Here is a 55,147-nt window from a genome sequence, read left to right as displayed (position 1 = left end):
AGGCCTGTGAAAACTCGTCCGTGAGCCGCTCAATAAGCTTGGCCGTAGGCAGAACATCGTGGATGGAGCCCACGCCATGACCAGCGGACCAGATGGTTTTCCACGCCTTGGCTTCCTCGCCCATATCCAGCTTGTGCGAGGGCAGGGACTTGGGATCGATGCCGTTGTCGATCAGGGATTTGACCATGAAGTTAGCGGGAATACCCGAGACGGCGGGGGTGTGCACGATGTCGGTCGCGCCGCTGTCGATAATCATGGCCTGATAGGCGGCGTCGGCCTGTGCCTCGGTCGTGTTGATGAAGCGGGTGCCCATATAGGCAAAGTCGGCCCCCATCATCAGGGCGGCGGCCACGTCCTGTCCGGTCGAGAGCGCGCCCGCCAGAATAATGGTGCCGTCAAAGAAGCGGCGCACCTCGTTCACCAGTGCGAACGGGTTGATGATGCCCGCATGGCCGCCCGCGCCACCGGCCACCAGGATCAGGCCATCCACGCCGGCCTCGGCGGCTTTTTGCGCGTGGCGCACGGTGGCGATGTCGTGGAAGACCTTGCCGCCATAGCTCTGAACCGCCTTCACCACATCGGCCACGGCCCCCAGCGAGGTGATGACCAGCGGCACCTCGTGCTCGATAGTGACAGCCAGATCGGCCATCAGGCGGTCATTGGTATTGTGAACAATGTGGTTCACGCCAAAGGCCGCCGCATCGGGTTTCAGGCGCGATTTGATCTCGATCAGCCAGTCCCGATAGCCCTCGGTGGTGCGCTGGTTTAGCGACGGGAAGGTGCCAATGACCCCGTTATTGCACGCCTCGACCACCAGATCCGTTCCCGACACCAGAAACATCGGCGACGAGATAACGGGCAGCTTCAGCCCTTTTTGCAGGGAAGCAGGAATGGCCATGGGTGTCCTCCGGTGCGTTTTGTTTGACTACGGATAACACGGCGCGCGCTGACTGCAACGGGTTAGTGGATGTTGAAAGGTACCCGTACGGTGAACTCGGCGGGTGAGAGCTCTTCGGAAAAACGCGTCAAACATCCGCGTTGAACAATGTTGATGGCGCTTTCGCCAAAACCATATCCGGCAGGGGTTTCAGTCGTGACACGGCAGTCCCTCACGCGACCATCCGGCATGGCAAGGCATGTCACTGAAGCTGCGCCGCCTATACCTGCATCCAAGGCTGCAAGCGGAAAGTCATGCGCGTTAGGGGCAGGAGGGACTGTCCACGTCGGTTGAGGTTCTGAAGACGCTGCTTCTCCGCTCTGGGCGGGGCAAATCATTTCTACAGGGGCATCGAGTGACAGAACGGTTCGGGTGCCGTTCTCGTCGATGAGTGTGATCAAAGGAGGCAAGGCATTTGCCGCCGCACGTTTTGCTTTCACCGAGCGCGCTAGCACAACTGCTCCGACCACAAGAGCTCCTGAAATGAGGAAGATGAGTAGCAAGGTCAGGGTAAAGCGTGGATCGCCATAACGATTATGCCAGTACGAGGTATCCGGCTGCTCATCGAAATAGTGATAACTGGGTCTGTCCGGCTTGTATTTGTTTGGCCCAAGTTTGTTACGCATGGCGTTAGCCGAGAGTGAATTGGAAGACGACGCGGAAAGTGCGTTCTCCGGTAGCGGGTTCGACCTCAGGCAGTCGGGCATTTCGCATCACGCGCAAAGAGGCGGGGCCAAAGCCAGCACCCTCGGGGGGTTCTTTTACGATGATACAGCCGCTGACCTGACCTGCGGGTAAGGCTGTACACTGCACGATGGCATTGCCGCTTATCGCGAGTTCAAGCGCGCGCGGGGGATACTCAAGACGTCGCAGGTCAAACTCTGATAGCACATCCCTCGGAGCGAGCAGAGGAATGGCTTCGCTGTTCGTCTGTGCATAGCCACCGGACGCACCAAGCGAGGCAGAGGCAAAGAAAATTGCCAAAACTCGAAGGTTTTTCATTATCTTAGTAGCGCCTTCGGGCAGGTTGTGTGTCGTGGCAGGTAAGAGCTGAAAACGCGCAGCGGCGCGACAAATCCCTTGCCCGACGCGGCAATGATTTGAACGAAGGCGCTTCTCATCCTATGTGGTCCCCGAAATCCCCTGCTGTTAGACTGGCTGTGTTCGCCGGTCGGACGCAAGCCCAATAAAGACCTACGGTATCCCATGTCGCACTACACAGACGGCCTTTCCCAGCTCGGCACCCAGACGGGGGCGCCGACCAATCCTGAAGAGGCCGTGCTGGAGCGGGTGCCGAACCCGCATAATGACACCTTGTATGTGGCGCGCTTTACCGCGCCCGAATTCACCAGCCTGTGCCCTGTGACGAACCAGCCGGACTTTGCCCATCTGGTGATCGACTATGTGCCGGGTGACTGGCTGGTCGAGTCCAAGTCGCTGAAGCTTTATCTGACGTCCTTCCGTAACCACGGCGCTTTCCACGAGGATTGCACGGTGTCGATCGGTCGTCGTCTGAACGACCTGCTGCAACCCAAATGGCTGCGGATCGGTGGCTACTGGTATCCGCGCGGCGGTATCCCGATCGACGTGTTCTGGCAGTCGGGGCCGGCACCTGAAGGTGTGTGGATTCCCGAGCAGGGCGTTCCGACCTATCGCGGTCGCGGCTGATGCGCGGCGGCGCAGAGCTTAGCCGGAGCATGGCGAAATGATCGAGCGTTACGGCTGGACCGATTATTTCGCAGACGCCTTTCAAAAGAAATATGCACGTTCCGGCTTCATTGCCGGACGTGTCGTGCTGCAACAACGCGGCAGCTATACGGTCGTAACCGAAAACGGCCCCGTCACGGCGCGCCCGACAGGGCGTCTGCTGCACGAAGCCGATGATATCGGCCAGCCATGCGTGGGCGACTGGGTGGCCCTGCTGATGGACAAGAAGGCCGGTATCGGCACGGTTCAGGCTGTGCTGCCGCGCAAATCGGCACTGGTGCGCCGCGCCATCGAGGATGCCTCGCGCGCGACCCAGATTATCGCCGCCAATGTTGATGTGGCCTTTATCGTCACCTCGCTGAATGCCGATCTGAACCTGCGCCGTATCCAGCGCTATCTGGCGGCGGTGCGCCAGAGCGGGGCGCGGCCGGTGGTGGTGCTGACCAAGGCTGATCTGGTTGATAATGCCGCCGAAAAGATTGCCGAGATGCGCGATCAGGAGATCGACAGTCCGGTGGTGGCGATCTCGTCGCGGAGCGGTGAGGGGCTGGATGAATTCCTGTCCTATGTCCGCGCGGGCGAGACCTGTGTGATGATCGGATCATCTGGCGTAGGCAAGTCCACACTGGTCAACACCTTGCTGGCCGAGGACCGCATGGTCACGCGTGAAGTGCGCGAAAACGACGATCAGGGCCGCCACACGACCAGTCACCGTGAACTGATTGTGCTGCCGTCCGGCGGGATGCTGGTGGACACTCCGGGTATCCGCGAGATCGGTCTTCTGGATGCCGAAGAGGGTGTGGCCGAGGTTTTCGACGATGTCGAAGACCTGATGACCCAGTGCAAGTTCAGCAATTGCAGCCATGTCAGCGAACCGGGCTGTGCGGTGCAGGGGGCCATCAAGGACGGGTCCTTGCTGCTGGACCGCTGGACCCATTTTGTGCAGCTTCAGCTTGAAATGGCCGAGGCCAAGGACAAGGTGGACAAGACCGCCCGTGACGCCGAACGTCGGCGACTGGCGGCGACCCAGAAAAACTATCGCGCCACCAAACGGAACTATCGCGGCTCGAAAGACTAATTCCATTGGCGGTTATGCACCGCCAATATCCGAGCCAGCCTTCATTAAGCCTGCATAAGCCTGTAACCGGCTTCAAGAGACTTAAAAGTCAGGAAAAATACCATGACCGCCTATACCATCGTCATCACGACTGCGACCCAAGGTTCCGAGGATGCAGAGGTCAACACCCTGACCGACGAGTTCACCAATGAATCGGAAGTCATCGGCTATTCGCGCCGTCTGGCCGAAGAGCTGGTCGAGCTGGCCGAAGAGCTGCAACTGGAATTCGATTACAGCAGCGTCGGTCTTTATTCCGGTGATGTGATCGACGAAGATCTGACGCCGGAACACGCAACCTTCATCGGTCTGTGGGTACTGGACGCCGAAGGTGCCGAGTACGTCACCGCCGAAGAATTCGCTGCCGAAGAGGCTGAAGGCGAAGACGAAACCGCTGACGCCTAACAGGTTTCGCGGTATCGCTGGATAATCAGGGGCGGTCACTCTCTAGTGGCCGCCTTTGTTATGTCGGGCACCAAATGCGCGGACGGATATGAACGACAAGACGACACTGCCACTCGAAGCGCTTGGCCGCCGTTTGATGGCGCGTGCAGAAGGCTGGGCCGATAAGGGGCGCTGGCGGGGCTATGCCTACGAGTTCCTGTGGTTCGGCCTGAAACAGGCATGGGCCTGTCTGTTTGGCGGTGCGCTGCTGGCGCTGATTGTCGGCACCTATCTGTTCTGGCCGCAGACGAGCGCGATCAGCCGTTATGATTTTCTGGTGATCGGGGCGCTGGGTATTCAGGGGGTGATGCTGGCCTTCAAGCTGGAAAGCTGGGACGAGGCCAAGACCATCTTCCTGTTCCATATTGCGGGCACGGTGATGGAGTTGTTCAAGACCTATCACGGGTCGTGGATCTATCCCGAGGACAGCTTCCTGCGGATCGGGGCCGTGCCTCTGTTTTCCGGATTTATGTATGCGGCGGTGGGCAGCTATATCGCCCGTGTCCAGCGCGTGTTCCATATCGGGGTGAAGCATTATCCGCCGATGTGGCAGACCTATCTGCTGGCGGCGGCCATCTATGTGAACTTCTTCGCGCACCACTGGCTGCCGGATATTCGCGTGGTGCTGTTTATCGCGACGGCGCTGATTTTCGTACGCGGCTGGTTCTGGTTCAAGACCGACCGCAGACGCCGCTCCATGCCCTTGTTGTTGGGCTATTTCCTTGTGGCGTTATTTATCTGGATTGCCGAAAATCTGGCCACCTTCGGGCGGGCATGGACCTATCCCGATCAGGCTGCGGGGTGGCAGATGGTGTCCTTTAGCAAGTTCGGTAGCTGGTTCTTGTTGATGATCGTGTCGGTGGTGCTGGTGTCACTGGTCCACAAGCCGGTGCCGGAAGACACAATCCGCGCGAGCGAAGATTAATAAGCGAAAGGCCCGAACCATGGTTCGGGCTTTTGATCTTTTAAGGCAGGATTTCCACCCGCTCTGACACCTGCGGGCGCGGACGCTCCAGCGGTGCGGTGGGCAGGGTGCCGATATGGATGAAGCCGGCGACCTTCTCGCCGTCCTTGATGTCGAACAATGCCAGTGCCTCGGCATCGAAGCTGTACCAGTCGGTGATCCAGCTGGCGCTGTAACCCAGTGCATTGGCGGCGTGTTCGATGTTCATGCAGACGGCACCGGCGGACAGTTCCTGTTCCCACACCGGCACCTTGTGGCCGTGGACGGGCGAGGAGACGACAAGGATGGTCAGCGGCGGATTGGCCAGCTTGGACAGCACCGCCTTGCCCTTGACCGGATCGGGCAGGCGATGGGTCATAGCCGACAGCTTTTCAACGATCCCCGCGCGGGTTTGTGCACCGAGAACCACCAGACGCCACGGGGCCAGCTTGCCGTGATCGGGCGAGCGAAGCGCCAGCTCCAGCAGGGTTTTCAGGTCTTCACCCTCGGGGGCCGGGGCCGCCAGTTGCTGGGCCGGAGCCGAGCGGCGCGTGGCCAGACGATGAAGCAGCTCTTCGGAGCGGACGGGCAGGGGCAGGTCGGGCGAGTGAGCGTCAGTCATACTCCATAGCTAGGTTTTCGATGTGTCAAACGCCATAGTGGTGGCATGAAGATTATCGAACAAATCGATCCCGTCTGGGCCAAAGACCTGCCGGAAGCCCCGAAATGGCAAAGTCATGGGCAAGAGGTTCTGATCGAAAATCCGTGGATGCGGGTCACCCGCCATCCGGTCACGGCCCCCACAGGAATGAAGGCTGATTACTGGGTGGTGCGTCCCAAAAATATCGGCGCGGGTGTCTTGCCGCTGCATGACGATGGCACGGTGACCATGGTGGGCCAGCACCGTTTCGCCCTGATGCGCTATTCGTGGGAAATGCCCGAAGGCGGCGCGCCGGAGGGCGAAGACCCGTTTGAGGCCATCCAGCGCGAGTTGAAAGAAGAGGCGGGCCTGACCGCGCGGCACTGGGTGGCGGCGCTGGATATGGACCTGTCCAACTCTACGACCGACGAGAGGGCCATGTGCTGGCTGGCCTGGGGGCTGGACGACACCAAGGTTGATCCTGATCCGACCGAGGTTCTGGTGTCGGCGCGCGTGCCTTACCTGACCCTGCTGGAAGAAGTCGGGCGCGGTGCGGTGCGTGATAGTTTGACTGTGGCAACCGTCTATCGGGCCTACCATATGGCCCAGACGAGCCTTAACGGCGATGGTCCCCTGCCGCGCGAACTGGCGCAGGCCATGCTGTCGGCGTAGGATAGGGCTGAACAGGAAGTCATATGACCAAGCTGGAAGTCGTTTCATCGGCGGGAAATACCCGCGAGCAAGATTTGTGGACGTCCCTGCGGGTGGCGGCAGAGGATGCTGCGCGCGAGGAGCCGCAACTGGCGTCGCATCTGCATTCGGTCATCTTGTCACACGACAATCTGGCGGCGGCGCTGAGCTTCCAGATCGCCCGCAAATTGGGTGATTCCGAACTGGGGGCCATGACGGTGCGCGAAGTGGCGATGTCGGCATTCCGCGCCGATCCGGCGACGGTGGCGGCGGCCGAGGCGGACCTGCTGGCCGTGCTGGAGCGCGATCCGGCCATTCGTACGCCGTTGCAGCCGTTCCTGTATTTCAAAGGCTATCAGGCGCTTCAGGCGTGGCGTGTGGCTCACTGGCTGTGGGAACAGAAGCGCGACACGCTGGCCTTCCATTTCCAGAGCCGGATTTCCGAACTGTTCCAGTTGGACATCCACCCTGCGGCCCGTATCGGCAAGGGCGTGTTTGTGGACCATGGCACCGGCATTGTGATCGGTGAAACCGCCGTGGTCGGCGACGAGGTTTCCATGCTGCATGCCGTGACGCTGGGCGGTACGGGGGCCGAGCGCGGCGACCGTCACCCCAAGATCGGCCGTGGTGTGCTGCTGGGCGCAGGGGCCAAGGTGCTGGGCAATATCGCAATCGGTGACTATGCCAAGGTGGCGTCCGGTTCGGTGGTTCTGAAACCGGTTCCGGCAGGTTGCACTGTAGCGGGGGTTCCGGCGCGCATGGTCAATTGTCCGACCGATGCGACACCCGCCCGCACGATGGACCACACCTTGTCCGATGTCGTTTATGATTATGTGATCTGACGGCTATCGACGTTCTCTACCGTCCTGTGGACGCTTGATCTGCGGGCTTCACATCGGCGGGCCGCTTCTCTAGGGTCCGCGCAAATATGTATTAACGAGGCTATCCCCGTGACAGAATCCGATCTCAAAAAAGTCGAGAGCCACCTGAAGCGCACCTTCAACCATGGTGGCCTGAAGGTTAAGGCACGCAAGGTTGCCGACTCTGCCGAAGTCTATGTCGATGACGAGTTCATCGGCGTGGTGTTCGAAGACGAAGATGAAGCCGGTTCGTACATGTTCGAAATGGCGATTCTGGCCGAAGATCTGGCGGAATAGTCGTTTCGGTGTGATGCCGAAATGAACAAGGGCCGGTGGCAATGCCACCGGCCCTTTTCGTTTGCCCGTAAGGGGCGACTTATTTCAGGCCGAACAGGCGGGCAAAGAAGCCGCGCTTTTTCGGGGTTTCGGCGGCGTGGGCCTCGGGGCTGGCAACGGCGGGTGCCGGAGCAGGGGCCGCAACGGGCTGCGGTGCCGCAGGAATTTCGGGCAGCGGCGTGCGAACGGGCGGCGCGCTGGCAGCGGGCTTGGGCGCAGGAGCGGGAGTAGGAGCCGCCACCGGCTTCGAAGGCGCAGGTGCAGGCGCAGCAGCCTTGGGCGCGGCGGCCTTTGCAGGTGCAGTCTTTGTCGCTGTGGTCTTGGGCTTGGCTGCCGGAGTCTTGGCCGGAGTCTTGGCCGGAGATTTTGCAGTTGCCGCAGCCTTGGGTGCAGCCGCCTTGCTTGCCGCTGCTTTCGGTGCTGCAGCCTTGCTTGCAGGAGCCTTTGCCGGAGTGGCTTTGGCCGCAGCGGGCTTCTTGGCGGCAGCAGGTTTAGCCGCGCCCGCCTTGGCCACCGCAGGCTTCGCAGCCGCCGGTTTAGCCGCCGCTTTTGTCGCCGTCGCCTTGGGCGCAGCGGCCGCCTTGGTTGTTTTTACTTCACCCGTGGCCGATTTTGCGGCAGAAGCGGGCGACTTCGCAGCCGCCTTGGGCTTGGAAGTGGTTGCAGCCGCCTTAGGTGCGGCGGTCTTGGTATCCGTTGGTGCTTTGGCCATGTAATCCCCAACCCTTGAATGTGGCGGACTGGTGAAAAACAGTCCTTGTCGTATTTGTTATCATATCGGTGATTTTTGGAAATGTCGGAATCTGCTCTTCAGATAATTGCTCGCGGCCTGCGTGTTCCGGCCGAGACGGCGGCTTCTGCTATCGATGCGGACGTTTTGCTGGAAGGCGCGACCTATTCGATCCTCGAAGAGGATGAGGATCTGGGCATCTGGCGCATCGACGCTTTCCCGACCACGGACGACGAAGCCAAGGGTATCGAGGCCCATCTGCGTGCCGTCGAAGGTCTGGAAGTGATCGTCGAGAAACTGGCCGATGCGGACTGGCTGGCCATGAGCCTGTCGGGCCTCCCGCCGGTCGAGGCCGGTCGCTTCTTCGTTTATGGCGCACACGATCAGGGCAAGGTGCCGGAAGGCCGCGTGACCCTGAAGATCGATGCGGGCGCGGCGTTTGGCACCGGCCACCACGGCACGACCGTTGGCTGTCTGGATGCGTTCGACAAGCTGCTGGAGAAGGGCGAGACCTTCGAGAAGGTTCTGGACGTCGGCTGTGGCACGGGCGTTCTGGCCATCGCGGCGGCCAAGACCGGCACCCCGATTGCTGTCGGCACCGATATTGACGAAGCCTCGGCCCGTATCGCCAATGAAAACGCCGAGATCAACGATGCCAAGTGCGAGTTCTATTTCGCCAGCGGCCTGAACGATGCCCGCGTGGCCAAGAATGCCCCCTATGATCTGGTGTTCGCCAATATTCTGGCTGCACCGCTGGTCGAACTGGCTCCTGAAATCGCGCAGGCTCTGAAGTCGGGTGGCGTTGCTATCCTGTCGGGTCTGCTACGCACGCAGGAAGACCGCATCCTCGATGCCTATCGCCCGCTGGGTTTTGTGGTGGAACAGACCATCCACAATGATGCCTGGTCGGCCCTGCAACTGCGCAAGGCATAAAAACCGCTGAAACGCCGTCGGAGGCTCTGGCCCCCGACGGCGGTCGGGCGTAGTCAAAGGCTATGAGACAGACCTTCGACGAAACCACCGATCCCTCGTTTGGCGCGAAACACCTGCCTTTGGTGCGTGCCGAAATGGCGAAACAGGGCCTTGATGGCCTGCTGGTCCCGCACGAGGACGAACACCAGAACGAGTATCTGCCCGATGCCAGCGAGCGTCTGGCATTTGTGACGGGCTTTACCGGCTCGGCAGGGGCGGGCGTCGTGTTTGCCGACAGCGCCGCCATATTCGTCGATGGCCGCTATACGGTTCAAGCCAAGGCCCAGACCGATGAAGCCCTGTTCGCGCGTGTGCCGCTGAACGAACAGAATGCATGGCTGTCGGCCAATGTGAAATCCGGTCAGGTCATCGGCTATGACCCGCGCCTGCACAGCCCCGATGCGCTGGATGCGCTGCGTGCGGCTGTACAAAAGGCGGGTGCTTCGCTGAAGGCCGTGGTCCAGAGCCCGATTGATCTGGCGTGGGGCGATGCCCGTCCGGCCCAGCCGCAGGCCCCCGTCGTGCCGCACCCCGAAAAATATGCGGGCGAAAGCGCCGCGTCGAAACGCGCCCGTATCGGCCAGTCGATTGCCGACAAGGGTGGCGATGTGGCTGTCCTGACCGCGCCGTCGTCGCTGGCATGGCTGTTCAATATCCGTGGCGGTGATGTGATCCGCACGCCGCTGCCGCTGGGTCAGGCCATTGTGCGTGCCGATGGTTCGGCCACCATCTTCCTTGATCCGGCCAAGATCACTGACGAACTGCCCGCATGGCTGGGCAACGAAGTGACGCTGGCCGCGCCCGAAACCTTGGAGGGCGCACTGGCTGCTCTGTCGGGCCAGAAGGTCGTTATTGATCCGGCCATTTCCTCGGCATGGTATTTCGACGCGCTGGAAAGCGCCGGTGCCACCGTGGTTCGCGCCATGGACCCGTGCGCCATTCCGCGCGCCTGCAAGAACGCCGTCGAGATCGAGGGCAGCCGCCGCGCCCACATCCGTGACGGCGCGGCCCTGACCCGCTTCCTGTACTGGGTCGATACCTATGCGCAGGAAAACCTGCCGGACGAACGCGCCATCGTTGAAGCCTTGGAAGGCTTCCGCGAGGCGACAGGCGAACTGAAAGACCTGTCGTTCGACACCATTGCGGGTGTCGCCGCCAATGGTGCCCTGCCGCACTACAAGCCGGTCGGGGCCAAGATCCGTCCGATGGAGAAGGGCAGCCTTCTGCTGGTGGACGGCGGTGGCCAGTATCTGGACGGCACCACGGACGTCACCCGCACCATGGCCATCGGCGAGGGTACGGATGAACAGCGCCGCATGTTCACTCTGGTCCTGAAGGGCCACATCGCCATGGCGGTGATCCGTTTCCCTGCGGGCGCTTCCGGTATGCAGATTGATGCGGTCGCGCGTCAGCCTCTGTGGAATGCCGGCTTTGATTTTGATCACGGCACCGGCCACGGCGTCGGCTCTTATCTGGGTGTCCACGAAGGCCCGCAGCGTATCGCCAACTGGGGCACCAGCCAGCCTCTGATGACGGGTATGATCCTGTCGAACGAGCCGGGCTATTACCGCGAAGGCGAGTGGGGCATCCGTATCGAGACGCTTCAGGTCGTGACCGAGCCGAGCGTGCCCGAGGGCGGCGAGCGCAAGATGCACGGCTTCGAGCAACTGACCTTGGCACCGCTGGATCGCAAGCTGATCGACGTCGATATGCTGACGCCGCAGGAACGCGCTTATGTGGATGCCTATCATGCCGAGGTTCTGGCCAAGGTCGGTCCGCTGTTGGCCGATGGGGTTCAAAAGGACGAAGCCGCGCTGGCGTGGCTGAAGACCCAGACGGTAGCGCTGTAAGCTTTAATGCTGGGAGCCATTGCCCTTCTTCTTGTCTGCCAGTTGGCAGGCGAGGCCGTTCACCGGTTTGTAGGCGTACCTGTGCCGGGTTCGGTGATCGGCATGGCTCTTTTGCTGGTCTGGCTGGCCTTGGTGCGCCGCGAGCGTCCGTCACTGGAAAAGGTGACGGCATGGCTTACGGCGCATCTGGCTATCATGTTTGTGCCGGCTGCCGTCGGCCTGATGAACGAAGGGCCGGTTCTGGCCCGTCATGGCGTGGCTATTATCGTGGCCACCGCCATTTCGACCCTGCTGACGCTGGTGGTGACGGCCCTCGTGTTCCAGTGGGCGATCAAGCGCATGGATCATGATGATCGGGAGCATGACGCATGACGTCGCCCGATCTGTTCGCCACCCTATTGTGGCTGTCGGTAACTGTCGTGGTCTTTGCGGTCATGGACCGTCTGTCACAGAAACTGGGTCGTCCGCCGCTGGGCCATCCGGTTCTGTGGTCGGTGCCGGTGATTATCGCGGCCCTTTGGGTGACGGACACGGCCTATGACACCTATGCCGCATCGACGGCGATGATCAGCTTCCTGTTGGGACCAGCCGTTGTGTCGATGGCGGTGCCGATCTGGGAACAGCGCAAGGCCATTCGCAAACTGGCCGTACCGCTGGCTCTGGCGGTGATGGCGGGGGCTTTGACGGCCATTGTCTCGGCGGTGGGCATTGTGTGGATGTTCGGTGCGCCGCTGGACATCATGGCGTCGATTGCGCCGCGCTCTACGACGACCCCAGTAGGGATGGCCGTGGCTACGACCCTTGGCGGTATTCCGGCACTGGCGGCCATCATCATTATCTTTTCGGGCGTACTGGGGGCCATGGTGGCGACGCCCGTTTTGAACCTGATGCGGATACGCGACTATCGCGTGCGCGGTTTTGCTGTGGGGGTTGCGGCCCACGGTGTCGGCTCGGCCCGCGCCTTTCAGGTCAGCGATACAGCAGGGGCCTATGCAGGCCTCGGCATGGCACTGAATGCGGTGGTGACGGCGACCTTGCTGTCCATCGTTGCAGCCCTGATCTGATACGAAAAAGCCCCGTAGTCTTGCTACGGGGCTTTATTATTTCAGGCTGTGACCGCGCCTACTGGATGCGGGTCCAGGTCTGGGTCTTGCACAGCGGGGCGACGATGCAGCCGCGCAGACGCAGGGTGTTGTCATTGGTCATGGTGATGGTGCCGCGATAGGTGCCGCCATCCTCGGGATTATAAACCGATCCACCGCGCCATTCGCTTGGGCCACCGCTAAAGCCCGACAGCATACGCAGGCCGCGCAGGGTACGACCGCGCTGGCTCTCGTCCTTGTTGCGGGCGTCACGGACATCGGGATTGGCGCGGATGTGCGACGAGGTGACCAGCGTGCCGCACAGGGCGCTGCCACAGCGTTCGATGCGGACCTGACCGCCATTGGTCGGGGTCTGCCATAGGCCGGTCGGGTCACTGGCCAGAGCGGGGGCCGCCATGGCCGAGGCGGCCAGAGCAGCAGCGGCGAAAATCATGGTCTTCATGGTGTCTACTTCCCAAGGTCGGATCACGAGGTCGGCTCATAGGGGAGCGGATCCGTTGACCACAGGTTGCTGCCAGATTGCGTTATAAACAAGACCTAAAATTACTGCGGTTTATGCTTTTAAAACATGACCTTGCGTCAAGATTTTACGGTAATCAGGTCCAAAAAATCGGCTTCGGACAGCAATTTCAGGCCCAGATGGCGGGCGCGATCCAGCTTTGATCCTGCACCATTGCCGACCACCACCAAGTCGGTCTTGGCGGTGACCGAACCCATGACGCGCGCGCCAAAACGTCCAGCAATTTCTTGGGCTTCGTTACGCGAAAAACGTGTGAGCTGACCCGAAAATACAACCCGTTTTCCGTCCATGGAACGGGGCATACCGGGCACGGGCCGATAAACATCGGAGAAGGCGCTGGGGGCGGTGCCGTTGCGCGGGCGGGCCACACGCGGGGCGGAACAGGCTGAATAGCCCGTCGCGTTCATGCGCCCGACGCCGACCTGTGTGGCTCTGGCCAGTTCGTGCAGGTTGGCGACCTGATTCAGGCGCATGGCCTCCAGCGCGATTTCGGCACAGACAAAGGCATCTTCGCCCGCATCGTGGTGCTTGAAGGCGATACCCAGATGGTCGCCAAGGGCATTCAGACGGGCCGTACCCAGATCGCGCCAGACCTTCTGGGCCACCTTGACGGTGCAGAGATAATCGAACTCGGGATAGGACAGGGCATAGGTGTCGCAACTGGCGCGAACCACGCTCATGTCAAAGCCCGCATTGTGGGCCAGCACCATGTCGCAGCCGTCTATGCGCTCGCGCAGGCTGGCCAGAACGTCGGGGAATTCCGGCGCATCCTCGACCATGTCGGGGGTAATGCCGTGAATGCGGATGTTCACCGGCGCAAAACGCATTTCCGGCGGACGGATCAGGTGGGTTTCGCGGTCGGTGACGCGGCCATCCTCGATCCATGCCAGTCCGATCGAGCAGGCGCTGGCGCGCTGCTCGTTTGCCGTTTCGAAGTCGATAGCGACCGCTCGCATACTCGAACCCTCAGTCCTCAGCTGATGAGGGCGAGCCATTCGTCCTCGGTCAAAACCTGCACCCCGTGCTTTTCGGCATCCTTGAGTTTGGAGCCAGCGCCGGGACCGGCGACTAAATAGTCGGTTTTCTTGGAAACGGAACCCGAGACTTTTGCACCAAGTCCTTCGGCACGCGCCTTGGCCTCGTCGCGGGTGAAACGCTCCAGCGATCCGGTGAAGACGACGGTCTTTCCTGCGACGGCAGTATCAAGGCGGGCCTGTTCCATCGGGGTGATGGTTTCCAGCTCGCTTTCCAGCGCCTCGACCACTTCGCGGTTGTGCGGCTCGTGGAAAAACTGGGCGATGGCGCGGGCGGCCACAGGGCCGACACCCGAGACGCCGCCGATCTGGTTCAGCATCTCGCTTGGCCCTTCATGGCGGGCGATTTGCGCCAGACGCACGACGCCCGCCCAGTCCACGGCCTTTTCGGCAAGGCTGCGGCGGGCAGGGGCAGCAAGGGCAGGGAAGACCTGTTTCAGGTTCATATCCATGGCCCCGTCCGGCCACGGAGCATTCACCGGCACATCGGTCGTGGCCAGTTGTTCCATCACACGCGGGGAAATGGCGTGGGTGGCGGCCAGGTCATACCAGTCAGCGGTCGGGATGCCCTTGGAGGCTTCGATGGCGGCGGCTTTCAACGCCTCCCACGATCCGAAATGACGGGCGAGGATCAATGAGGTCTGTTCACCGATATCGGGCACACCCAGACCGAACACAAAGCGGTCGAGGCTGATGGTGCGCCGCGCATCAATACCGGCGATCAGGTTGTTGACGCTGGTATCGCCATAACCGTCCTCGCGGCGCAGGGCGGACAGTTTTTCCTCGTCCTTGGCCAGACGGAAAATATCGGCGGGCTGTTTGATCCAGCCGCGTTCGTGGAAGGCGATCAGTTGCTTCTCGCCAAGGCCTTCGATGTCGAAGGCGCGGCGGCTGACGAAATGCTTCAGGCGCTCGATAATCTGGGCATTACAGATCAGACCGCCGGTGCAGTGGCGCTTGACCTCGTCGCCCTCGCGCACGGCCTCCGATCCACATTCGGGGCAGATCGTCGGGAAGATATAGGGCTGGGTGCCCTCGGGACGTTTTTCGATCACGACGCCGAGGATTTGCGGGATCACATCGCCCGCGCGTTGCAGGGTGACGGTATCGCCTATCCGCACATCCAGACGTGCAATCTCGTCCTCGTTGTGCAGGGTGGCGTTACGTACCACGACGCCGCCGACCGTGACGGGATGCAGACGGGCAACGGGCGTCAGGCTGCCGGTACGGCCGACCTGAATATCGATGCCTTCGAGGATGGTGGTGGCCTGTTGGGCCGGAAACTTGTGGGCGATGGCCCAGCGCGGGCTGCGGGCGATGAAGCCAAGGCGTGCTTGCAGGTCGAGGCGGTCCACCTTGTAGACGATGCCGTCAATGTCATAGCCCAGTGTGGCGCGGTCCTCGCCCAACTGGGTGTAGAGGTCGATCAGGCCCTGTGCGCCTGTAACATGGGCAGAGCGTTCATTGACCTTGAAACCCCATTCGCGGAACTTTTCCAGCGCGTGATGTTGGGTATCGGTGAATGGCTCCGACACCTCGCCCCAGGCATAGGCAAAGAAGTTGAGAGGCCGCTGGGCGGTGATGTTCGGGTTCTTCTGGCGCAGTGATCCGGCGGCAAAATTGCGCGGATTGGCATAGGTTTTTCCGCCCAGCATGGCGGCATTGGCGTTGAAGGCGTCAAAGGCTTCGGTGGGTGAATAGACCTCGCCACGGATTTCGATAACGGCGGGCCAGCCGCTGCCCGACAGTTTTTGAGGAATGTCGGCAATGGTTTTGAGGTTGGCGGTTACGTCCTCGCCGGTCTTGCCGTCGCCACGCGTGGCACCGCGCACCAGCACGCCGTTTTCATAGCGCAAGGAGGCCGACAGGCCGTCGATCTTGGGCTCGGCAACAAAGGCGACCGGATCGCTTTCCGGCAGGTTCAGGAACCGGTGCACGCGGGTAACGAAGTCGCGTACATCACTGTCGTCGAAAGCATTATCCAGCGACAGCATGGGCACGCCATGGCGCACCTCGGCGAATTGTTCCGACACGGGCGCGCCGACCTTTTGCGACGGGCTGTCGGCGCGGGTCAGGGAAGGGAACTTCGCCTCGATATCCAGCGCCCGCTGTTTCAGGGCGTCGTATTCAGCATCGTTGATGGCGGGGGCGTCATTGCCGTAATAGGCATTGTCGTGTGCCGACAGTTCCGCGCCGAGACGTGCCAGTTCCTCGCGGGCCTGATCCTCGCTCATCGAGCCAACAGAAAGGGGAGCGGAAAAAAGATCGGCCATAGGGAATCGTCAGTCACAGTCAGGGGCGGTGTGCTATCTTACATCCGTCATGCACATGACAGAAAGCTAATCTGGACAACGGGCAAAGCGTCACTAGGCTGCACGCAAATCTTTCGGAGCCTCTGCCTATGCGTCCGCTGTCCGCCAGCCTGATTATCGCCGCCGTTCTGGGTCTTGCCGCGTGCGAAACAACGCCCGCGACCTCGACCGCAGCGCCGCCTGTCGCGGTTGAAACGGCCGATTACAGCCAGTTGATGGACGATCTGCGTATTCTGTCTGCCGATGACATGCAGGGCCGCGATACGGGCACCGAAGGCGGGGCCAAGGCGCGCGACTATATTGTTGGCCGACTGGAGGCGATGGGCATCGGTCCGTCATCCATGGGCCGCCTGCAACCGTGGGAAGCGCAGGGCCGTTCCCCCGATGGTCCGAAAACCTTCAACGGCATCAATATTCTGGGCGTCATTCCCGGCACGCGCGTTTCGGACAAATACATCGTCGTCACCGCCCATTACGACCATGTCGGCGTGCGCGAAGGTCATGTCTATAACGGTGCAGACGACAATGCGTCGGGCGTGGCCACCATGCTGGAACTGGCCAAGCGCCTGAAGGCCAATCCGCCGGAACATAATGTGCTGATCGTGGCGCTGGATGGCGAGGAGCGCGGACTGCTGGGCGCGAAAGAGTTTGTCGAGGCCCCGCCTGTGCCTTTGTCGTCCATGGCCATGAACATCAATTTCGACATGACAGGCCGCGCCGATGTCGATGGCTATCTTTGGGTGACCGGCACCTATCAGCACCCGTATTTCCGTACCGCTCTGGATCCGGTCCAGCCGCGCGGTTCGATCCGCCTGAACTTTGGCAAGGATACGCCGCAGGATACCGGATCGGATAATTGGGTGATGGCGTCGGACCACGGCATGTTCCACCGTGCGGGTGTTCCGTTCCTGTATTTCGGCGTGAATTTCCACGAGGATTATCACAAGCCGTCCGACGATTTCGAACGCATCAGCCCCGCGGCCTTCCAGTCGGCCACTGAACTGGCCATCGACAGTTTCCACCGTCTGGATGGCTGGTTGAGCCGTTAAATCCGGTCTTGAAAACGCCAATATTCGGGTTGCCATTTCGCTGACTTCCAAACAGGAAAACACGAATGTCGGCTACTCAGGAACTGGACCTGCAAAAGGTCCAGAAAATCCGTAAAGGCGTGCTGTTGCTGGGGCTTATGGGCGTTATCGCCATGGCCTTTGTGACAGCCTCTTTTGGCAATCATGCCTTCCATGAAGGCATCGAGGCGGTCGGGCTTGGGCTGATCGTCATCTGCATCGTCGGGCGGGCATGGTGTTCGCTGTATATCGGCGGGCGCAAAAAGGCCGAGATCGTCGATCGCGGCCCTTATTCCATCAGCCGTAACCCGCTCTATGTGTTCAGCTTTATGGGTGCATTCGGCATGGGTGCACAGACCGGCAGCCTCACCGTGGCCATGCTGTTCCTGCTGCTGACCTATGTGGTGTTCTATTTCACGGTAAAGCGTGAAGAGACGTGGCTGGCCGGACAGTTTGGACAGGTTTACGCCGATTATTGCGCCCGTACCCCGCGCTTTGGTCCTGATTTTTCCAAGTGGCGCGATGCCGAGGCGCTGGATGTTCGTCCGCGCTTCTTCCTGTTGACCATCCGTGACGGCCTGATGTTCCTCGTTGCGATTCCGCTTTTCGAGGCGGTGGAAGCTATGCAGAATGTCGGCTGGTTGGCGACTGTTCTGAGGCTTCCGTGACAAAACGCAAATGGGTGGTGCTGGCTGTAACGGGCCTTTTGGCGGGCTGTGGTCCGGATAAAGAGGCTGTGCAGCCGCCATCACTCGTTTCTGTGACCACGGATGCAACGTCGCATTATGCCGTGAACATACAGACCGATGTGGCGGGCGAGTATGTCCCCACCACCGTCATCCAGCACCAGAACTGGCGTTTGCAACATATCGTCTTCAAGGATGATGCGGCCCTGCGTGACTGGATGATGAGCAAGGCGCGCAGTGCCGATACGGCACCTGTGCTTCTGGTGTTCGAGGATATGGAGGAGGGGTCGCAAACCCCTTCCGGGGAACGTCGCACCCTGACACTGGTGCCTGCCGGATTTGGCCTGTCGGATGACAAGGTTGCCATTCAGGCGATATCAGCAGGGCTTGGCCCTGTGAACTTTGACGGGCGCTGGGCGGCTGTGGGGCGGACCTTGCAGGGCGATTTCAAGATCGGCACGCAAAGCTTTGAAAACATTACGCTGAATACGAAAACAGGGAGCCGCTAGGCTCCCTGTTCCATATCGTTTGGCGCGAAGGTCGCTTAGGCGACTTCGGTGCGGACGATCTTGCCCGGCGCGCGCGGCGGCTCGCCCTTCGGCAGGGCGTCGATCACGTCCATACCTTCGGTCACTTCACCCCAGACGGTGTATTGCTTGTCGAGGAAGCGGGCATCGTCGAAGCAGATGAAGAACTGCGAGTTGGCGCTGTCCGGATTAGCGGTACGGGCCATCGAGCAGACGCCGCGAACGTGCGGTTCTGCGCTGAACTCTTGCTTCAGGTTCGGCTTTTTGGAGCCCGAGGTACCGGTGCCCGTCGGATCGCCGCCCTGCGCCATGAAGCCCGGGATGACGCGGTGGAACACGACGCCGTCATAGAAGCCTTCCGAAGCCAGATCGGTGATCTGCTTGACGTGGTTCGGAGCCAGGTCCGAGCGCAGCTTGATAACGACCGGCTTTTCTTGGTTGTCGCCGGTGTCGATGAAGAAAGTAAGGGTTTCGGCCATTTTGGCGCTCCTTGGCTCAGTAAACTTGTGCGCGGGTCATAGCGGTAGAACGCGCGTGAGGCTATGTGGGAAGTATGACTGATAAAGAAAAGCCTGCCGAGCAACCCGTCGAGCGCCGTCGTATGGTGCGTCTGCCTACCGGCGGAACCGCTGCGGGGCGCAGTCAGGGTAAGAAAATCAAGACGGCGAAGGAAAAGACTCTTTCGCAACAGTCCTGGATCAAACGCCAGCTGACCGACAAATGGTCCGAACGCGCACGCGCCGAAGGCTGGCGCAGCCGTGCGGCCTTTAAACTGTCCGAGATCGACGACAAGTTCGGCTTGATCAAAAAAGGCAGCCGCGTGATCGACCTTGGCGCTGCCCCCGGTGGCTGGGTGCAGGTTTGTCTGGATCGTGGCGCACAGGAAGTGGCCGGTGTGGACCTGTTGATGATCGAGCCTATTCCGGGCGCGTTCCTGCTTCAGGCCGACTTTACCCATCCGGGTGTGGACCAGCAGATGATTGATGCTCTGGGTGGTCGTCCTGATCTTGTGCTGTCCGACATGGCCCACAACACCATCGGCCACCGCAAGACCGACCACTTGAAAATCATCGCCCTGATCGAGATCGCGGCGGACTTTGCCATCCGCACGCTGAAACCGGGCGGAAGCTTCGTCACCAAGAATTTTCAGGGTGGCGACGCCGGTGGCGTTCTGACCCGTCTGCGTGAAGAGTTCGAGACGGTGAAATATTTCAAGCCGGAATCCAGCCGTAAGGACAGTGCCGAGGTCTTCCTCGTGGCCCTGAACAAGCTGGACAAGAGCAAGGGATAATCGGACATGGCGGTGCGGACGGCGTTTGCAAATCAATCAGCCATCTGCACCAAGGCCGGTGCCCCCTTTACGGGCCGCCTGTGCCGCCTTGTGGGCGAGAGGCTGGATGACAGCACCGCCCTTGGCGCGCGCATTCTGAACTGGGGCGGCAACCCTTCGCATGAGGGCGATGCCCTGCCGCTGCGCCTAATGGGCGGGCTTCATGCCTTGGCGCGTGACGGGCGTGATGCAGCATGGTCGACGGTTTACCCGCCGTCTGTGACCCCCGCTGATGAGGCGCTGTGGGCTTTGCTCAATGGCGTTCTGGCGCACCATGCCGATTTTATCGCGCCGTGGCTGGATGGTCCGCCACAGACGAACGAGGTCGGGCGATCGGCGGCCCTGATGGCGGGCTTGCTGGTTCTGGCTGACCGTTTTGGGCTTGGGTTTGATACCTATGAGCTTGGGGCCAGTGCGGGACTGAACAGCCGGCTGGATCATTATGCCCATGATCTGGGCGGGGTTCTGACGGGTGATCAGGCGTCCAAGGTCCGCTTGCAACCGCAATGGACGGGCAGGGCACCGCCCAAGGCCGAGGTGGTGATCGGCCAAAAGCATCTGGTGGACCTGAACCCGCTGGATGCCACAGACCCGCAGACACAGGCGCGGCTAAAGGCCTATGTCTGGGCCGACCAACTAGAGCGTCTGGCGCGACTGGAGGCGGCGCTGGAGGTGGCAGGGCGCTATCCGTTGGCGATGGCCAAGGCCGATGCGGCGGACTGGCTGGAACAGGCTCTGTCGCCCGCGCCTGTGGCCGGTGTGTGCCGCGTCGTCATGCACACGATTGCCTATCAGTATTTCCCGCCACAGGCTCAAGATCGCATCCGCCAGCATCTGGATACAGTCGGGCGTCTGGCGCGTCCCGATGCACCCTTGGCATGGTTGTCATTTGAACAGTCCGAGCGAGGCGGGGCGGAACGCAGGCCGTTACTAGAACTGACGGTGTGGACGGGCGAGGCCGAACCTGTGACGCAGGTTCTGGCCCAGTGTCAGCCCCACGGGGCCGAGATCGACTGGAAGCTCTAGGCGCGTTTGCTTTCCACGCGCGTCCAGATGCGGTCGTGGAAGGTGAAGAACACCGTCTGTACCAGAGGCTCGATCAGGCCAATCGCCAGAGCCGCACGGATGTCATCGGTCAGGGCATAGGCCACGCTGACGGCGACCATGAAATGCATGACGCCATAGGTCAGGGTTTTCAGCGCAATCTGTTTGAACGAGCGGGGCAGGGCATGGCTGTGTCCTGAATGGTCAAAAGGGCTGCGACCATGGGCGCGGCTTTGTTCGTCGGGGGACATGACGCCGATGCGCGAGGTGAAGGCCTCGGCGGCTTCTTCCAGTCCCGAATGCAGGCGGCGCTTTTCAATCAGGTGCCAGACACGGTCATGGATGGCATAGGCAAAGGTCTGGAAAATCGGCTCGACCATGCCGATGGCCAAGGCCAGCCGGACATCGCGCGTGATCGCAAAGGCCACTGCGATAGCGACCACAAGGTGCATCACACCATAGCTGGCGATTTTCAGCGCCAATTGGCGGGCAGTGTTGAGGATCAGGGCGACCATTTATTCAAAATGGAACCTGGGCACCAAGGTTTCAAATGATAAATTTTTATTATGGATATAACCATTTTCTAAATATGGTCTTTTGTCTTTCAAGCTCCGGCCAAGCTTCCCGTCGTAGCATTTGGTTGCGTGCAGTGACCGGATAGCGGCGGTTTTGATTAAGAACCTCTTGCCTAAGGGTAGGGTTTCGCTCTATACGCGGCCCGCAAAACGGAGACTCCCAATGGAGATACGCGAAGGCCTTACCTTCGATGATGTTTTGCTCGAACCGGGTCCGTCGGAGGTTATGCCTGCTGACGTTGACGTCTCGACGCGCCTGACGCGCGACATCACACTGAACATCCCTCTGCTGTCGTCCGCCATGGACACAGTCACCGAAAGCCGCCTCGCGATTGCGATGGCTCAGGCTGGCGGTATGGGCATTCTGCACCGCAACATGACGATCGACGAGCAGGCCGAGCAGGTCCGCACCGTCAAGCGCTATGAAAGCGGCATGGTCATCAACCCTGTGACCGTTTCGCCTGAAACCACGCTGGGCGAAGTGCGCGACATCGTGGCCCGCAAGAAGATCACCGGCTTCCCTGTTGTCGATCCGGCAACGGGTCTGCTGGTCGGCATGTTGACCAACCGCGACATGCGTTTTGAGACAGATCCTTCGATCAAGGCCTCGGCCCTGATGACCACGGGCAATCTGATCACGGTGCGCGAAGGCGCAAGCCGCGAGGAAGCGCGCGAGCTTCTGCGCACCCGCAAGATCGAGCGTGTCATCGTTGTGGACGACCAGAACCGCGCTGTCGGCCTGATCACCATGAAGGACATCGAGAAGGCTCAAGCCTTCCCGTTTGCCGCCAAGGACGATCAAGGCCGCCTGCTGGTCGGCGCTGCCTCGACCGTCGGTGATGCCGGTTACGAACGCGCCATGGCGCTGGCTGAAGCCGGTGCAGACGTTGTGGTCATCGACACCGCCCACGGCCACTCGGCCTCGGTCGCCGCTGTCGTCGAGCGCATCAAGCGCGAGAACAACCGTATCGCTATCATTGCCGGTAACGTCGCCACCTATGACGCCACCCGCGCCCTGATCGATGCCGGTGCCGATGCCGTTAAGGTCGGTATTGGTCCGGGTTCGATCTGCACCACGCGCATCGTCGCCGGTGTTGGCGTGCCGCAACTGACTGCGATCATGGACGCTGCCCGCGCTGCTGAAGGTACTGGCGCTACCGTCATTGCCGATGGCGGCATCAAATATTCGGGTGACATGGCCAAGGCCATCGCTGCCGGTGCATCGGTTGCCATGATGGGCTCGATGTTCGCAGGCACCGATGAATCGCCGGGCGAGGTCTTCCTGTACCAGGGCCGTAGCTACAAGTCGTATCGCGGCATGGGTTCGGTCGGTGCTATGGGGGCCGGCTCTGCGGACCGTTACTTCCAGAAGGAAGTCTCGTCCGAGAAGCTGGTACCGGAAGGTATCGAGGGCCAGACGGCCTATAAGGGCCCGATTGCTCCGGTCATCCACCAGATGGTCGGCGGTCTTCGTGCTTCGATGGGTTATGTCGGTGGTGCAAACATTGGCGAGTTCCAGAAACGCGCCCGCTTTGTACGCATCACGGGTGCTGGCTTGCGCGAAAGCCACGTCCATGACGTCATGATTACCCGCGAGGCCCCGAACTACCGTCAGGGCTAAATCCAAGGCTAAGACATGACCATCGAGCTGACCTATCTGAGTGCCACTCTCGCCCTTGCTCTGGTGCAGATTTTCCTGCCCGCAGGCGCGCGAACCTCTGAGTTCGGCTTGAAATGGAATGCGGGCCCGCGTGACAGCACGCCTTCGTCGGGGAAACCCCTGACAGGGCGTCTGGAGCGGGCCCAGTCCAATCTGTTCGAGACCCTGCCTTTGTTTATCGGTGCTGTGCTGATCGCCCATGTGGCGGGGGCCAACGGCGCGATGACAGCGTGGGGCTCGGCGCTCTATTTCTGGGGGCGGGTGGTGTTCGTACCGCTCTATGCCATGGGCATCCCCTTTATCCGGTCGCTGGTATGGCTGGTCTCGCTTGCGGGACTGGTCATGGTTCTGGTGGCCCCGTTTATTTGAACTGAAGTCCATTGACCCCAGCCGCCCGTCTCGCCGCCGCCGCATCCATCCTCGATTCCATCGCGCAGGGCCGTCAGCCCGCCGAGGTGGTGATGAAGGCTTGGGGCACCGCCAACCGCTATGCCGGTTCCAAGGACCGTCGCGCCATTGCCGACCGCGTCTATAAGGTTATCCGCGCCCGCGCCCGTCTGAGCTGGATCATGGGTGGCCGTGAAGATGGCCGCGCTCTGGTGATCGGCAGCCTGCATGCGCTGGACAACCTGCCGCTGGAAGAGATCGAAGCCCTGCACTCGGGCGACGGCTACGGCCCGCGTCCGCTGTCCAAGCAGGAACGCAGCCGCATCACCTCGGTCGAGGGCGAACTGCCCGGTTGGGTGGCTGCAGGCCTTCCGAAATTTGTGGTCGAAGACTTCCAGAAGGTCTTTGGCGACGACTGGCAAAATCAGGCGCACGAACTGATGGCCCCGCGCGCGCCGATCGACCTGCGTATCAACAGCCTGAAGACCACGCGCGAAGACGTCGAGGGCGAACTGCGCGCTGCCGAACTGTCGCCGGAATACACGCCGTGGTCGGAGCTGGGCCTGCGCCTTGCCGCCGAGCCGCCGCCCAATATTCAGGCGCTGGAAGGCTTCAAGACAGGCGCATTCGAAATTCAGGACGAAGGCAGCCAGATCATCTGCGCCCTCGTCGATGCCAAGCCGGGCACGACGGTTGTCGATTACTGCGCCGGTGGTGGCGGCAAGACCCTCGGTCTGGCCCAGTCGATGCAGGGGCAGGGCCGTCTGGTGGCCTCCGACGTGGTCAACAAGCGTCTGGAAAACATCCGTCCGCGTCTGGAACGTGCGGGCGTCGAGGCTGAACTGGTCCTGATCGGCCAGAACGGTGGCGGTCTGGAAGCCCTGAACGACGCGGCCGATCTGGTGCTGGTGGATGCGCCTTGCTCGGGTTCGGGCACATGGCGTCGTCACCCCGAGGACGCATGGCGTCTGACGGCCGACGAGGTCGAGCGTCTGCATGGTCTGCAAACCCGCATCATGTCGCAGGCTGCGAAACTAGTGAAGGTGGGCGGTCGTATCGCCTATGTCACCTGCTCGATGCTGAGCCGCGAGAACGAGGACACGGCAGCGGCGTTTGAAGCGGCCCATCCGAACTTCAAGCCGGTTCCGCTGACCGAAGACATGCACGCCGTCGCAACCCTGGCCAAGGGTCACACCCTGCGGATGTCACCTGCCTCGACCGGCACGGACGGCTTCTTCTTCGCCCTTTACGAGCGCGCCCAGTGAGGGCACGGGTCGAACGCATCGGAGACGTCACCGTCCTTCCGGTGATGGCGGCCCCTGCCGAATATCGCCAGCAGCTTCAGGCGCGCATTCGCCCGCTGATGACGGGCATCGGTCCGGTGGAAGGGGCGATTGCCCTGACCGCCGAACTGGCCCGCCGCGAGGCTACGGGCGATATGCCCGATCTGGTGGTGGTGCTGGGCTCATCGGGTTCGCCGATCCTTGAACACGCCGCCGTCTATCAGGTCACATCCGTCGATTACCGCGACATGGATGCCAGTCCGCTGGGCTTCCCCAAGGGGATTACGCCGCTGCTGGACATGCCTGCGGTTATGCCCTTGCCCTGCCGTCTTGAGGGGGTGCCGCACGCCACGCTCTCGACGGGGGCCAATGTGGTGTCCGGTGCCGCCTATGACGCGCTGGACGCCGATATGGTGGACATGGAGACGTTCGCCCTTTTGCGTGCTGCCCAGACCTTCTGTGTGCCTCTGATGGCGCTGCGTGGCGTGTCGGACGGTAAGGCCGAACTGACCCGCCTCGAAGACTGGACCTCCACGCTCGATCATGTCGATGCCCATCTGGCGGATGCATGGGACAAACTGGTGGCTGCGCTGGAGCGCGGCGGCCTGCATGCCCTGATGCCCGCCACACTTGAACAACCGGCCGCAAAAGGCCTAGACCCCGCCGCAACTCCCGTATCGGATTCGCTTTCATGACCCAGCCGACCCAACACCAGAAGGTGCTTATCGTCGACTTCGGCAGTCAGGTGACGCAGCTTATTGCCCGTCGTCTGCGCGAGCTGAATGTCTATTGCGAGATTCACCCCTATACCAAGGCCACCACGGCTCTGGAGGCCATGCAGCCTCAGGCCGTGATCTTCTCGGGTGGACCCAACTCGACGACCGACGCCGACAGCCCCCGCGTCGATCACAAGATCTTTGAATATGGCGCGCCGATTTTCGGCATCTGCTATGGCGAGCAACTGATCTGCGCCGAACTGGGTGGCAAGGTCGAGAGCGGCCATGACCGCGAATTCGGTCGTGCCGATATCAGCATCGTCAAGGACAGCCCGCTGTTCGCCGGTATCGCCAAGGCGGGCGAGAACGAGCCGGTCTGGATGAGCCATGGTGACCGCGTCACCGCCATCCCCGAAGGCTTTGAAGTCATCGCCACCTCGGAAGGCGCGCCGTATGCGGCCATCGCCAATACCGAGAAGAAAATCTACGCCGTGCAGTTCCACCCCGAGGTGATGCACACCCCGCGCGGCGCGGAAATGCTCAAGAACTTCGTCTATAACATCGCCGGTCTGACCGGTGACTGGACCATGGCCGCTTACCGCGAAGAGCAGGTCGCCAAGATCCGCGAACAGGTCGGCGACGCCAAGGTCATCTGCGGCCTGTCGGGCGGTGTGGATTCTTCGGTGGCGGCGGTTCTGATCCACGAAGCGATCGGTGACCAACTGACCTGTGTGTTCGTGGATACGGGCCTGCTGCGCAAGGACGAGGCCACACAGGTCACGACCCTGTTCCGCGAGCATTACAACATCCCGCTGGTCCATGTTGACGCCTCGGACCGCTTCCTTGGCGAGCTGGCCGGCATCTCGGATCCGGAAACCAAGCGCAAGACGATTGGTCGTCTGTTCATCGAAGTGTTCGATGAAGAATCGTCCAAGATCGAGGGCGCAGAATTCCTCGCCCAAGGCACGCTCTATCCGGACGTGATCGAGAGCCTGTCGGCCTCGGGTGGTCCGTCGCAAGTCATCAAGTCGCACCACAATGTGGGCGGCCTGCCGGACTATATGAAGCTGAAACTGGTCGAGCCGCTGCGCGAACTGTTCAAGGACGAGGTCCGTGCTCTGGGCCGCGAACTGGGCCTGACCGAAGCTTTCGTTGGCCGTCACCCGTTCCCTGGACCGGGTCTGGCCATCCGTATTCCGGGCGAGATCACGCCGGACGCGGTTGCCACCCTGCAAGACGCCGACGCCATCTATCTGGACGAGATTCGCAAGGCGGGTCTGTATAACGAAATCTGGCAGGCCTTTGCTGTGCTGCTGCCGGTCAAGACGGTTGGCGTGATGGGCGATGCCCGCACCTATGAAAAGGTTCTGGCCCTTCGTGCCGTGACCTCCACCGACGGTATGACCGCCGACTTCTTCCAGTTCCCGTGGGAAGTTCTGGCCCGCACGGCCACCCGCATCATCAATCAGGTGCCGGGCGTGAACCGCGTTGTCTACGATGTGACCTCGAAGCCTCCGGGCACCATCGAGTGGGAATAAGCGGCTGGGGCGGGGTGCCGATCTGCGTATCCCGCCTCGCCACAAGGTATTGAAGCATCAGGTAATAAGCCAATGAATGCCAACGAGAAAATCTATTCCGGTAAGACCAAGGACATCTATGCCTTGCCGAACGGAAACATCCTTCTTGCCTTTAAGGATGATGTGACCGGCGCGGACGGTGTGATTGATCCGGGTGCCAATACCGTCATCGGCAAGGTCGAAGGCAAGGGCCGCAAGTCTCTGGCCATGACCGATTACTTCTTCAAAGGCCTGCGTGCGGCCAATATCCCCACCCATCTGGTGCAACTGGATATCGAGCAAGGCACGATGGAAGTTCGTCGTGCCGAGCCGCTGGGCAAGGACGTCAACGGCGCTGGCGGTCTGGAGTTTGTATGCCGCACCCGTCCGTGGGGCAGCTTTGTTCGCCGCTATAAGCAGTACATCCGCGATACCGAACAAAAGCTCGACTACCTCGTGGAAATCACGCTCAAGGATGACGAGCGCGGTGATCCGCTGATCAATGACGATACGCTGGTTGCACTGGGCCTTCTCAGCCCGTCCCACCTGCAACAGGCTAAGGACATTACCCGCAATGTCTGCCGCATCGTCGAGACCGATCTGCGGGGCAAGGGTCTGACCCTGATCGATATGAAGATTGAACTGGGCCTTGTGGATGACGAGGTCGTTGTCATCGACGAGATCTCGGCCGATGCCATGCGCGTCATGGATGACACCGGCACAGTTCTGGCCCACGGCACGGTTTACGAAAAGCTGATCGGTGCCTGATCTGTAGGGCGGGGAGCTGCTCCCGAGCCAAAAGTAACGCCTGAGACTGGATCACAGTCTCAGGCGTTTTTGTTTAGTAGGTGAAGGTCAGGTCCACGCCCCACATGCGGGGTTCGGTGATGCCCACAAATGGTGTGCCAAGCGTAGTGGCGGTGATGTTGTTCACGCCGGTCACATACTGGTTGTCGAACACGTTGTTGACGTAGAAGCCGAGCTGGTAGCGCTCGTCGGGGGTGCGCCAGTAGATACGGACATCCGTGCGGTTCTGGGCTTCGGACGGGTCGAACCACGGGGTTTGCAGGCACGATCCCTGACCCACAGATGTTTTGTTGCACCGGCCTTCGCCGCGATAGGCGTGGACCAGTTGCATATCCAGTGAACCCATATCGGCCATGTGGTGGCGATAGGAAATGCCCGCCGATGCCGACCACAGAGGCTCGCCCGTTGGCTGACCGTCGAGGGGACCATCATCGGTCATCTTATGCTTGTAGGTGGCGTCGATATATTGGGCATTGGCGAACAGGTTCAGCCCGTCCACCGGCTCCATATCCAGCTGCATATCCAGACCCCAAGCGGTGTCGTCGCTGGTCTCGACCAGATATTGCGGCACATTCGATCCTGCCGGTGTTACCAGACGGATGGATTGTTTGCCGTCATAATCATACTGGAAGGCCGAGATGTTGAAGCGGGTGCGTGAACCCAGATCGCTCTTCAGACCGATTTCGAAATTCTGCACGTCTTCGTTGTCAAAGCGCGAGCCGACCTCGACGCTGTTAAAGCCACCGGCCTTGTAGCCCTTGGCATAGGAGAAGAAGATCATCGCCTTGTCGGTCAGCTTATAGTCCGCAACGAAGCGCGGGCTGAGGTCCGACCATGAATCCGACTGCTCGCAGGTGACGCCTTCCTGCACAGTGACGCCGTTGTCGCAGGGCACACCGGCCAGTCCCGACAGGTCGAAAATATAGTCCGAATACAGATAGCCGAGCGCCGGACCCATATAGGTGTCCAGTACGGCATTGATCATCGGATCATTGATGACGGCATCCAGTTCAGGGGCGATGCGTGGCCCGTTGAGCCATTTGAACGATTTTTCGTCACGCGTATATCGCAGGCCGAATGTCAGGTTCAGCCGGTCAGTTGTGGCCCAGATGACATCGGCGAACAGGGCGCTGGCATTGAAATCGCCCTCATTGATCATGTTCTCCTGCCAGCCATGGCCGAGGGTGCTGGCCGGAATATTGGCCATGCCCAAAATCATGTCGGCCATAGAGAACAGAGGCATGCCCGCGGCGTTGTTCAGGATGGTGTTGATGGTGTCGGTTGTGGCGTAGGTATCGCTGCGCTGCTTGGCGTTTTCGGAATAATAGCTGGCACCGGCGATCCAGTTGAACGCGCCGTGTTCACCGGCAAGCCGGAATTCCTGATACCAGGAGCTGTTCTTCTCGACATTATTGGTATCGAAATACAGGTCCGGACGGCTGGTACCATCTTCGTCCTCGCGGTTTTCGGTTTTGAAGGACCGGACCGAGGTCAGGGAGGTGAAGTCGATATCACCGAAGGCGTGGGTGATGGTCAAAACGCCTTCATCAAGGCGGCGTGTTTCGTGGTTGTCGATCACATCATTGCGGATGCCGACCTTGAACGGATCGAGATAATCGGCGGGTTCGGACGGGAAGGCCGGCAGGCCGGGCGCGGCGGGCAGGGCGACAATACCGATAGCGGGGCGGGCATCCTGATCGATCTCGTCGTGCGACCAGCTTAGGTTGACTTGTGTATTGGGACCGACATCCCAACGCAGGGCCGCCCGTGCCGCCCAGTTATCTTCGCGGTCATAGTCAGCGCCGGTTTCCTCGTCGATCAGCCAGCCGTCGCGGCTATTGACCAGAGCATTGAAACGCAGGGCCAGCTTGTCATTGACCGGCACGTTCAGCAGGCCTTCGACGCGGCGCTTGTCATATTCGCCCAAGCGAACGCCAAGGCGGGCCTCGAACGCGTCGCTGGGCTTGTTGGTGGTGATGGAGACGGCCCCTGCGGCACTGTTGCGGCCAAACAGCGTGCCCTGCGGGCCTTTCAGCACCTCGATGCGCGACACATCGCTAAAGGCCAGCAGCGCCGCGCCCGAACGAGCCGCATAGACGCCATCGACATAGACCCCGACCGCTGGGTCGGTGCCGACACCGAAGTCCGATGTCGAAACGCCGCGAATGCTATAGCGAGCCTGTGTGGGGCTGGTGTTCGAGACAGACAGGCCGGGGACGAAGACGGAAATGTCGCCCATATCGTCTGCGGCGAGGGTTTCGAGGGTTTGGCCGGTCACCACATTGACCGTGATCGGCACTTCCTGAAGACTTTGCTCGCGTCTCTGGGCGGTGACGATGATCTCGCCCAGAGCGGTACTGGTCTGGCTGGTCGTGTCCTGTGCCGCCTGTGCGGCGGCCAGTTCGGGGGCAGCCAGTGCGGCCAAGGCCACGCTCGCGGCCAGTGTGGTCTTCAGACCGTGTTTTGTTTTGATCATAGTTGCCCTCCCAGACCCCTGTTATCTAAAATTAAGAAACAGAATATTATTCAGTTTGGCAAGGGGCTGTACGTCTATGTGGCTTACAGAAATGCCAAGCCGTGTTAGACCGCACTGAGCTGATGAAGAGGAGCGCATCCGTGGACTCGCGCGTGCCGCAGGCAACGATCACCACACTGGAGCGGCGAACTGCGCCGATGCAGCAGCGTGCGCGCGACAGGATTGACCTTGTCCTGGCGGCGGCTGAGCGCCTGTTGGCGACGACGGCTGTGGACACCATCACCACCAGCGCGATCGCGGCCGAGGCCGATGTGCCGGTCAGCTCGATCTATCGCTATTTCCCGAATGTCTTTGCCATTTACAAAGACTTGTTCGAGGTGCGGGTGGCGCAAATCCACGGGCGCATCGCCGAAATCCTCGAGGATGCGCAATATAAGACGTGGCGTGAACGTCATCTGGCGGTGATGCTGGTTCTACGCGGCACATTGAGTGAAGACCCGATCTATCGCCCGCTGTTTCATCTGATGCTGACGACCCGCGAACTGCGGATCGTGAAGGATCAGGCCAATGCCCAGATCGCCGCCTATCTGGCTGCGCGGTGGGAGCAGGGGCTGGACGGTTTTCGCGGGGGTGTGCCCTTGGCGGTTGCCCGTATGGCCACCGAGATTTTCACCTCGTTTGAAACCCTGACCAGTGGCGAGATCCAGCCGGAACTGACCGAACAGTTGTTCGTCGAGGCCACCGTGGCGCTGGAGCGGTATCTGTCCTTCTATCTGGCAGACGACACCGCAGCCTAGGCCCCAAGCCTTGTTCGCTAAGAGTTAGGTTACGCGCCGCAGCATAGACAGCTTGCTTGGCGTAAACGGCGGATAGCGGACACTGGCGTCCAGAGCGAAGCCACGCTTTAAAACGGCCCGCTGATGGCTGAAGGCCTTGAAGCTGTAATGGCCGTGATAGCTGCCCATACCGCTGGCCCCCACACCGCCGAACGGCAGGTTCGGATTGGCCATGAACACCACGGTGTCATTGATGGTGGCCGAGCCTGATCGCGTTTCGGCAAGGATGCGATCTGCTGTCTGTGGGTTGCGCGTAAAGGCATAGAGCGCCAGTGCGGGGGAGCGGGCATTGATAGCCGCCAGCGGCACATCCAGAGTCTGATAGGGCAGGACCGGCAGGATGGGGCCAAAGATTTCCTCGCGCAGCACAGCCGCATTGGCCGGAACCTCGGTCAGGATGGTCGGGGCCACATAGCAGTCTTCGATATCGGCCTGACCGCCGGTGACCGCGCGGCCATTGTCCAGCAGGGCCTGTAGGCGGGCCGCATGTCGCGGATTGACGATGCGCCCGAAGTCGGGGCTTTGCTTCGGGTCTGGACCAAACATGGTCGCAACGGCCCGTTTCAGTTCGTCCAGCAGACGGGCTTCGACCGAAGCGGCCACATAGACATGGTCGGGCGCGACGCAGATTTGACCGGCATTGAGGAAGCGGCCCCAGACAATGCGTCTGGCGGCGACAGCCAGATCGGCGGTTTCGTCCACAATACAGGGGTTCTGCCCGCCCAGTTCCAGCACCACGGGGGTGAGGTTCTTGGCCGCGGCCTCCATGACGATCCGGCCCACCCGTTCGCCGCCCGTATAGAAGATCAGGTCAAAATGCTGGGCCAGCAAGGTCGTCGAGACATCGGCGGGGCCTTCGATAACCGCATAGGCTTTCGGGTCCAGATACTGTTCGACCAGTTGTTTCAGCAGTGCCGATGATGCAGGTGCCAGTTCCGACGGTTTGATAATGGCGCAATTGCCCGCCGCAATGGCACCGATCAGCGGTGACAGCACCAGTTGGAACGGATAATTCCACGCACCGATGATCAGGGTCACGCCAAAGGGGCTGGGCACAACAAAGCTTTTGCCGGGCAGGATAGCCAGAGGCGTGCCTGTCCGTTGGGGCTTGTTCCAGCGGCGCAGGTTCTTGCGGGCGTGGGCCGCTTCTTTGGATACCAGATCGATTTCGGCGGTGCAGGCCTCACCAAAAGGTTTGCCCAGATCGGCCTTTAACGCCTCGGCGATGGCCGCCTCGTTTTCGGCCATCATCCGCTCCAGCGCGGCGAGCTGGCCTTTGCGCCAGTCCAGATCGCGCGTCAGCCCTTCATTGAAGGCACGGCGCAGCGTCAGAACGGTTTGTGCGATGGCGTTGGCTGTCACTGGCATGACCCTTTCATAGCGTCGATCCAGAAGCGGATCAGGGCGATGCCTTCCTCGTGGCGGGTCGAGCGGCCGATTTCAGGCATCATGATCGCCGGATTGGTCGAGTCCATGCGGAAGGGAATGATGGATTCACCTGCCTTGCCGGGCACAATGTCGAAAAGCAGATTGCCCGTACCCGCACCGGCCGCCACCGGCAGTTTGCAGACACCTGTTGGTTTGGGCTGGGTGGCACTGGCATCGAGATACAGGCCCGATGTACCGGCGGGCCCCTGCGGCGTGTGGCAGTGACCACAGTTGACGTCGAGATAGGCCCGTGCCCGTTCATCGGTCGAGGCGTTCGGGTCGATCCACGAAACCTGAAGCGGCAGGTCTTGCTGTGCGGGCAGTCCTTTCAGATAGCCCATGGCGGCAAGACGCGTCAGTTGGTTTTCGGATTTTTCGGCAAAGGTGAAGTCATGGTTCATCAGTCGGGCCTTGGGGCCGATCGGCTGGATGACGCGCGTGGCCACATTGGTCGCATGACAGGCGGAACACTGGGTCACATTGGGAACGATGTAGTTGAAAGGCTCTTTGGTGCCGTTTTCGCGCACCAGTGTCAGAGGGACATTCTCGCCAATCCGGTGCAGGACCGCTTCGGTCTGGGTGTCGTTCCACAGATAGGTCAGAGCCGCCCAGCCTTCCTCGCGGCGGACCAGCAGACGTGTCTCGATCATACGTACATGGCCAAGATCAAGCCCGTCGCCGTCGTGGATCAGTTCAGGATCGGCTTTTTGCAGAACCTGACCCTTACGATCTGTCTGGTAGAAGAAGGTCTTGGAGATGACCGTGCCGACAGGGAATGACAGCACATCCTTGGGGTCATAGTCCGCCGAAACACCGGCGGGCATCCAGATCGTGCGCAGCTTTTGCGCATAGTCGGTGAACAGCGGCGTGGTCAGGTCATAGGACACGACCCGCTCGCCAAGCACCAGCGCACCATCGGAAACCTGCACCATGCCCCAGTCCTTGAGCGACTTGGGGTTTTCCGACGCGAAGAAGGTCGGATTGGCCAAGGGCTGTACTGCCGGTTCGGGCTTGGAGCAGCCTGCTGCTGCGGTGACGAGCAGCAGGCCTAGAGTGAACAAACGGAACAGAGACATGGGCCGTGTCAGGCGTTCGGTAGGACGACAGGCGACAGGCGCGGCAGGGTGCATTTGTGCGGCGTCATGTCGGTGTTCGGGTTGGCGTACTTGTTCGGGCCATCCACGTTCAGAACACCGGCCTCGCCATTGTCGATGCAGATGCGCTTGTCAGCGGGCATTTGGCCGTTCACCAGAACCGCCGGATTGACATAGCCGTCCCACAGGATGTCGGGGAAACGACCGGTCGGGCCGAACTTGGCAATGCGCAGGGCCTGGAATTCCACGCCGTCAGGCGCGTTGCCGCCGCCGCTGAAGCGGTTGTCCTTGATCAGGATCGCTTCGGGATAGGGGTCGAAATCGGCGCTCATGGCGCTGTCCGAATAGCCCGCCGAGAACAGGCTGGAGACGATGATATTGGCCGTCTTGTTGTCGGCAATCTCGTTGTCGAAAATCTCGACCTGATCGTTGGAGTTAATTATGACACCCGTGCCCGCAGGGACGCTGGCGACCGGCGTACCGGCATGGCCGAAGTTGCGGGTATTGTTGGAGACGGCGCGGTTGTTATAGACGCGGGTCCGGTAACCGGCCTGTTGTAACTGGGGCATGTTGAAAACAAGGATGCCGCCGGTGTTGTTGGTGGCCAGGTTTTCATAAACATCGGCGTCGATGCAGTTTTCGATCTCGATACCGGCCACATTGTATTCGGCACGGTTACGGCGAACCACGACGTTTTGCGACTGGCCGACATAGATACCGGCATCGGAAGCGCCGATGGCCACGCTGTCTTCGATCAGGACGTTTTTCGTTTGGACCGGATAGATGCCATAGGCACCGTTCTCGGTTTTCGGGCCTTGGGTCCATTCCGTGCGGACCTTGCGCACGATGATATTCTCGCCCTTGTTGATCTTGATCGCGTCACCCTTGGTGTCTTCGATCGCCAGATTTTCAATGGTGAAATTGCTGGCCGTGACCAGCAGGCCTTGGGCCCCGGCGGCCTGGTTTCGGAAGTTCAGGATGGTCTTGTCCATGCCCTGACCGCGAATGGTCACGCCATCGACCACCAGACTAAGCTCGCGATCAATGCTGAAGACGCCTGCGGGGATTTCGATCACCGAGCCGGGTTTGGCATCGATGAGAAGTTCCATCAGCTCGTTCTGGTAGGTGGTATTGGCCTTGGAAAGGTCGGTGCCTTTCGAGGTGGGCGTGTTTTGTCCGCAAGCACTTAAAACGAGTGCGATGGCGACCGGTATCCAGGTGTGCATTTTCATGAAGTTCCCCTCCAGAACGCTTCTCGAAATTCAGCATTATCCCAAGCTTTCATAATGGTCAGGCCTACGCAAGCTGAAAATGAAACTCTTTCTGTTTTGGTGTGGAGGGCGATCGTGCTGTTACCGGCATGGAAACGAAAAGGCCTTCCGATTGCTCGGAAGGCCTGATTGTCGGGCTTAGGCTGATGGCTGTCTGGCTGCGCTTCGGCGGCTGTAGAGGAAATAGACGGCGATGCCGACGATGTTCCAGATGATGAACCACATCAGGGTTTTCTGGGGCAGGCTGACCAGCAGATAAAGACAACCTGCAATCGAGACGGGGCCGATCACCCATGCCAGCGGGGTTCTGAAGCCGCGCGGCATGTCGGGTTTTTTGACGCGTAGGATCAGCATGCACAGGGCCACTGCCGAGAAGGCCACCAGAGTTCCGGCATTGGCCAGAGCGACGATTTCACCCAGCGGCAGGAACAGCGAGATGCTGCCGACCACCACAACAGTGAAGAGCGTGATCCGCACAGGTGCGCCCTTGGCCGAGACCTTGGCCAGCGCGCGCGGCAGAAGGCCGTCACGCGACAGGGCAAAGAAGACGCGGCTCTGGCCATAGAAGAAGGCCAGAATGACGGTGGGCAGGGTGATGACGGCGGTCACGGCGAGGAAGTGCGCCGCACCCGGCTGCTCGATCAGGCGCAGGATCAGGGCCAGCGGCTCGGGGCTGTTGGCAAAGGTCAGGAAGGGCGTGCTGCCCAACGCAGCAAGGGCGATCACCACATAGATCAGCGCACAAGCGACCATGGAACCCATAATGCCGATCGGCAGGTCGCGTTTGGGGTTCTTGGTTTCTTCGCCCGCAGTCGCGATGGCGTCAAAGCCGTAGAAGGCCGAGAAGATGATGGCTGCGGCGGCCATGATGCCGCGCTCGATGCCGTCATCGCTCATCGTGCTGCCAAAGCCGTAGGGGCTGAAGGGCACCAGATTGGCGGTATCGAAATGGGGCAGGGCGAACCAGACAAACAGGGCCAGTGCCGACAGTTTGACCGCCACAAGGACCATGTTGAAGGTGGCGCTCTTGCTGGTGCCCATCAGAAGCAGGCCCGCAACGGCGATAATGATGACCAGGGCCGGAATATTGGCCACGCCACCGGCATGGGGACCATTCATCAAGGTCATGGGGACGCCCAGCCAGTCATGCAGCAGAGGCGCGGCATAGCCGGACCAGCTAACCGCCACGGCGCTGACCACAAGGCTGTATTCCAGAATGAGGCTCCAGCCGATGATCCAGCCGATCGTCTGGCCCAGAACGGTGCGGGTATAGCCATAGGCACTGCCCGATGTGTTGATGGTCGAGGCCATCTCCGCATAGCAGAGCGCAGCGCAGGCGCAGACGAAACCGGCGATCAGGAAAGAAACCAGAACCGCAGGACCGGCCTTGTCGGCACCGATGCCGATCAGGGTCAGGATACCCGTGCCGACAATGGCCCCGACGCCCATGGCGATCAGGTGTGGCCAGCTAAGATTACGGGCGAGGGCAGGCGAGGTGGGGGAAGCGTCACCCATACAGGGAAATCCGAAGCAAAATAAAAGGGCCGCGAAGGCCCGTTACAGACTGGTGATCCGGCCTGTCGGGCCATGAATGCACGTTGGGGTTATATTTCGCATATTCACCGCAGAGGCCATCCCCTAACGCAGATTTGCGACGGAAAGGATGAAACCGCTTCGATATGCCTGAATGGAGAAACGGTTATCGATGAGTGCGCGCTATGGGGGCGAACTGTCCTGATTATCGAGAGATAACGGGATGAAATACTCATTTTCACGGCCCATAGAGGCGGGATAGATGGCCCGAAAACGCTTTAGTGATCGCAAGCGCAGACCAGACGACCGCCTGGAGGCGGATTTATGCAGGATCGCTCTCGGTTATATTAGGAAAACTGCGTGTTGCGAGGGGCGGCGATATGGCAATGCACAACCATACCGAACTCTGGCGGTATTCCTCCCCTTGAAACTTGCGCGGGCCATGAAAATGACCCGCGCTTTTTTATTTCAGGATCAGAGCCAGGCCTTGATGCCGATGACGAAGCGGGTGTCATCCACGCGGTCGCCACGGGCGCGGGCATAGTCGGCTGTATCGCCGAAGGAACGGCTCCATTCGACGCCGATATAGGGCGCGAACTCCTTGCGGATTTCATAGCGAAGACGAAGCCCCGCCGTGACGGAGGTCAGGCCGGACCCGATTTCCAGCTCCGGAATGTCGCTGGCCGACAGGGCCACTTCGAGGGCCGGTTGCAAGATCCATTTCTGGGTAATGCGCTGGTCGTATTCGGCCTCGAGATGCGCCGTCAGATCGCCCTCGGTGGACAGATACAAGGCCGCGCCCGTCTCGAACCAGTATGGGGCAACGCCCTGGATACCGGCGGTCAGATGGGTGGTGTCCTCGCCATCGGGGCGGAAGTCGTGGCGTACACCGGCCTGCACATCCCAGAAGGGGGCAATGGCGCGGCTATAGAGGGCGTGAACCTCGACCTCGTGCAGCTTGCCCTTGGTTTCGCCTTCGCCCTCGGTCTTCCACCAGAAGCGGTTGATGTCGCCGCCGGTCCAGCCAAAGGCGCTCCAGCCATAGCTGTTGGGTGCATCGCCGAAGCCGGCTTCTAGCTTGTCGATGAACAGGCTGGTGCTGCCCATGCCGCCATTCTCTAATAGCAGCAGTTGGCGCGACGCTGCCATCAAGGCGGGATCGAACAGAAGGTCTGCCGCATGGGCCGGATTGGCAAAGGCACCTGCGGGCGGTGTGGCTTCGACCAGACGTCCGTGTTTGGAATCCACGCTGGTCGGAATGTTCGGCCCGCCACGCATGGCGCTCATATCGTGGCCCGCATGGGGATCAGCTTGGGCAGGGGCCGCAGCGTGATCAGCATGGCCGCTCATATCGTGGCCCGCATGGGGATCAGCTTGGGCAGGGGTCGCCGTGTGACCGGCATGGCTGCTCATGTCGTGGCCCGCATGGGGATCAGCTTGGGCAGGGGCAGTGGTGTGACCGGAATGGCCGCTCATATCGTGGCCCGCATGCGGATCGGTTTGAGCAGGGGCCGCCGTGTGACCGGCATGGCTGCTCATATCGTGGCCCGCGTGCGGATCAGCTTGAGCAAGGGCAGCGGTGTGACCGGTGTGGCCGCTCATGTCGTGACCCGCATGGGGATCGGCTTGGGCAGGGGCCGCCGTGTGACCGGCATGGCCGCTCATGTCGTGACCCGCATGGGGATCAGCTTGCGTAGGGGTCGCGGTGTGACCGGCGTGGCCGCTCATGTCATGACCTGCATGCGGATCAGGGGCGGGCTTTTGCGCCTTGGGTTGAGCTTGCGGTGCGGGTGCGGCATGGCCTGCGTGTCCGGCATGGCTTTGGGCCATGGCGACATTGGCGGCCAGTATCAGCGGCAGGGCAGCGGCGGCGGTGAGCAGGGCGCGGTTCATCGGGCGGCTCCTTGCAGCGGACGGACGGTGACGACGTTGAACATACCGGCGTGCATGTGCATCAGAAGGTGGCAGTGGAAGGCCCAGTCCCCCGGTGCATTGGCGGTCAGGTCAAACGTGGCCTTACCCCCCGGCAGGACATTGATCGTGTGTTTCAGCGGCTGGTAGCCATCCTGACCATTGACCAGTTCGAAGAAGTGGCCGTGCAGGTGGATGGGGTGGGACATCATGGTGTCGTTCACAAGTGTCACCCGCACACGCTCGTTCAGCTCGAACCGGATCGGCTCGACCAGCTCCGAGAATTTACGACCGTCAAAGCCCCACATGAACCGTTCCATATTGCCGGTCAGGTGGATTTCCATGCTGCGCGACGGGGCGCGGGTGTCGGTATTGGGCGTCAGCGATTTCAGATCGGCATAGGTCAGCACGCGGTGCTCGACATTTTCCAGCCCTTGCGGCTTGTCGGCATAGCGATTGGCCGGAGCCATAGCGATAGCATCGACACCCACGCCCACAGCCATATCGGCAGGGGCATTGTCGGGGTTACGCATGCTGGCACCGCTGTGGTCCATCTTGCCACCAGCACCATGGCCCATGGCGGCGTGATCCATGGCATCTGCGCCATGACCCATAGCCGCGTGATCCATTCCGCCCATACCCATGTCGCGCATGGTCAGGTTGGGGATGGTGCGCAAGGGTGGCACTTCTGCGGTCATGCCCATACGCGGAGCAAGGGTGGCGCGTGCCATGCCGGAGCTGTCGATGGCCTCGGCCACAAGCGTATAGGCGCGATCGGCTGTGGGGCGCACAATCACATCATAGGTTTCGGCGACCGAGATCTGGAACTCGTCCACCTCTACCGGCTGCACGTTCTCGCCATCGGCATTGACGATGGTGACAGGCAGGCCCGGAATACGGACGTTAAAGATCGACATGGCCGAGGCGTTGATGATGCGAAGACGCACGCGTTCCCCAGGCTGGAACAGGCCGGTCCAGTTTTCTTCGGGGCCGTGGCCGTTGACCAGATAGGTATAGGTGGTGCCGTTGACATCAAGGATGTCGCGCGGGTCCATCCGCATACCGGCCCATGTGCGGCGCTCCGACAGGCCCATGCCTTGCGAGCCGTCCATCAGGCCCGCCAGCGTCATCTTCTGGTTGTTGAAATAGCCGGGGCTTTTCTTGAGCTTGTCGAGGATTTCGTGCGGATGCAGGAAGCTCCAGTCCGACAGCACAATCACATGCTCGCGGTCATAGGCGACCGGATCGGCACCCGCCGGATCAATGATGATCGGGCCATAATGGCCCATGGCTTCCTGCAGGCCCGAATGGGAATGGTACCAGAAGGTGCCCGACTGTTTGACGGGGAACTCGTAGACAAAGGTTTCGTGCGGCTTGATGCCGGGGAAGCTGACGCCCGGAACGCCGTCCATCTGGAACGGCAGCAACAGGCCGTGCCAGTGGATCGAGGTGTCCTCTTCCAGATGGTTGGTCACCGACAGGCGTACATTCTGGCCTTCGCGCAGACGGATCAGCGGCGCAGGCAAGGTGCCGTTGATCATAAAGGCATGGCCGGTGCGACCGCCGACCGTGAACTCGCCGTGGTTGACGGACAGGTCCACATTCGGCCCGTTCAGTGTCGTCATGTCGGGGCGAATGCCGGCCGATCCACTTTGTGCCCATGCGGGAAGAAGGCCACTGAGGGCGACAATGCCCCCTCCGGCGGCGGCACCGCGTAACAGGCTGCGGCGATCAAGGCGCATCGGCGTCATCGGGTAATCCTCAAGTCTCGGTCTTAAGCCACGGGGGAGGGCGTGTGTGATGCTCGTCTGTCCATGAATACGCAAAGCGTGGGGCTACCCCTCGAAACCCGCGACAAGATTACAGGTTTCGTCGACGACTTTCAGAATGAAACAGCGATGGCCAGTTTCTGGCGGGCGCGGGCGATGCGGGTTTCGACCGCCTTGGTGGTGATGCCCAGAATATGGGCGGCTTCCTGCTGGCTGCGGCCATCGACTGTGGTCAGCAAGAGCGGGGCCTTGAGGGTGTCCGGCAGGTCGCGCAGAGCCATATTCAGGCGCTCCAGACGGCGGCGGTCATCGACAAGGGTTTCGGCATCGGGGGCATCGTCGGTGATATGCGCGGCCTCGGGGGCATCCAGTCCCACACTGTGGCGCATCCAGCGGCGCACTGTACGGCGACGGCCCCAGTCGCGGCATTTGTTCAGGGCAATGGCGCGCAACCAGACATCGAACGGTCGGGCTGGATCATAGCGGTGGATGGCCAGCCACGCCGAGGTGTAGGTTTCCTGCACCAGATCAAGGGCGTCTTCGTTGTCACCCGTATAGCGCCGGACAAAGCGGAACAGACCGCTTTTGGTGGCGGTCATCAGGGTTTCAAACGCCGCGCGGTCTTTACCCGCCGCGCGTGCACAGATTGCGGGATCGGTAACCACGAGGGCTTACCGGCCAACCTCTTGAAGCAGGGTATCCACCACGCGGGCGTCAAAGGTTTCGGCCTGTTCCGGCGTCATGACCGCACGCATTTCAAAGACGTGGGCGATGGTGGCTTTTTGCAGATTGCCCATGGCGACGTGGAAATGATCGACCGCCGACTGAACCGCAGGGCTGTTGCCCTGACTGGCGGAAATGGCCGATGCCAGTTCGCGGTTGGCATTGCGGACCTCGGCCTCCAGTGTCCGGCGTTGGTCGGCAAAGCGGGCTTCGATATCGCGGATGCTGGCCGTCTGTGCCGCGTCCAGTTTTAGCTCCTGATGCACAATGGCATGCAGGCCGGGATTATCCTGTTGGCGCAGCATCAGGCTGGCGCAACCCCATGCACCGGCGGCCCCTGCGACCACGGCCACGAGGGCCATAAGGATGAAGGATTTCAAACCTTTGCTCATCATCCTTGCTCCGTCTGGTTCAGTGGCATCAGGCTGGAAGACAGGCTGAAGGCCTGCATTTCATTATCGGAGGGCTGGAAGTGGCGCACGGCAATGCCGCCATTGACGATACCGACCACCAGCGCAACGGCCAGAGCCGCGCCTTGCATACGCACGGTGCGGGCACGCTCGATACGGGCCTCGATGCGTTGCCAGACCTGCGTTTCCAGTCCGTCCAGAATGTCGGTGGAGCCGGTCGCAATGTGCGCCGCAAGGGCGCTGTCAATGTCGTGTGTCGTGACTGGGGTCATGGTTCGCTTGCCCGAATGGAGCTGTCCCTACAGGCTTATACGCAGCCAGCAGGTAATCCCCTCGCCAAAAATAAAAGAACCCCGCCATCACGGATGATGGCGGGGCTTCAGGCGGGGAGAAAGATGTGATCCCGACAGAGGATCGGCAGCCCGGATTATCAAGCTGCAAATAGAAACGGGCGGAGCGTTACAGCTCCGCCCGACAGTCTTTAGGCATCGACCTTGATGACGCCGCGACGGATCTGGTCCAGTTCGATGGACTCGAACAGGGCCTGGAAATTGCCGTTGCCGAAGCCTTCATTGCCCTTGCGCTGGATGATCTCGAAGAAGATCGGGCCGAACAGGTTTTCGGTGAAGATTTGCAGCAGCAGACCTTCTTCGCCGACATTGCCGTCCAGCAGAATGCGGTTCTTCTTCAGGCGCTCGAGGTCTTCACCGTGGCCGGGGACGCGCTTGTCCACCAGTTCGTAATAGGTCTCGATCGTGTCTTGCAATTTGACGCCACGGGCGCGCAGTTTTTCTACGGTGCTGTAGATGTCCTGCGTGGTCATGGCGAGGTGCTGGATACCTTCGCCATTGTACTGACGGATGAACTCTTCGATTTGCGAGTTCTCGTCCTGGCTCTCGTTCAGCGGGATACGGATGGCCTTGTCCGGCGCGATCATCGCTTGCGAGAACAGGCCGGTGGCCTTGCCCTTGATGTCGAAATACTTCTGCTCTTCAAAGCCGAAGATCTGGTTGTAGAAGGTCGACCAGGTACGCATCTGGCCACGCTTCACGTTGTGGGTCAGGTGGTCGAGAATCTCGAGGCCGACGGCGTTTTCGGCCTCGGCCTGTTGCCAGCCTAGGATCTCGGTCCAGCCATCATAGATGCTGCCTTTGTCGCCATACTGATCGATCAGATACAGGTACGAACCGCCAATGCCTTGCAGCACCTTGGCATCGTCATCCAGAGCGCCGACCGAGGCGTCAACCGCCTTTGCACCGCGCGAGATGGCCAGATCAAACGCCTGTTGGGCGTCGGCAACGCGGAAGGCCATGCCCGAGGCCGACGGGCCGTGGGCGGCACGGAAATCGGCGGCCTGACCGGTCGGCTCGTCATTGACCAGCAGGTTGGTCTGGCCTTGCTTGTAGCGGGTGATCTTCTTGGTCGGGTGGGTGTGCGTCGGCACAAAGCCCAGCTGTTCGATCAGCGCCTTCATGGCGGCCGGATCAGGGCTGGTGAATTCGACGAACTCGAAACCGTCGAGGCCGATGGGGTTTTCAGCGGTAATGGCCATGGGGTTGGTCTTTCCTTGCTGTGCTGCCCGATCTTGGGGGCGGCTAAAATCGAGTGAAATCAGTTGTCCGTGACGCGGTTGGCCCAGGCTTGGTTGCCTTGGTTGTAAACGCGGTCGGTGGGCAGGATATCGGCGGGCTCGTATTCGGATTCGTTGGCGATCTGGGCATAGATCGGCGCAAAGTCGGTATCGATGGTTTGCTTCAACAGGTCTTCGAAGCTGTCGATGACGAAATAGGTCTGCTGGAAGTCGTCAATGCGATAGCGGGTCTGCATGACGCGCTTCATGTCGAAACCGATGCGGTTGGGCGACTTGTCATCCAGCGCAAAGATGGACTCGGTGCGCGACGAGACAATACCCGCGCCATACAGCTTCATATCGTCGCCATCGCGGATCAGGCCGAACTCGACCGTGTACCAGTAAAGGCGCGACAGGTTATGGATGGCGTTGTGCTTGATGGCCTTCATGCCACCCATGCCATAGGCCTGCATGTAGTCGGCAAACACAGGGTTCGCCAGCAGCGGCACATGGCCGAACACGTCATGGAAGACGTCCGGCTCTTGCAGATAGTCGATTTGTTCCGGCGTACGCAGGAAGTTGCCGGCGACAAAGCGGCGATTGGCCAGATGCTCGAAAAACACCTCGTCAGGCACCAGACCCGGAACGGCCACAACCTGCCAGCCGGTCAGCTTATGAAGGCGCTCGGATAGCTCTTCGAAATTCGGAATGCCGCTGTCGGATAGTTTCAGGCGCTCGAGGCCTTCCATGAAGGCCGGCGTGACCCGCGAGGGCAGCATCTTGGTCTGGCGCTCGTACAGAACATCCCACAGGGCATGTTCCTCGGGCGTATAGGCAGACCAGTTCTGCGGGATTGTCCAGTCGCTTGATGCGCCTTCGGGTGGTGTCTGAAGCACATGGCTGGCCATGGCGTATTCTCCCATAGATCCAAACTGCCGCTCCCTTTATCGGAAGTCTGTGCCTAAATTTGGATGCCTATATTTTGCCATCACAGAATGCGCGATTGCCTTTCAAAAACGACCTCAAAAGGGTATCGTGTGATGATTGTATTTCAAAAATGATGGCATAATGAAACAAGCCTCTCTTGATGATGTGGATCGTCGAATCCTGCGACTGCTGCAAGTCGATGCGTCCATGAGCCATGCGGCGCTGGCCGAGGCGGCGGGCTCGTCTCCGGCGTCGTGCTGGCGGCGGATCAAGGCCATGGAAGAGGCGGGGATTTTGCGCGCCTCGGTTCGGCTGGTGGATGCCGATCTGGTGGGGCGCGGCGTCAATATCATGTGTCAGGTGCGGATGAAGTCGCACGCGCCGAACGACCGTCTGGCCTTCGAGCATTTCCTGCAAGCCAAGCCCGAGGTTATGGAGGCCCACTCGATGTCCGGTGAATGGGACTATCTGCTGCGGATCGTGGCCGAGGATGTGGCGGGCTATGAGCGTTTCCTGATGCGCGACCTGCTCAACCATGCCAACGTCGCCACAGCCGCCTCGCACTTTGCGCTCAGTCAGGTGAAATATACGACGGCATTACCGGTCTAGAGGGCCGGTTTTGGGGGAAGACACTATGCAAACCGAAACGCTTTACGGCTCCAGAGGCAGGGCGCTGCTCGGTGCGCTGGTGCCCGTCGGGGCGGCGGTCCTGTTGTTCGGCAATATGCTGGGCGACAACGGGATGGGCAGCTTTGGATTGCTGATTATTCTGGGCCTTGCCGCTTACGGAATCGCGCGGGCGGGGGATTTGTACAAACCCAGACAGTTGGTTCTGGATCGCGAAGGCTTTGTGCTCCACCCCTCGTTCGGAGCCGAGAGCGAGAAAGTCCGCTGGAGCGATGTCCGAAGCTTCGAGATCAAGGGCAATAACAAGAACAAGCATCTGGCCTGCCTTTATCTGGCGGACGACCAGCGCACGATCAGCACCATGAAACTGGGCACGGACTGGTGCCTTAAAGCGGATGATCTGTGGGGCGTGTCTCTGGACAAGGTGGAGACGCATCTGTCGGACTATCACCGCAAGGCGGCGGGGCAGGGTTTGCCGGTCCGCAGTGTGAACAGGTCCACGACTGTTCCGTCCACGACAGTGCCGCCTTTCGCTGCGCCGCCCGTGATTTCGCAACCTGCCCAAACCGCAGCCATGACCCGTTCCGGCGTGGTCTATGCCGAGCGCATGGCGCCGACGTTCAAACCCGCCATGCCGTCTCTGAACGGGGAGGGAACATCTCTCAAGGGGCTGGGCCTGGGCCTGATGGGCGCAGGCATTGTCGTGGCCGCCTTGTCGGTCATTCCATTCGTGGAAGCCTGCAAGCGTGGCTTGTGCAGCGTCGGTTTTTGGGAAATGGGCGATTATCGCCTGTGGCTGTTCGCAAGTCTGTGGACCGTGTGTTTGCTGGCCATCATTGCGGGCTGGAAACTGGTTGGCAGCACGCGATCCACGAAGCTGTGACGCGGCGGCTTGCTGCAAGCAGGGGCAATAATTTTTGCCATAATGTTAAATAAATTTGACTCTATGTTCGTTTGGGTATTCTTGTTGTGCCAACAGGGAGGAAGCGCACATGGCTTTTCATGAAAAAATGGCGTGGTTCACGCTGATCAGTTTTACTGTGACCTATGCGATCTATTTCGGCATAGCGGCACCGGCCGTGGAGTTCGGCCGCAACAATATGCTGGATATCGTCTGGACCTTCGGGCCAGTGGCGGCGGTGCATGGTCTGATCTCGGGCATTGGTAGTGCGGCCATCGCCATTGCGGCCCGCCGCGATGCCCGCAACATGGCCGACGAGCGCGATCACGCTATCGACCGCAAGGCAACGACTGTGGCCTATTACATCATGCTCACTGGCATGATCCTCGTGGGTGTGGCGGGGCCTTTCACCCTGCCGCCCTACAAGATCGTCAATCTGTCATTGGCTGTGATCGTGATTTGCCAGATTGTGCACGACGCTTTGGTGATCCACGGCTATCGTCGGGGCAGTCATGGCTAAGACAATTCACAACAATATCCGCACCCTGCGCTTTCATGCAGACGAGATGACGCAGGCCGATCTTGGCGAACGTGTCGGCCTGACCCGCCAGACCATCGCCGCCATCGAGCAGGGCAAATACTCGCCCTCTCTGGAAACCGCCTTCAAGATCGCCGACGTATTCGGCGTGCCGCTGGATCAGGCGTTTAGCTGGTCCTAGCGCAGTTCCAGTTCGTTGAACGCCGTATAGCCCTTTTCCGCCGTGAAGCTGTGCGCGTCGGCCAGTTTCCATGACAGGCCGTAGAAGGGGTGTTGCTCGCCCTGTTCCAGCAGTTCGCCCGGTTTCAGATAGGTGTGGATCTGGGAATAGAGACGGATTTCGGACTGGCTGATGCGGCGGACCAGATGTTGCGGGCCAAGATCCTGCGGGCGGGCAATACCGGCGGCGGCCAGCATCTCGGCCAAGGCATGTAGGGTGCTGTTATGATAGGTGGCGACGCGCGTGGCCTTGTCCGGCACCACAAGAGCGCGCTGGCGTGAGTGGTCCTGTGTCGCGATGCCGGTCGGGCATTTGTTGGTATTGCACACCAGAGACTGGATGCAGCCCAGTGCGAACATGTAGCCGCGCGCCGCATTGGTCCAGTCGGCCCCCATGGCCAGAAGACTGGCAATATCGAAGGCACTGATGACCTTGCCGGCCACACCGACCTTGATGTGTTCGCGCAGGCCCGCACCGACAAGCGTATTGTGGACCAGCAAAAGACCCTCGCGCAGGGGCGTGCCGATGTGGTTGGCAAACTCCAGCGGGGCCGCGCCTGTGCCACCCTCGGCACCGTCCACGACGATGAAGTCAGGCAGGATGCCGGTTTCCAGCATGGCCTTGACGATGCCCATGAACTCCCACGGGTGGCCTATGCACAGTTTGAAGCCGACCGGTTTGCCGCCTGACAGTTCGCGCAGTTGCTGGATGAACTGCATCATCTCGACAGGGGTGCTAAAGGCCGTGTGATAGGCAGGGGACACACAGTCCTGACCCACAGGCACACCACGGATTTCGGCAATCTCGGGCGTGACTTTCGGACCGGGCAGGATGCCGCCATGGCCGGGTTTGGCCCCTTGGCTCATCTTGATTTCGATCATCTTCACCTGTGGCGAAGAGGCGTTCTGGACAAAGCGTTCAGGATCGAACTTGCCGTCCAGAGTGCGGCATCCGAAATAGCCGCTGCCGATTTCCCATACGATGTCGCCGCCCGCTTCGCGGTGATAGCTGCTGATGCCGCCTTCGCCGGTGTCATGATAGAAATTGCCCGCCTTGGCCCCTTGGTTGAGGGCGCGAATGGCATTGGCGCTGAGCGAGCCGAAGCTCATGGCCGAGATGTTGAACAGGGATGCCGAATAGGGCTGTTTGCACTGGGGCCCGCCGATGGTGACGCGCATGGTGGACAGGTCGGCCACGGGGGCAGGGCGCATGGACGGGGCGATGAACTCGTATCGCTCGCTATAGACATCCAGCAGGGTGCCAAAGGCCCGCTCGCTGCTTTCGCCCTTGGCGCGGGCATAGACCAGCGAGCGCTGGCTGCGCGAATAGGGGGTCGCTTCGTTATCGGCCTCGAACAGGTATTGGCGAAGCTCGGGACGGATCGCCTCGATCAACCATCGGAAATGCCCGATGACCGGATAGTTGCGCAGCACCGAGTGACGGGTCTGGATCAGGTCGTAGAAGCCCAGGGCCGTAATCGCCACAGACAGCAAGGTCAGCGGCCACAGACGGTGTTCCAGCATCAGTCCGACCAGAAGCCCCAGCGTCAGAACGACAAAAATCGCCAGCACGGTGAAACGACTGATTTTCATGATTTAGCCCCCGATACCGTCCGGCATGATCCAGACTAAATACCGAGCTAGCAAATAGGTGCCGGAATTACAGGCCTTAAACGCCTCTAGCCGTTCACGTCAGCGTAAACGGATGTAGTGGCTTCATCGAAACGGACGCTGGCCACATCGCCGATTTTAAGGGCGGTGAAGGGCGTGCGAAGGCGCAAGGACTGGCCGTCTTTTTCCAGTGTCAGCTCACTAAAGGTGCCGCCAAAGGCAATCGCCGTGACCTTTGCTCCCTCACAGGCGGGCGAGGCATGGATGCTTTCGGGGCGGGTCATCAGCCAGCCTTCACCATCAGCCAGATCACAGGGGACGGACCCGAAAACGGTGGTGGCGATACCGTCCTTGATGAGGGCTTTCAGCACCTCGGCCTCGCCCAGCAGGCGGGCGGCGGCGATGGATGACGGGTGCTGGTAGCAGTCCTGAGGACTGCCTGATTGCAGGATGACGCCCTTGTCCATCAGCACCAGATCATCGGCCATCATCAGGGCCTCTTCGGCATCGTGCGTAACGATCAGGACGGCGGTGCCGGAGGCGCGCAGCGTGTCGATCAGACTGCGGCGGACCTCTGATTTCAGGTGACGATCCAGACCGCTGAACGGTTCATCCAGCAGGATGGCGCGGGGCTTGCGGGCAAGGGCGCGGACCAGCGCCACACGCTGTTGCTCGCCGCCGGACAGCATGTGGGGCCAGCTATCGGCGCGGTCGGCCAGTTTGACATGGGCCAGCCATTCGAGCGCCTGAGCGCGGCGGTCTTTTTTCGACCCCTTCAGGCCAAAGGCGACATTGTCGGCCACCGTCAGATGCGGAAACAGGGCGTAATCTTGAAACACCAGACCGATATCGCGATGCTCTGGCGGGACCGATGAGTGTTGGTCTGCAAGCAGGGCATCGCCCGCATGCAGCGTGCCGTCATCCAGAGGCTCTAAGCCCGCTATCATGCGCAGGATGGTGGACTTACCGCTGCCCGATGGACCGAGCAGGGCTGTGATCCGGCCCGCCGACAAGGACAGCGAGGCGTCACTGACGGCCACACGGCCATTATAGCTGCGGCGGGCATTGGACAGGAGGAGGGTGGCGTGTTCGCTCAACGGATTTACTCTTTGGTCGTGCGGGCGCGGCCCGTCTTGGTCACCTGACGGGTCAGCCAGATCACCCCCGGCAGGGCCAGACCGATAATTAGAAGGGACGGCCATCCGGCCTGTGCCAGCCGCTCGTCCAGTGCATAGTTGGAGGCCAGAACCGCCAAGGTGTCAAAGTCGAACGGGCGCAGGATCAGCGTCGCCGGAAGCTCTTTCAGAACATCGACAAACACGATCAGACCGGCCGTCAAAAGCGCTCCCTTGGCGATAGGCAACTGGATGCGGGCGGCGGTGGAGAACTCGCCATGGCCCAGACTGCGGGCGGCAAAGCCCATGGCGGGGGTGACTTTGGAAAGGCCCGCTTCGATAGGCTCAAGGGCGGCGGCCATCAGGCGCGCTGCATAGGCATAGACCAGCAGCGCCACACTGACGCCCGCCCCACTGATGGTGCTGGGCGCGATGGTCCAAAGAACTGTGGCAGGGCCCAAAAGGCCGATGGCCATGACGGCCCCCGGGGTCGCATAGCCGAGGCTGGCAATACGGGTGACGACGGGCATGTGGCGCGCGCCCAGTGCCAACAGGGTCGCCAGAGCGACAGTCGCTGCTGCGCCGATCAGGCCCATAGAAAGCGTGCGGCCTGTGGCCGTCCACAGACGCGCCCAGTCAGGTGTGACCTCCAGCGAGCGCCACAACAGATATCCGACCGGCAGCAACAGGCCGAGCGTCAGGATCAGCAGGCAAAACAGCGTCGCGCCCCAAGCCTTGAGGCCGGACAGAGCGACGGGTTCAAGCGTGCGCTGTTGTCCGCGTGTCGTCTCGAACCGGCGACCCTGACGGCCCCAGCGTTCCAAAGCAAACAGCGCTGCCGCCGTGACCAGCAGCGGCAAGGCAAACCGTGCTGCCGAGGCCGGTGATCCATAGACCGACCATGCCCGCACCACGCCGGTAGTCAGGGTCTGGACGCTGAGGAACTGGACCGCGCCATAGTCGGCCAGCGTTTCCATGACGGCCAAGGCTATGCCAGCAGCCAGCGCAGGGCGGGCCAGCGGCAGGGCGGTACGGCGAAACGCTTCGCCAACCGAACAGCCCAGCATACGGGCCGCCTCGACCGGATGGACTGACTGGCTGACAAACGCGGCACGCATGGCCAGAAACACATAGGGATAGAAGGCGCAGCTGAGGACAAAAATGGCCCCGGGGATGGAGCGCATCTGGAGCGGAATATCAAAGCCCATCGCAGGCCGTAGCCACATGCGGAACAATCCGCCAACATCGAAAATCTGCGAATAGGAATAGGCCAGCGCAAAGGCCGGAACCGCCAGCGGCAGGGCAAGCGCCCATGCAAACACTCCACGCATCGGGAAGCGGTGCAGCGCCACCAGCCATGCGGCCAATGTACCGACGACGCCCGTGACAATGGCCACCCCGAGCGCAACCACGCCTGATGTTGTCGCGTATCGGGCGATATCTTTGAAGGCGATATCGGCCCGCCCCGGTTGCAGGGCGGCAAACACCACCCCAAGCAGAGGCAGCAGGGCGACAACCGCCGCCGCCCAGCCCAGAACATGCAAAGGCGAAAGCCCGCCGCGTCGTGCGCGGCGGGCCTGTTTGTTACGCGATGGGGCTAGGGGGCTTATCGCCAGCCCGCCGCGCTGATCATCGACTGGGCCTTGGCCTGATTGATGCCATAGCGCGAGACGTTCATCGGATGGGCGGTGAAGTCGGCATAGGGCGCAACCGCTGCGGCCGGAGCTGCGCCGTTTGCTGCCGGATATTCGAAGTTCAGTTCGGTGACGATCTGTTGCGCTTCGGGCGAGGCGAGGAATTCAAGGAATTTAACCGCGTTTTCCTTGTTCGGAGCATGGGCCGTGACACCGCCACCCGAGATGTTTACGTGCGGGCCTTTACCGTCCAGCGACGGGAAGCCGAGGCGCAGCTTGGACGCGATCTCGCGATCGGCGGCATCCTCGCCATTGGCCATGCGGATGAAATAATAGCTGTTGGTCAGGGCCACTTCACAGACACCCGCCGCAACAGCGCGGACCTGATCGCGGTCACCACCTTCGGGTGGACGGGCAAAGTTCTGGGTGACGCCTTCGACCCATGCCTTGGCCTTGTCTTCGCCCCATGCCTCGATCAGGGCACCGACCAGCGACAGGTTATAGACGTTGTCACCCGAGCGGGCGCAGATCTTGCCCTTGAAGCGCGGGCTGGCCAGTTGCGCATAGTCGGCGATTTCGTTCGGCTGCACCTTGGCCGGATCATAGGCCACGATGCGGGCGCGGCGCGAGAAGCCGTAATACTGGCCCGACGGCTCGCGCAGGTTTTCCGGAATGGCGGCGTTCAGAGCTTCGGAGTTCACGGTTTGCAGCAGGCCTGCATCCTGTGCGCGCCACAGGGCACCGGCGTCGGCGGCCACGAACACGTCGGCAGGGCTGTTGGCGCCCTCGGCCTTCATGCGGGCGATCAGTTCGTCGGGGCGACCCTCGATGCGCTTGACCTCGATACCGGTCTTTTCCTCGAACAGATCGTACAGCTTCTGGTCTGCATCATAGTGACGGGCGGTGTACAGGTTCAGAACCTTGGACGACGCGCCATCGGCGGCTTTGTCCGACGACTGGCCACAGGCGGCAAGTGTCAGGGCAGCCGCGGCAGCAGCAAGGGCAGTAAGACGGCGCATACGGAAACTCCGGATCGGGTCAGTGAGGTCTGTGGCTTTAATGCGAATGGCTCGCAAAATCATTGAGACATTCTGACGCACAGGCCTCAGTGCACAGAACTCAGTGGACGGGCCTCAGCGCACGATCTCGATAATGTCGAGTTGGGATTCCTGTTTGGGGAAGGGGATGACCAGACGCCAGCGCTGGTCGCCAATCCGCTCCAGTACGCCCGACTGGTCCCGTTCGGGCTGCTGGCCATAGGCGGGGAAGCCTTTTTCATCACCCCAGCTCTGCGTGCCGACATAGACCAGACGGCGCTCGCTATCGGGATACAGCAGGCCTCTGATGCGCTGGCTGCCTGTCGTTTTTTCAAGGATCAGGTCGCCACCCACCGTCAGTTCCACACGGCAGGCAAAATAGGGATAGGCGTCAAAACCTGTGCCCACATCACCGCGCACACCCAGCTTGATAGTACGGCAGCGATAATTGCCGGGTGCGGGCTGCAACCGCCCGCTCTGTCCGGCATCGGGTGCAACCAGCGCGCCCAGCGCCTTCAGTTCCTGACCGTAACCATCGTTTTTGGCTCGGGTCAGGGCGGTGTTCCACGCCTCGTCCAGTCGGCCCAGCAGGGCTGTGTCGGTTGCCGACGCCACCTTGTGCCAGTCGTCGGTGCCGCCCTGTTCTCCTTGAGTCTGTTCGCCTTGAGACTGTTTTCCTTGGGAGGGAGTGGGCGCAGCAGGTTGGCCGATAACGTCATCCGGAATGCCGTCGGTTGCCTCAACCTGAACCGCTGGCTCGTTCTTTGCCGCCGGTTCCGGCTGCCGGTCACATGCGCCGATGAACAGTATCAGAGCGGATGTAGGGACACTAAGGACTGAACGCAGCTTCATGGTCTGGCTCCTGTTAGGTCGGAATAACGGGGGGCGCGGCGTATGGTTCGCCATGTCCGGTGTAGAGTTTCTCAGCGGGGCGTCCGCTTCTTGATGGCCAATCGCATCCCGAAGAACAGACTGGCCGAATAACCCAGTAACAACAGGAGCGAGAGGCCCCAGAACATCATGTCCGCGCGGGGGCTAAGGTCCCCATAAGTGTGGCCAATGAGCAGCGCAAACGAGATGAAGGCCAGCACTGCGAATACGAGAGAAATCAGCCAGAACGCCAGTATGCCCAGAATGAAGCGCAAGATAACCGGTTCATGGCTTGGCGATCTCATGGGAGGCTCGATAGCTTGAAGGACTGTTGTTTCTATCCGCACCCTGCCAGCCAAGGATGAAGCGGGCAACTCCACCCATGCCTATCTGTGAGCGAGTTGCGAGGGTTTTGAGTGAGCTTGCTGATCAGTGTGTAGCCAAAAACAGAACCTCAGAATATCTGTTATGGGTTGGAAGCGGGCATTGCGTGGTAAGGATGTCTCCTAGCAGCTAGCGGGACTCCGATGCACAACTTGATTAGTGACCTGATGGACTTCGTGGAGCGCCAGCTTAAGGCCGAAGAAAGTTGTCAAGTGGATTGGCTGGCTGCCTGGGATGAAGCTCTAGGTTGGATTGGGCGTCTAGACGAACAGGATCTGGATGTTTCTCCAGTCGTCTTCCTTTTCTTGGAGGAAACGCTTCAGCGACGTGATCCGCAGTTTGGCAAGTTCCGGCGTGCACAGTTGAGGAAAGCTCTGGCCGACGGTACCGCCTTTCCTGATTGATGATGGCTTCGTTCAAGTTCGCAACGGGTCGAGGCTGTGTAAAAACGCACCGAACAGGTTTTTCCGCATCGGGCATCGAGGCGCAGATCGTCATTATCTCATGCCCTGATCGCTTCCATCAGCGGCTTTGTTCCCAGCACGGCCATCACCCGCTTCATGTTGTAGGCTAGGATGTGGAGGCTGATCTCGGTCTTCACATTCGGCAGTCGCTTCATCAGGAAGTGGGAGTGCCCCATCCAGGCCTTGATTGTCCCAAACGGGTGTTCGACTAGACTTCGCCGTTCGCGCATGGCGCGAGGTCTCAGGTCCATTCGGGCCTGTAGCGCATCGATCACCGCCTCATGTTCCCAGCGCGTGACCCTACGCCCGACGCTGGGCGTGCATTGGGCCTTCAGGGAGCAGCCGGTGCAACTGGCCCGATCCCAGTACCGATGCAGAGTCATGCCCTTCTCGATGGTCGTCATGTGATGCGGCAGTAGCGCCCCGGACGGACAACGGTAGGCGTCCTGATCGGGCAGATAGACGAAGTCCTGCTTTCCGAAGCGTCCATTAGCTTTTGCACCTGAGGTCAGCGTCTTTGGCACGAAAGGCATCACGCCCAAGGCCTCGCAGGCCAAAATTTCTTCACCGGAGAAGTAGCCCCGGTCGGCCAGCACATCGAGCGTCTCTATGCCCATGGCGTCCTTGGCTTGACCGGCCATGTTCGCCAGTTGCTGCCTATCGGAGCCAGTCATCACCACCTCGTGGGCGACGATCAGATGGTGCTCGCCTTCGACGGCCGACTGGACGTTGTAACCGACGATGCCGCTGCCACGACCCGATGTCGCCATGGCGCGGGCGTCTGGATCGGTCAGAGACACCTGGCCATCTGGCGATGCTTCGACCTCAGCCTCCATGGCCTTCAGCATCGCCATCTGGTCGCGCAGCCGCTCGACCTTTTCTGCCAGTCTTCCGGACCGCGTCTCGGCGGCCTCGCCCTCATGGCGATCCGCTGTGTCCAGATCCTGTAGATAGCCCGCGATGTGCTCAGCAACCTGTTCAATCCGCCGCTTCACCTTGTAGGCGGTGAAGTTCTTGTCGCGGGTGTTGACCGCCTTGAACTTCGAGCCGTCGATGGCGACCAGCGCCGATCCGAACAAGCCCAGTTGCCTACACAGCACGATGAACTGGGCACAGGCCGCTTGGATCGCCGGACCGTTCTCACGGCGAAAGTCGGCGATGGTTTTGTGATCCGGTGCCAATCGCCCCGTCAGCCACATCAGCTCGACGTTGCGCTGCGCCTCACGCTCCAGACGTCGACTGGATTGCACCTTGTTCAAGTAGCCGTAGACATAGAGCTTCAGCAGCATGGCCGGGTGATAGGCCGGTCGGCCCGTCGCCGCAGGCGTCATACCCTCGAAGCCCAGACCCCTCAGATCCAGTTCATCGACAAAGACATCGACGACCCGGACGGGGTTATCCTCGGCCACATAGTCATCGAGACACTCGGGAAGCAAAGTTTGCTGCCGGCGATCTACACCCTGAACGAAGCGGTTCATACCCACCTCCTGAAGACCTCAGGAGGCTAACCTAATTCGCTCGAACGGAAGCCGTTTTTACACAGCCTCGGTCGTAAGCGGAACTGAGTGAGAAAGCCGCACCCAGACATTAGACTTCTGACGCGGCCACTTCATTTGACCTATCTGCCGTTCGATGCGACAGCCGCCAGAGCACCCGTTTAGGGCAACAGTTCAGGAGCGCATCATGGCCATCACCCTTTTCGGCATCAAAGCCTGTGACACGATGAAGAAGGCCCGTGTCTGGCTGGACGAGAACGGCGTGGCCTATGACTTTCACGACTATAAGGTGAAGGGTGCGGACAAGGCCGAGCTGGAGAAGTGGGTGGCCGAGCATGGCTGGGAGAAGGTGCTGAACAAGGCGGGCACCACCTTCCGCAAGCTGCCGGACGAGGCCAAGGCCGATATTGATGCCACCAAGGCCATTGCCCTGATGATGGAGCAGCCGTCGATGATCAAGCGTCCGGTGCTGG

At 60.8% G+C, this 55,147-nt stretch carries 58 protein-coding genes (2 of these 58 cut by a window edge); 29 read left to right on the top strand and 29 right to left on the bottom strand.

Annotated elements, in window-relative coordinates; all coding sequences use genetic code 11:
- From FHS64_RS09765 to FHS64_RS09755, 3 genes are all read right to left on the bottom strand, one after another.
- A protein-coding gene (locus FHS64_RS09765; protein WP_167178011.1) for an NAD(P)H-dependent flavin oxidoreductase crosses the window boundary here: on the bottom strand, nt 1-898 show its 5' portion. It extends 29 nt beyond the left edge of the window; the window shows 898 of its 927 coding nt (coding positions 1-898); the start codon lies at nt 896-898; the stop codon falls past the left edge of the window.
- Between the two features lie 62 nt (nt 899-960).
- On the bottom strand, nt 961-1,563 hold the full coding sequence (locus tag FHS64_RS09760) for an energy transducer TonB (protein ID WP_167178010.1): 603 nt from the start codon (nt 1,561-1,563) through the stop codon (nt 961-963).
- A gap of 4 nt (nt 1,564-1,567) precedes the next feature.
- Nucleotides 1,568-1,939, bottom strand: a complete 372-nt coding sequence (locus FHS64_RS09755) for a TonB family protein (protein WP_167178009.1) — start codon at nt 1,937-1,939, stop codon at nt 1,568-1,570.
- Between the two features lie 204 nt (nt 1,940-2,143).
- Here FHS64_RS09755 and queF point away from each other — a divergent pair, with 204 nt between their 5' ends.
- The 4 genes from queF to FHS64_RS09735 all read left to right on the top strand — a co-directional run bounded on the left by queF (nt 2,144) and on the right by FHS64_RS09735 (nt 5,127).
- Nucleotides 2,144-2,605, top strand: coding sequence for a preQ(1) synthase (queF, locus tag FHS64_RS09750; protein WP_167178008.1), 462 nt, complete (start codon nt 2,144-2,146; stop codon nt 2,603-2,605).
- A 37-nt stretch (nt 2,606-2,642) separates the two neighbouring features.
- Nucleotides 2,643-3,722: a ribosome small subunit-dependent GTPase A gene (gene rsgA / locus FHS64_RS09745; protein ID WP_167178007.1), complete on the top strand. Its 1,080-nt coding sequence runs from the start codon at nt 2,643-2,645 to the stop codon at nt 3,720-3,722.
- 102 nt (nt 3,723-3,824) lie between these two features.
- Nucleotides 3,825-4,163, top strand: coding sequence for a hypothetical protein (locus tag FHS64_RS09740; protein WP_167178006.1), 339 nt, complete (start codon nt 3,825-3,827; stop codon nt 4,161-4,163).
- An 88-nt stretch (nt 4,164-4,251) separates the two neighbouring features.
- Nucleotides 4,252-5,127, top strand: coding sequence for a DUF817 domain-containing protein (locus FHS64_RS09735; protein ID WP_243862912.1), 876 nt, complete (start codon nt 4,252-4,254; stop codon nt 5,125-5,127).
- A gap of 40 nt (nt 5,128-5,167) precedes the next feature.
- Here the strand turns inward: FHS64_RS09735 and FHS64_RS09730 are convergent, their stop codons facing one another.
- Nucleotides 5,168-5,767 (bottom strand): nitroreductase family protein, encoded by a 600-nt coding sequence (locus tag FHS64_RS09730; RefSeq protein WP_167178005.1) that lies wholly within the window; start codon nt 5,765-5,767, stop codon nt 5,168-5,170.
- 45 nt (nt 5,768-5,812) lie between these two features.
- Here FHS64_RS09730 and FHS64_RS09725 point away from each other — a divergent pair, with 45 nt between their 5' ends.
- The 3 genes from FHS64_RS09725 (at nt 5,813) to FHS64_RS09715 (ending at nt 7,632) form a co-directional block, all read left to right on the top strand.
- A complete protein-coding gene (locus tag FHS64_RS09725) occupies nt 5,813-6,457 on the top strand; it encodes an NUDIX domain-containing protein (protein WP_167178004.1) in 645 nt (214 codons plus the stop codon).
- Between the two features lie 23 nt (nt 6,458-6,480).
- Nucleotides 6,481-7,317, top strand: a complete 837-nt coding sequence (cysE, locus tag FHS64_RS09720; RefSeq protein ID WP_167178003.1) for a serine O-acetyltransferase — start codon at nt 6,481-6,483, stop codon at nt 7,315-7,317.
- Between the two features lie 108 nt (nt 7,318-7,425).
- Nucleotides 7,426-7,632, top strand: a complete 207-nt coding sequence (locus tag FHS64_RS09715; RefSeq protein ID WP_167178002.1) for a DUF3126 family protein — start codon at nt 7,426-7,428, stop codon at nt 7,630-7,632.
- Between the two features lie 79 nt (nt 7,633-7,711).
- Here the strand turns inward: FHS64_RS09715 and FHS64_RS09710 are convergent, their stop codons facing one another.
- Nucleotides 7,712-8,383, bottom strand: a complete 672-nt coding sequence (locus tag FHS64_RS09710) for a hypothetical protein (RefSeq protein WP_167178001.1) — start codon at nt 8,381-8,383, stop codon at nt 7,712-7,714.
- A gap of 81 nt (nt 8,384-8,464) precedes the next feature.
- On the opposite strand from FHS64_RS09710, the gene FHS64_RS09705 reads away from it, so the two are divergent.
- From FHS64_RS09705 to FHS64_RS09690, 4 genes are all read left to right on the top strand, one after another.
- Entirely contained in the window at nt 8,465-9,334 is an 870-nt protein-coding gene (locus FHS64_RS09705) for a 50S ribosomal protein L11 methyltransferase (RefSeq protein WP_167178000.1), read from the top strand.
- Between the two features lie 62 nt (nt 9,335-9,396).
- Nucleotides 9,397-11,223 carry an aminopeptidase P family protein gene (locus FHS64_RS09700; protein WP_167177999.1) on the top strand — a complete coding sequence of 609 codons (1,827 nt, stop codon included), beginning with the start codon at nt 9,397-9,399 and terminating at the stop codon, nt 11,221-11,223.
- Between the two features lie 6 nt (nt 11,224-11,229).
- Nucleotides 11,230-11,595 carry a CidA/LrgA family protein gene (locus tag FHS64_RS09695; RefSeq protein WP_167177998.1) on the top strand — a complete coding sequence of 122 codons (366 nt, stop codon included), beginning with the start codon at nt 11,230-11,232 and terminating at the stop codon, nt 11,593-11,595.
- Nucleotides 11,592-12,287, top strand: a complete 696-nt coding sequence (locus FHS64_RS09690; protein WP_167177997.1) for an LrgB family protein — start codon at nt 11,592-11,594, stop codon at nt 12,285-12,287. Before FHS64_RS09695 ends, FHS64_RS09690 begins: the two co-directional genes overlap by 4 nt.
- A 58-nt stretch (nt 12,288-12,345) precedes the next feature.
- Here the strand turns inward: FHS64_RS09690 and FHS64_RS09685 are convergent, their stop codons facing one another.
- From FHS64_RS09685 to ligA, 3 genes are all read right to left on the bottom strand, one after another.
- The gene (locus FHS64_RS09685) at nt 12,346-12,768 is read right to left on the bottom strand and encodes a DUF2147 domain-containing protein (RefSeq protein ID WP_167177996.1); all 423 of its coding nucleotides are present in this window, start codon (nt 12,766-12,768) and stop codon (nt 12,346-12,348) included.
- A 137-nt stretch (nt 12,769-12,905) separates the two neighbouring features.
- The gene (locus FHS64_RS09680) at nt 12,906-13,802 is read right to left on the bottom strand and encodes an exonuclease domain-containing protein (RefSeq protein WP_167177995.1); all 897 of its coding nucleotides are present in this window, start codon (nt 13,800-13,802) and stop codon (nt 12,906-12,908) included.
- A 17-nt stretch (nt 13,803-13,819) separates the two neighbouring features.
- Entirely contained in the window at nt 13,820-16,153 is a 2,334-nt protein-coding gene (gene ligA, locus FHS64_RS09675; protein ID WP_167177994.1) for an NAD-dependent DNA ligase LigA, read from the bottom strand.
- A 128-nt stretch (nt 16,154-16,281) separates the two neighbouring features.
- Here ligA and FHS64_RS09670 point away from each other — a divergent pair, with 128 nt between their 5' ends.
- From FHS64_RS09670 to FHS64_RS09660, 3 genes are all read left to right on the top strand, one after another.
- Nucleotides 16,282-17,241 carry a M28 family peptidase gene (locus FHS64_RS09670; protein ID WP_167177993.1) on the top strand — a complete coding sequence of 320 codons (960 nt, stop codon included), beginning with the start codon at nt 16,282-16,284 and terminating at the stop codon, nt 17,239-17,241.
- Nucleotides 17,242-17,306: 65 nt separating this feature from the next.
- A complete protein-coding gene (locus FHS64_RS09665) occupies nt 17,307-17,927 on the top strand; it encodes a methyltransferase family protein (RefSeq protein ID WP_167177992.1) in 621 nt (206 codons plus the stop codon).
- Nucleotides 17,924-18,454, top strand: a complete 531-nt coding sequence (locus FHS64_RS09660; RefSeq protein ID WP_167177991.1) for a hypothetical protein — start codon at nt 17,924-17,926, stop codon at nt 18,452-18,454. Before FHS64_RS09665 ends, FHS64_RS09660 begins: the two co-directional genes overlap by 4 nt.
- A 35-nt stretch (nt 18,455-18,489) precedes the next feature.
- On the opposite strand, the gene FHS64_RS09655 is transcribed toward FHS64_RS09660, so the two are convergent.
- A complete protein-coding gene (locus FHS64_RS09655; protein WP_167177990.1) occupies nt 18,490-18,951 on the bottom strand; it encodes a peptidylprolyl isomerase in 462 nt (153 codons plus the stop codon).
- Nucleotides 18,952-19,025: 74 nt separating this feature from the next.
- On the opposite strand from FHS64_RS09655, the gene FHS64_RS09650 reads away from it, so the two are divergent.
- Complete coding sequence (locus FHS64_RS09650) at nt 19,026-19,763, top strand: RlmE family RNA methyltransferase (protein WP_167177989.1); 738 nt, start codon at nt 19,026-19,028, stop codon at nt 19,761-19,763.
- A 6-nt stretch (nt 19,764-19,769) separates the two neighbouring features.
- Nucleotides 19,770-20,828: a DUF2332 domain-containing protein gene (locus FHS64_RS09645; RefSeq protein WP_167177988.1), complete on the top strand. Its 1,059-nt coding sequence runs from the start codon at nt 19,770-19,772 to the stop codon at nt 20,826-20,828.
- On the opposite strand, the gene FHS64_RS09640 is transcribed toward FHS64_RS09645, so the two are convergent.
- On the bottom strand, nt 20,825-21,361 hold the full coding sequence (locus FHS64_RS09640) for a DUF2061 domain-containing protein (RefSeq protein ID WP_167177987.1): 537 nt from the start codon (nt 21,359-21,361) through the stop codon (nt 20,825-20,827). The genes FHS64_RS09645 and FHS64_RS09640 overlap by 4 nt on opposite strands.
- A 223-nt stretch (nt 21,362-21,584) precedes the next feature.
- Here FHS64_RS09640 and guaB point away from each other — a divergent pair, with 223 nt between their 5' ends.
- The 6 genes from guaB to FHS64_RS09610 all read left to right on the top strand — a co-directional run bounded on the left by guaB (nt 21,585) and on the right by FHS64_RS09610 (nt 27,791).
- Entirely contained in the window at nt 21,585-23,042 is a 1,458-nt protein-coding gene (guaB, locus tag FHS64_RS09635; protein WP_167177986.1) for an IMP dehydrogenase, read from the top strand.
- Between the two features lie 15 nt (nt 23,043-23,057).
- Entirely contained in the window at nt 23,058-23,450 is a 393-nt protein-coding gene (locus FHS64_RS09630; protein WP_167177985.1) for an MAPEG family protein, read from the top strand.
- Nucleotides 23,451-23,461: 11 nt separating this feature from the next.
- Nucleotides 23,462-24,733, top strand: coding sequence for an RsmB/NOP family class I SAM-dependent RNA methyltransferase (locus FHS64_RS09625; RefSeq protein WP_167177984.1), 1,272 nt, complete (start codon nt 23,462-23,464; stop codon nt 24,731-24,733).
- Nucleotides 24,730-25,446 carry a 5'-methylthioadenosine/S-adenosylhomocysteine nucleosidase gene (locus tag FHS64_RS09620; RefSeq protein WP_167177983.1) on the top strand — a complete coding sequence of 239 codons (717 nt, stop codon included), beginning with the start codon at nt 24,730-24,732 and terminating at the stop codon, nt 25,444-25,446. Before FHS64_RS09625 ends, FHS64_RS09620 begins: the two co-directional genes overlap by 4 nt.
- On the top strand, nt 25,443-27,005 hold the full coding sequence (guaA, locus tag FHS64_RS09615; RefSeq protein WP_167177982.1) for a glutamine-hydrolyzing GMP synthase: 1,563 nt from the start codon (nt 25,443-25,445) through the stop codon (nt 27,003-27,005). The genes FHS64_RS09620 and guaA overlap by 4 nt, the downstream gene beginning before the upstream one ends.
- Nucleotides 27,006-27,077: 72 nt before the next feature.
- Nucleotides 27,078-27,791, top strand: a complete 714-nt coding sequence (locus tag FHS64_RS09610) for a phosphoribosylaminoimidazolesuccinocarboxamide synthase (RefSeq protein ID WP_167177981.1) — start codon at nt 27,078-27,080, stop codon at nt 27,789-27,791.
- A gap of 73 nt (nt 27,792-27,864) precedes the next feature.
- On the opposite strand, the gene FHS64_RS09605 is transcribed toward FHS64_RS09610, so the two are convergent.
- Complete coding sequence (locus FHS64_RS09605) at nt 27,865-30,306, bottom strand: TonB-dependent receptor (RefSeq protein ID WP_167177980.1); 2,442 nt, start codon at nt 30,304-30,306, stop codon at nt 27,865-27,867.
- A 140-nt stretch (nt 30,307-30,446) separates the two neighbouring features.
- Between FHS64_RS09605 and FHS64_RS09600 the strand changes: the two genes are divergently transcribed.
- Nucleotides 30,447-31,103, top strand: coding sequence for a TetR family transcriptional regulator (locus FHS64_RS09600; RefSeq protein WP_167177979.1), 657 nt, complete (start codon nt 30,447-30,449; stop codon nt 31,101-31,103).
- 24 nt (nt 31,104-31,127) lie between these two features.
- On the opposite strand, the gene FHS64_RS09595 is transcribed toward FHS64_RS09600, so the two are convergent.
- The 11 genes from FHS64_RS09595 to phhA all read right to left on the bottom strand — a co-directional run bounded on the left by FHS64_RS09595 (nt 31,128) and on the right by phhA (nt 43,759).
- Nucleotides 31,128-32,510, bottom strand: a complete 1,383-nt coding sequence (locus FHS64_RS09595) for an aldehyde dehydrogenase family protein (protein ID WP_167177978.1) — start codon at nt 32,508-32,510, stop codon at nt 31,128-31,130.
- Nucleotides 32,501-33,646 (bottom strand): SO2930 family diheme c-type cytochrome, encoded by a 1,146-nt coding sequence (locus FHS64_RS09590; protein WP_167177977.1) that lies wholly within the window; start codon nt 33,644-33,646, stop codon nt 32,501-32,503. Before FHS64_RS09590 ends, FHS64_RS09595 begins: the two co-directional genes overlap by 10 nt.
- Before the next feature lie 8 nt (nt 33,647-33,654).
- Nucleotides 33,655-34,896, bottom strand: a complete 1,242-nt coding sequence (locus FHS64_RS09585; protein ID WP_167177976.1) for a parallel beta-helix domain-containing protein — start codon at nt 34,894-34,896, stop codon at nt 33,655-33,657.
- A 177-nt stretch (nt 34,897-35,073) separates the two neighbouring features.
- The gene (locus FHS64_RS09580; protein WP_167177975.1) at nt 35,074-36,450 is read right to left on the bottom strand and encodes an APC family permease; all 1,377 of its coding nucleotides are present in this window, start codon (nt 36,448-36,450) and stop codon (nt 35,074-35,076) included.
- Nucleotides 36,451-36,942: 492 nt separating this feature from the next.
- Entirely contained in the window at nt 36,943-38,361 is a 1,419-nt protein-coding gene (locus FHS64_RS14280; protein ID WP_243862911.1) for a copper resistance protein B, read from the bottom strand.
- Nucleotides 38,358-40,130 (bottom strand): copper resistance system multicopper oxidase, encoded by a 1,773-nt coding sequence (locus FHS64_RS09570; protein ID WP_167177974.1) that lies wholly within the window; start codon nt 40,128-40,130, stop codon nt 38,358-38,360. The genes FHS64_RS14280 and FHS64_RS09570 overlap by 4 nt, the downstream gene beginning before the upstream one ends.
- A gap of 131 nt (nt 40,131-40,261) precedes the next feature.
- Complete coding sequence (locus FHS64_RS09565; RefSeq protein ID WP_167177973.1) at nt 40,262-40,747, bottom strand: RNA polymerase sigma factor; 486 nt, start codon at nt 40,745-40,747, stop codon at nt 40,262-40,264.
- A gap of 72 nt (nt 40,748-40,819) precedes the next feature.
- Nucleotides 40,820-41,266 carry a Spy/CpxP family protein refolding chaperone gene (locus FHS64_RS09560; protein ID WP_341771134.1) on the bottom strand — a complete coding sequence of 149 codons (447 nt, stop codon included), beginning with the start codon at nt 41,264-41,266 and terminating at the stop codon, nt 40,820-40,822.
- Complete coding sequence (locus FHS64_RS09555) at nt 41,263-41,553, bottom strand: hypothetical protein (RefSeq protein WP_167177972.1); 291 nt, start codon at nt 41,551-41,553, stop codon at nt 41,263-41,265. The genes FHS64_RS09560 and FHS64_RS09555 overlap by 4 nt, the downstream gene beginning before the upstream one ends.
- Before the next feature lie 209 nt (nt 41,554-41,762).
- Nucleotides 41,763-42,833 carry a 4-hydroxyphenylpyruvate dioxygenase gene (gene hppD, locus FHS64_RS09550; RefSeq protein WP_167177971.1) on the bottom strand — a complete coding sequence of 357 codons (1,071 nt, stop codon included), beginning with the start codon at nt 42,831-42,833 and terminating at the stop codon, nt 41,763-41,765.
- A gap of 59 nt (nt 42,834-42,892) precedes the next feature.
- Nucleotides 42,893-43,759 carry a phenylalanine 4-monooxygenase gene (phhA, locus tag FHS64_RS09545; RefSeq protein WP_167178116.1) on the bottom strand — a complete coding sequence of 289 codons (867 nt, stop codon included), beginning with the start codon at nt 43,757-43,759 and terminating at the stop codon, nt 42,893-42,895.
- Between the two features lie 160 nt (nt 43,760-43,919).
- On the opposite strand from phhA, the gene FHS64_RS09540 reads away from it, so the two are divergent.
- The 4 genes from FHS64_RS09540 to FHS64_RS09525 all read left to right on the top strand — a co-directional run bounded on the left by FHS64_RS09540 (nt 43,920) and on the right by FHS64_RS09525 (nt 46,025).
- Nucleotides 43,920-44,387 carry an Lrp/AsnC family transcriptional regulator gene (locus FHS64_RS09540; RefSeq protein ID WP_167177970.1) on the top strand — a complete coding sequence of 156 codons (468 nt, stop codon included), beginning with the start codon at nt 43,920-43,922 and terminating at the stop codon, nt 44,385-44,387.
- Nucleotides 44,388-44,412: 25 nt separating this feature from the next.
- Entirely contained in the window at nt 44,413-45,288 is an 876-nt protein-coding gene (locus tag FHS64_RS09535; RefSeq protein WP_167177969.1) for a hypothetical protein, read from the top strand.
- A gap of 109 nt (nt 45,289-45,397) precedes the next feature.
- Nucleotides 45,398-45,826 (top strand): DUF2178 domain-containing protein, encoded by a 429-nt coding sequence (locus FHS64_RS09530; protein ID WP_167177968.1) that lies wholly within the window; start codon nt 45,398-45,400, stop codon nt 45,824-45,826.
- Nucleotides 45,819-46,025, top strand: coding sequence for a helix-turn-helix transcriptional regulator (locus FHS64_RS09525; protein WP_167177967.1), 207 nt, complete (start codon nt 45,819-45,821; stop codon nt 46,023-46,025). Before FHS64_RS09530 ends, FHS64_RS09525 begins: the two co-directional genes overlap by 8 nt.
- Here the strand turns inward: FHS64_RS09525 and FHS64_RS09520 are convergent.
- From FHS64_RS09520 to FHS64_RS09495, 6 genes are all read right to left on the bottom strand, one after another.
- Complete coding sequence (locus tag FHS64_RS09520) at nt 46,022-47,656, bottom strand: FMN-binding glutamate synthase family protein (RefSeq protein WP_167177966.1); 1,635 nt, start codon at nt 47,654-47,656, stop codon at nt 46,022-46,024. The two genes, FHS64_RS09525 and FHS64_RS09520, sit on opposite strands and share 4 nt — an antisense overlap.
- 86 nt (nt 47,657-47,742) lie before the next feature.
- Nucleotides 47,743-48,771 (bottom strand): ABC transporter ATP-binding protein, encoded by a 1,029-nt coding sequence (locus FHS64_RS09515; protein WP_167177965.1) that lies wholly within the window; start codon nt 48,769-48,771, stop codon nt 47,743-47,745.
- Nucleotides 48,772-48,776: 5 nt separating this feature from the next.
- The gene (locus FHS64_RS09510; RefSeq protein WP_167177964.1) at nt 48,777-50,333 is read right to left on the bottom strand and encodes an ABC transporter permease; all 1,557 of its coding nucleotides are present in this window, start codon (nt 50,331-50,333) and stop codon (nt 48,777-48,779) included.
- Nucleotides 50,334-50,395: 62 nt separating this feature from the next.
- Nucleotides 50,396-51,442 carry an extracellular solute-binding protein gene (locus FHS64_RS09505; RefSeq protein ID WP_243862910.1) on the bottom strand — a complete coding sequence of 349 codons (1,047 nt, stop codon included), beginning with the start codon at nt 51,440-51,442 and terminating at the stop codon, nt 50,396-50,398.
- Nucleotides 51,443-51,556: 114 nt separating this feature from the next.
- Nucleotides 51,557-52,312 (bottom strand): DUF4893 domain-containing protein, encoded by a 756-nt coding sequence (locus tag FHS64_RS09500; RefSeq protein WP_167177962.1) that lies wholly within the window; start codon nt 52,310-52,312, stop codon nt 51,557-51,559.
- A 71-nt stretch (nt 52,313-52,383) separates the two neighbouring features.
- Nucleotides 52,384-52,605, bottom strand: a complete 222-nt coding sequence (locus tag FHS64_RS09495; protein ID WP_167177961.1) for a hypothetical protein — start codon at nt 52,603-52,605, stop codon at nt 52,384-52,386.
- Nucleotides 52,606-52,857: 252 nt separating this feature from the next.
- Here FHS64_RS09495 and FHS64_RS09490 point away from each other — a divergent pair, with 252 nt between their 5' ends.
- The gene (locus tag FHS64_RS09490; RefSeq protein WP_167177960.1) at nt 52,858-53,118 is read left to right on the top strand and encodes a hypothetical protein; all 261 of its coding nucleotides are present in this window, start codon (nt 52,858-52,860) and stop codon (nt 53,116-53,118) included.
- 98 nt (nt 53,119-53,216) lie between these two features.
- Here the strand turns inward: FHS64_RS09490 and FHS64_RS09485 are convergent, their stop codons facing one another.
- Nucleotides 53,217-54,656 (bottom strand): IS1182 family transposase, encoded by a 1,440-nt coding sequence (locus tag FHS64_RS09485; RefSeq protein WP_208380834.1) that lies wholly within the window; start codon nt 54,654-54,656, stop codon nt 53,217-53,219.
- Nucleotides 54,657-54,861: 205 nt separating this feature from the next.
- Between FHS64_RS09485 and FHS64_RS09480 the strand changes: the two genes are divergently transcribed.
- Nucleotides 54,862-55,147: the 5' portion of an ArsC family reductase gene (locus FHS64_RS09480; RefSeq protein ID WP_167177958.1), read on the top strand. It continues 68 nt past the right edge of the window; the window shows 286 of its 354 coding nt (coding positions 1-286); its start codon is at nt 54,862-54,864; its stop codon lies off the right edge, out of view.

It is taken from the genome of Brevundimonas terrae (genome assembly GCF_011761985.1).
Classification (GTDB): Bacteria; Pseudomonadota; Alphaproteobacteria; order Caulobacterales; family Caulobacteraceae; genus Brevundimonas; species Brevundimonas terrae.
Note: the sequence above shows the minus strand (reverse complement) of the source record. Positions and strands in the feature narration are given on the sequence as shown.

Bases quoted from the DNA above. Each gene is read 5' to 3' on its own strand.
- FHS64_RS09760 (WP_167178010.1), bottom strand. From the start codon at position 1,563: ATGCGTAACAAACTTGGGCCAAACAAATACAAGCCGGACAGACCCAGT.
- FHS64_RS09755 (WP_167178009.1), bottom strand. From the start codon at position 1,939: ATGAAAAACCTTCGAGTTTTGGCAATTTTCTTTGCCTCTGCCTCGCTT.
- queF (WP_167178008.1), top strand. From the start codon at position 2,144: ATGTCGCACTACACAGACGGCCTTTCCCAGCTCGGCACCCAGACGGGG.
- rsgA (WP_167178007.1), top strand. From the start codon at position 2,643: ATGATCGAGCGTTACGGCTGGACCGATTATTTCGCAGACGCCTTTCAA.
- FHS64_RS09740 (WP_167178006.1), top strand. From the start codon at position 3,825: ATGACCGCCTATACCATCGTCATCACGACTGCGACCCAAGGTTCCGAG.
- FHS64_RS09735 (WP_243862912.1), top strand. From the start codon at position 4,252: ATGAACGACAAGACGACACTGCCACTCGAAGCGCTTGGCCGCCGTTTG.
- FHS64_RS09730 (WP_167178005.1), bottom strand. From the start codon at position 5,767: ATGACTGACGCTCACTCGCCCGACCTGCCCCTGCCCGTCCGCTCCGAA.
- FHS64_RS09725 (WP_167178004.1), top strand. From the start codon at position 5,813: ATGAAGATTATCGAACAAATCGATCCCGTCTGGGCCAAAGACCTGCCG.
- cysE (WP_167178003.1), top strand. From the start codon at position 6,481: ATGACCAAGCTGGAAGTCGTTTCATCGGCGGGAAATACCCGCGAGCAA.
- FHS64_RS09710 (WP_167178001.1), bottom strand. From the start codon at position 8,383: ATGGCCAAAGCACCAACGGATACCAAGACCGCCGCACCTAAGGCGGCT.
- FHS64_RS09705 (WP_167178000.1), top strand. From the start codon at position 8,465: ATGTCGGAATCTGCTCTTCAGATAATTGCTCGCGGCCTGCGTGTTCCG.
- FHS64_RS09700 (WP_167177999.1), top strand. From the start codon at position 9,397: ATGAGACAGACCTTCGACGAAACCACCGATCCCTCGTTTGGCGCGAAA.
- FHS64_RS09695 (WP_167177998.1), top strand. From the start codon at position 11,230: ATGCTGGGAGCCATTGCCCTTCTTCTTGTCTGCCAGTTGGCAGGCGAG.
- FHS64_RS09690 (WP_167177997.1), top strand. From the start codon at position 11,592: ATGACGTCGCCCGATCTGTTCGCCACCCTATTGTGGCTGTCGGTAACT.
- FHS64_RS09685 (WP_167177996.1), bottom strand. From the start codon at position 12,768: ATGAAGACCATGATTTTCGCCGCTGCTGCTCTGGCCGCCTCGGCCATG.
- FHS64_RS09680 (WP_167177995.1), bottom strand. From the start codon at position 13,802: ATGCGAGCGGTCGCTATCGACTTCGAAACGGCAAACGAGCAGCGCGCC.
- ligA (WP_167177994.1), bottom strand. From the start codon at position 16,153: ATGGCCGATCTTTTTTCCGCTCCCCTTTCTGTTGGCTCGATGAGCGAG.
- FHS64_RS09670 (WP_167177993.1), top strand. From the start codon at position 16,282: ATGCGTCCGCTGTCCGCCAGCCTGATTATCGCCGCCGTTCTGGGTCTT.
- FHS64_RS09665 (WP_167177992.1), top strand. From the start codon at position 17,307: ATGTCGGCTACTCAGGAACTGGACCTGCAAAAGGTCCAGAAAATCCGT.
- FHS64_RS09655 (WP_167177990.1), bottom strand. From the start codon at position 18,951: ATGGCCGAAACCCTTACTTTCTTCATCGACACCGGCGACAACCAAGAA.
- FHS64_RS09650 (WP_167177989.1), top strand. From the start codon at position 19,026: ATGACTGATAAAGAAAAGCCTGCCGAGCAACCCGTCGAGCGCCGTCGT.
- FHS64_RS09645 (WP_167177988.1), top strand. From the start codon at position 19,770: ATGGCGGTGCGGACGGCGTTTGCAAATCAATCAGCCATCTGCACCAAG.
- FHS64_RS09640 (WP_167177987.1), bottom strand. From the start codon at position 21,361: ATGGTCGCCCTGATCCTCAACACTGCCCGCCAATTGGCGCTGAAAATC.
- guaB (WP_167177986.1), top strand. From the start codon at position 21,585: ATGGAGATACGCGAAGGCCTTACCTTCGATGATGTTTTGCTCGAACCG.
- FHS64_RS09630 (WP_167177985.1), top strand. From the start codon at position 23,058: ATGACCATCGAGCTGACCTATCTGAGTGCCACTCTCGCCCTTGCTCTG.
- guaA (WP_167177982.1), top strand. From the start codon at position 25,443: ATGACCCAGCCGACCCAACACCAGAAGGTGCTTATCGTCGACTTCGGC.
- FHS64_RS09610 (WP_167177981.1), top strand. From the start codon at position 27,078: ATGAATGCCAACGAGAAAATCTATTCCGGTAAGACCAAGGACATCTAT.
- FHS64_RS09605 (WP_167177980.1), bottom strand. From the start codon at position 30,306: ATGATCAAAACAAAACACGGTCTGAAGACCACACTGGCCGCGAGCGTG.
- FHS64_RS09595 (WP_167177978.1), bottom strand. From the start codon at position 32,510: ATGCCAGTGACAGCCAACGCCATCGCACAAACCGTTCTGACGCTGCGC.
- FHS64_RS09590 (WP_167177977.1), bottom strand. From the start codon at position 33,646: ATGTCTCTGTTCCGTTTGTTCACTCTAGGCCTGCTGCTCGTCACCGCA.
- FHS64_RS09585 (WP_167177976.1), bottom strand. From the start codon at position 34,896: ATGAAAATGCACACCTGGATACCGGTCGCCATCGCACTCGTTTTAAGT.
- FHS64_RS09580 (WP_167177975.1), bottom strand. From the start codon at position 36,450: ATGGGTGACGCTTCCCCCACCTCGCCTGCCCTCGCCCGTAATCTTAGC.
- FHS64_RS14280 (WP_243862911.1), bottom strand. From the start codon at position 38,361: ATGAACCGCGCCCTGCTCACCGCCGCCGCTGCCCTGCCGCTGATACTG.
- FHS64_RS09570 (WP_167177974.1), bottom strand. From the start codon at position 40,130: ATGACGCCGATGCGCCTTGATCGCCGCAGCCTGTTACGCGGTGCCGCC.
- FHS64_RS09565 (WP_167177973.1), bottom strand. From the start codon at position 40,747: ATGACCGCCACCAAAAGCGGTCTGTTCCGCTTTGTCCGGCGCTATACG.
- FHS64_RS09560 (WP_341771134.1), bottom strand. From the start codon at position 41,266: ATGATGAGCAAAGGTTTGAAATCCTTCATCCTTATGGCCCTCGTGGCC.
- FHS64_RS09555 (WP_167177972.1), bottom strand. From the start codon at position 41,553: ATGACCCCAGTCACGACACACGACATTGACAGCGCCCTTGCGGCGCAC.
- hppD (WP_167177971.1), bottom strand. From the start codon at position 42,833: ATGGCCATTACCGCTGAAAACCCCATCGGCCTCGACGGTTTCGAGTTC.
- phhA (WP_167178116.1), bottom strand. From the start codon at position 43,759: ATGGCCAGCCATGTGCTTCAGACACCACCCGAAGGCGCATCAAGCGAC.
- FHS64_RS09540 (WP_167177970.1), top strand. From the start codon at position 43,920: ATGAAACAAGCCTCTCTTGATGATGTGGATCGTCGAATCCTGCGACTG.
- FHS64_RS09535 (WP_167177969.1), top strand. From the start codon at position 44,413: ATGCAAACCGAAACGCTTTACGGCTCCAGAGGCAGGGCGCTGCTCGGT.
- FHS64_RS09530 (WP_167177968.1), top strand. From the start codon at position 45,398: ATGGCTTTTCATGAAAAAATGGCGTGGTTCACGCTGATCAGTTTTACT.
- FHS64_RS09525 (WP_167177967.1), top strand. From the start codon at position 45,819: ATGGCTAAGACAATTCACAACAATATCCGCACCCTGCGCTTTCATGCA.
- FHS64_RS09520 (WP_167177966.1), bottom strand. From the start codon at position 47,656: ATGAAAATCAGTCGTTTCACCGTGCTGGCGATTTTTGTCGTTCTGACG.
- FHS64_RS09505 (WP_243862910.1), bottom strand. From the start codon at position 51,442: ATGCGCCGTCTTACTGCCCTTGCTGCTGCCGCGGCTGCCCTGACACTT.
- FHS64_RS09500 (WP_167177962.1), bottom strand. From the start codon at position 52,312: ATGAAGCTGCGTTCAGTCCTTAGTGTCCCTACATCCGCTCTGATACTG.
- FHS64_RS09490 (WP_167177960.1), top strand. From the start codon at position 52,858: ATGCACAACTTGATTAGTGACCTGATGGACTTCGTGGAGCGCCAGCTT.
- FHS64_RS09485 (WP_208380834.1), bottom strand. From the start codon at position 54,656: ATGAACCGCTTCGTTCAGGGTGTAGATCGCCGGCAGCAAACTTTGCTT.